Annotated in this window: 38 protein-coding genes, 1 tRNA gene and 10 pseudogenes; 26 read left to right on the top strand and 23 right to left on the bottom strand. The window is 70.0% G+C overall.

What is annotated here, in order from left to right; all coding sequences use genetic code 11:
• Positions 1-328 precede the first annotated feature (328 nt).
• Both ABZW30_RS08990 and ABZW30_RS08985 read right to left on the bottom strand, forming a co-directional pair.
• A pseudogene (locus tag ABZW30_RS08990) lies at positions 329-1,336 on the bottom strand (transposase); the annotation flags it as partial.
• 34 nt (positions 1,337-1,370) lie between these two features.
• A pseudogene (locus ABZW30_RS08985) lies at positions 1,371-1,754 on the bottom strand (transposase); the annotation flags it as partial.
• A gap of 582 nt (positions 1,755-2,336) precedes the next feature.
• Here ABZW30_RS08985 and ABZW30_RS08980 point away from each other — a divergent pair.
• Entirely contained in the window at positions 2,337-3,650 is a 1,314-nt protein-coding gene (locus tag ABZW30_RS08980) for a S53 family peptidase (RefSeq protein WP_355670350.1), read from the top strand.
• Between the two features lie 322 nt (positions 3,651-3,972).
• Here the strand turns inward: ABZW30_RS08980 and ABZW30_RS08975 are convergent, their stop codons facing one another.
• From ABZW30_RS08975 to ABZW30_RS08965, 3 genes and pseudogenes are all read right to left on the bottom strand, one after another.
• Positions 3,973-5,262, bottom strand: a complete 1,290-nt coding sequence (locus ABZW30_RS08975; protein ID WP_355670349.1) for a hypothetical protein — start codon at positions 5,260-5,262, stop codon at positions 3,973-3,975.
• Between the two features lie 262 nt (positions 5,263-5,524).
• Positions 5,525-5,910, bottom strand: a pseudogene (locus tag ABZW30_RS08970) (hypothetical protein).
• 85 nt (positions 5,911-5,995) lie between these two features.
• Positions 5,996-6,277, bottom strand: a pseudogene (locus tag ABZW30_RS08965) (helix-turn-helix transcriptional regulator); the annotation flags it as partial.
• A 775-nt stretch (positions 6,278-7,052) separates the two neighbouring features.
• Between ABZW30_RS08965 and ABZW30_RS08960 the strand changes: the two are divergent.
• The 3 genes from ABZW30_RS08960 to ABZW30_RS08950 all read left to right on the top strand — a co-directional run bounded on the left by ABZW30_RS08960 (position 7,053) and on the right by ABZW30_RS08950 (position 10,415).
• Positions 7,053-8,273, top strand: coding sequence for a tyrosine-type recombinase/integrase (locus tag ABZW30_RS08960; protein WP_355670348.1), 1,221 nt, complete (start codon positions 7,053-7,055; stop codon positions 8,271-8,273).
• Positions 8,274-9,258: 985 nt separating this feature from the next.
• A complete protein-coding gene (locus ABZW30_RS08955; protein WP_355670347.1) occupies positions 9,259-9,660 on the top strand; it encodes an N-terminal phage integrase SAM-like domain-containing protein in 402 nt (133 codons plus the stop codon).
• Positions 9,642-10,415, top strand: coding sequence for a site-specific integrase (locus ABZW30_RS08950; RefSeq protein ID WP_355670346.1), 774 nt, complete (start codon positions 9,642-9,644; stop codon positions 10,413-10,415). Before ABZW30_RS08955 ends, ABZW30_RS08950 begins: the two co-directional genes overlap by 19 nt.
• A gap of 38 nt (positions 10,416-10,453) precedes the next feature.
• Here the strand turns inward: ABZW30_RS08950 and ABZW30_RS08945 are convergent, their stop codons facing one another.
• Positions 10,454-10,744, bottom strand: a complete 291-nt coding sequence (locus ABZW30_RS08945; protein WP_355670345.1) for a hypothetical protein — start codon at positions 10,742-10,744, stop codon at positions 10,454-10,456.
• A 114-nt stretch (positions 10,745-10,858) separates the two neighbouring features.
• Between ABZW30_RS08945 and ABZW30_RS08940 the strand changes: the two genes are divergently transcribed.
• Positions 10,859-12,808, top strand: a complete 1,950-nt coding sequence (locus ABZW30_RS08940) for a hypothetical protein (protein ID WP_355670344.1) — start codon at positions 10,859-10,861, stop codon at positions 12,806-12,808.
• 26 nt (positions 12,809-12,834) lie between these two features.
• Here the strand turns inward: ABZW30_RS08940 and ABZW30_RS08935 are convergent.
• Positions 12,835-12,960: pseudogene (locus ABZW30_RS08935) on the bottom strand (organic hydroperoxide resistance protein); the annotation flags it as partial.
• A gap of 383 nt (positions 12,961-13,343) precedes the next feature.
• On the opposite strand from ABZW30_RS08935, the gene ABZW30_RS08930 reads away from it, so the two are divergent.
• Together ABZW30_RS08930 and ABZW30_RS08925 are read left to right on the top strand one after the other, a co-directional pair.
• A complete protein-coding gene (locus tag ABZW30_RS08930) occupies positions 13,344-13,631 on the top strand; it encodes a hypothetical protein (RefSeq protein ID WP_355670343.1) in 288 nt (95 codons plus the stop codon).
• Between the two features lie 189 nt (positions 13,632-13,820).
• Positions 13,821-14,946: pseudogene (locus ABZW30_RS08925) on the top strand (NAD(P)/FAD-dependent oxidoreductase).
• Positions 14,947-15,278: 332 nt separating this feature from the next.
• Here ABZW30_RS08925 and ABZW30_RS08920 read toward each other — a convergent pair.
• The 5 genes and pseudogenes from ABZW30_RS08920 to ABZW30_RS08900 all read right to left on the bottom strand — a co-directional run.
• A pseudogene (locus ABZW30_RS08920) lies at positions 15,279-15,551 on the bottom strand (fibronectin type III domain-containing protein); the annotation flags it as partial.
• A gap of 18 nt (positions 15,552-15,569) precedes the next feature.
• Positions 15,570-17,918, bottom strand: coding sequence for a GDSL-type esterase/lipase family protein (locus ABZW30_RS08915; protein WP_355670342.1), 2,349 nt, complete (start codon positions 17,916-17,918; stop codon positions 15,570-15,572).
• A 375-nt stretch (positions 17,919-18,293) separates the two neighbouring features.
• Positions 18,294-18,716, bottom strand: coding sequence for an organic hydroperoxide resistance protein (locus ABZW30_RS08910; protein ID WP_355670341.1), 423 nt, complete (start codon positions 18,714-18,716; stop codon positions 18,294-18,296).
• Between the two features lie 11 nt (positions 18,717-18,727).
• Positions 18,728-19,645 (bottom strand): helix-turn-helix transcriptional regulator, encoded by a 918-nt coding sequence (locus ABZW30_RS08905; protein ID WP_355670340.1) that lies wholly within the window; start codon positions 19,643-19,645, stop codon positions 18,728-18,730.
• A gap of 136 nt (positions 19,646-19,781) precedes the next feature.
• Complete coding sequence (locus tag ABZW30_RS08900) at positions 19,782-20,333, bottom strand: hypothetical protein (protein ID WP_355670339.1); 552 nt, start codon at positions 20,331-20,333, stop codon at positions 19,782-19,784.
• A 171-nt stretch (positions 20,334-20,504) separates the two neighbouring features.
• Here ABZW30_RS08900 and ABZW30_RS08895 point away from each other — a divergent pair, with 171 nt between their 5' ends.
• A complete protein-coding gene (locus ABZW30_RS08895; RefSeq protein WP_355670338.1) occupies positions 20,505-20,939 on the top strand; it encodes a nuclear transport factor 2 family protein in 435 nt (144 codons plus the stop codon).
• 198 nt (positions 20,940-21,137) lie between these two features.
• Positions 21,138-21,974 (top strand): SDR family oxidoreductase, encoded by an 837-nt coding sequence (locus tag ABZW30_RS08890; protein WP_355670337.1) that lies wholly within the window; start codon positions 21,138-21,140, stop codon positions 21,972-21,974.
• Between the two features lie 498 nt (positions 21,975-22,472).
• Here ABZW30_RS08890 and ABZW30_RS08885 read toward each other — a convergent pair whose 3' ends face one another.
• From ABZW30_RS08885 to ABZW30_RS08870, 4 genes are all read right to left on the bottom strand, one after another.
• On the bottom strand, positions 22,473-23,918 hold the full coding sequence (locus ABZW30_RS08885) for a carboxylesterase family protein (protein ID WP_355670336.1): 1,446 nt from the start codon (positions 23,916-23,918) through the stop codon (positions 22,473-22,475).
• 81 nt (positions 23,919-23,999) lie between these two features.
• Positions 24,000-24,896: an MBL fold metallo-hydrolase gene (locus ABZW30_RS08880; RefSeq protein WP_355670363.1), complete on the bottom strand. Its 897-nt coding sequence runs from the start codon at positions 24,894-24,896 to the stop codon at positions 24,000-24,002.
• 61 nt (positions 24,897-24,957) lie between these two features.
• Complete coding sequence (locus ABZW30_RS08875) at positions 24,958-25,923, bottom strand: hypothetical protein (RefSeq protein ID WP_355670362.1); 966 nt, start codon at positions 25,921-25,923, stop codon at positions 24,958-24,960.
• A gap of 183 nt (positions 25,924-26,106) precedes the next feature.
• Positions 26,107-26,994, bottom strand: coding sequence for a helix-turn-helix transcriptional regulator (locus ABZW30_RS08870; protein ID WP_355670335.1), 888 nt, complete (start codon positions 26,992-26,994; stop codon positions 26,107-26,109).
• 142 nt (positions 26,995-27,136) lie between these two features.
• Between ABZW30_RS08870 and ABZW30_RS08865 the strand changes: the two genes are divergently transcribed.
• The gene (locus ABZW30_RS08865) at positions 27,137-27,637 is read left to right on the top strand and encodes an SRPBCC family protein (RefSeq protein ID WP_355670334.1); all 501 of its coding nucleotides are present in this window, start codon (positions 27,137-27,139) and stop codon (positions 27,635-27,637) included.
• Positions 27,638-28,795: 1,158 nt separating this feature from the next.
• Here ABZW30_RS08865 and ABZW30_RS08860 read toward each other — a convergent pair.
• Together ABZW30_RS08860 and ABZW30_RS08855 are read right to left on the bottom strand one after the other, a co-directional pair.
• Positions 28,796-28,872, bottom strand: a tRNA-Met gene (locus tag ABZW30_RS08860).
• Positions 28,873-29,226: 354 nt separating this feature from the next.
• Positions 29,227-29,526: a DUF4193 domain-containing protein gene (locus ABZW30_RS08855; protein WP_355670333.1), complete on the bottom strand. Its 300-nt coding sequence runs from the start codon at positions 29,524-29,526 to the stop codon at positions 29,227-29,229.
• Positions 29,527-29,736: 210 nt separating this feature from the next.
• Between ABZW30_RS08855 and ABZW30_RS08850 the strand changes: the two are divergent.
• Positions 29,737-29,859: pseudogene (locus tag ABZW30_RS08850) on the top strand (IS630 family transposase); the annotation flags it as partial.
• 45 nt (positions 29,860-29,904) lie between these two features.
• Here ABZW30_RS08850 and ABZW30_RS08845 read toward each other — a convergent pair.
• Positions 29,905-30,684, bottom strand: coding sequence for an alpha/beta hydrolase (locus ABZW30_RS08845; protein WP_355670332.1), 780 nt, complete (start codon positions 30,682-30,684; stop codon positions 29,905-29,907).
• An 81-nt stretch (positions 30,685-30,765) separates the two neighbouring features.
• Between ABZW30_RS08845 and ABZW30_RS08840 the strand changes: the two genes are divergently transcribed.
• From ABZW30_RS08840 to ABZW30_RS08825, 4 genes are all read left to right on the top strand, one after another.
• Positions 30,766-31,368 (top strand): TetR/AcrR family transcriptional regulator C-terminal domain-containing protein, encoded by a 603-nt coding sequence (locus tag ABZW30_RS08840; RefSeq protein WP_355670331.1) that lies wholly within the window; start codon positions 30,766-30,768, stop codon positions 31,366-31,368.
• Positions 31,369-31,502: 134 nt separating this feature from the next.
• The gene (locus ABZW30_RS08835) at positions 31,503-32,621 is read left to right on the top strand and encodes a hypothetical protein (protein ID WP_355670330.1); all 1,119 of its coding nucleotides are present in this window, start codon (positions 31,503-31,505) and stop codon (positions 32,619-32,621) included.
• A 275-nt stretch (positions 32,622-32,896) separates the two neighbouring features.
• Positions 32,897-34,012 (top strand): IS701 family transposase, encoded by a 1,116-nt coding sequence (locus tag ABZW30_RS08830; RefSeq protein WP_355670361.1) that lies wholly within the window; start codon positions 32,897-32,899, stop codon positions 34,010-34,012.
• Between the two features lie 692 nt (positions 34,013-34,704).
• Positions 34,705-35,718, top strand: coding sequence for an NYN domain-containing protein (locus ABZW30_RS08825; RefSeq protein WP_355670329.1), 1,014 nt, complete (start codon positions 34,705-34,707; stop codon positions 35,716-35,718).
• 115 nt (positions 35,719-35,833) lie between these two features.
• Here ABZW30_RS08825 and ltrA read toward each other — a convergent pair whose 3' ends face one another.
• Entirely contained in the window at positions 35,834-37,096 is a 1,263-nt protein-coding gene (gene ltrA, locus ABZW30_RS08820; RefSeq protein WP_355670328.1) for a group II intron reverse transcriptase/maturase, read from the bottom strand.
• A gap of 778 nt (positions 37,097-37,874) precedes the next feature.
• On the opposite strand from ltrA, the gene ABZW30_RS08815 reads away from it, so the two are divergent.
• A complete protein-coding gene (locus ABZW30_RS08815) occupies positions 37,875-38,462 on the top strand; it encodes a hypothetical protein (RefSeq protein WP_355670327.1) in 588 nt (195 codons plus the stop codon).
• A gap of 217 nt (positions 38,463-38,679) precedes the next feature.
• Here the strand turns inward: ABZW30_RS08815 and ABZW30_RS08810 are convergent, their stop codons facing one another.
• A complete protein-coding gene (locus tag ABZW30_RS08810; protein WP_355670326.1) occupies positions 38,680-39,345 on the bottom strand; it encodes a metalloregulator ArsR/SmtB family transcription factor in 666 nt (221 codons plus the stop codon).
• Positions 39,346-39,428: 83 nt separating this feature from the next.
• Between ABZW30_RS08810 and ABZW30_RS08805 the strand changes: the two genes are divergently transcribed.
• The 5 genes from ABZW30_RS08805 (at position 39,429) to ABZW30_RS08785 (ending at position 44,321) form a co-directional block, all read left to right on the top strand.
• Positions 39,429-40,793: an MBL fold metallo-hydrolase gene (locus ABZW30_RS08805; RefSeq protein ID WP_355670325.1), complete on the top strand. Its 1,365-nt coding sequence runs from the start codon at positions 39,429-39,431 to the stop codon at positions 40,791-40,793.
• A complete protein-coding gene (locus ABZW30_RS08800; RefSeq protein WP_355670324.1) occupies positions 40,790-42,067 on the top strand; it encodes an MFS transporter in 1,278 nt (425 codons plus the stop codon). Before ABZW30_RS08805 ends, ABZW30_RS08800 begins: the two co-directional genes overlap by 4 nt.
• A gap of 70 nt (positions 42,068-42,137) precedes the next feature.
• Complete coding sequence (locus tag ABZW30_RS08795) at positions 42,138-42,269, top strand: hypothetical protein (protein ID WP_355670323.1); 132 nt, start codon at positions 42,138-42,140, stop codon at positions 42,267-42,269.
• A 202-nt stretch (positions 42,270-42,471) separates the two neighbouring features.
• Positions 42,472-42,789, top strand: coding sequence for a rhodanese-like domain-containing protein (locus ABZW30_RS08790; protein WP_355670322.1), 318 nt, complete (start codon positions 42,472-42,474; stop codon positions 42,787-42,789).
• 152 nt (positions 42,790-42,941) lie between these two features.
• The gene (locus ABZW30_RS08785; RefSeq protein ID WP_355670360.1) at positions 42,942-44,321 is read left to right on the top strand and encodes a rhodanese-like domain-containing protein; all 1,380 of its coding nucleotides are present in this window, start codon (positions 42,942-42,944) and stop codon (positions 44,319-44,321) included.
• Between the two features lie 222 nt (positions 44,322-44,543).
• On the opposite strand, the gene ABZW30_RS08780 is transcribed toward ABZW30_RS08785, so the two are convergent.
• Positions 44,544-45,743, bottom strand: coding sequence for an IS110 family transposase (locus tag ABZW30_RS08780; RefSeq protein WP_355670321.1), 1,200 nt, complete (start codon positions 45,741-45,743; stop codon positions 44,544-44,546).
• Positions 45,744-45,955: 212 nt separating this feature from the next.
• Between ABZW30_RS08780 and ABZW30_RS08775 the strand changes: the two genes are divergently transcribed.
• The 3 genes from ABZW30_RS08775 (at position 45,956) to ABZW30_RS08765 (ending at position 47,739) form a co-directional block, all read left to right on the top strand.
• Complete coding sequence (locus ABZW30_RS08775; protein WP_355670320.1) at positions 45,956-46,540, top strand: rhodanese-like domain-containing protein; 585 nt, start codon at positions 45,956-45,958, stop codon at positions 46,538-46,540.
• Positions 46,537-47,409, top strand: a complete 873-nt coding sequence (locus ABZW30_RS08770; RefSeq protein WP_355670319.1) for a sulfite exporter TauE/SafE family protein — start codon at positions 46,537-46,539, stop codon at positions 47,407-47,409. The genes ABZW30_RS08775 and ABZW30_RS08770 overlap by 4 nt, the downstream gene beginning before the upstream one ends.
• 63 nt (positions 47,410-47,472) lie before the next feature.
• Positions 47,473-47,739 (top strand): metal-sensitive transcriptional regulator, encoded by a 267-nt coding sequence (locus tag ABZW30_RS08765; RefSeq protein WP_355670318.1) that lies wholly within the window; start codon positions 47,473-47,475, stop codon positions 47,737-47,739.
• Positions 47,740-47,910: 171 nt separating this feature from the next.
• Here ABZW30_RS08765 and ABZW30_RS08760 read toward each other — a convergent pair.
• A pseudogene (locus ABZW30_RS08760) lies at positions 47,911-48,335 on the bottom strand (hypothetical protein); the annotation flags it as partial.
• On the opposite strand from ABZW30_RS08760, the pseudogene ABZW30_RS08755 reads away from it, so the two are divergent.
• Positions 48,289-48,396: pseudogene (locus tag ABZW30_RS08755) on the top strand (hypothetical protein); the annotation flags it as partial. The pseudogenes ABZW30_RS08760 and ABZW30_RS08755 sit on opposite strands and share 47 nt — an antisense overlap.
• A 220-nt stretch (positions 48,397-48,616) precedes the next feature.
• Positions 48,617-48,987, top strand: a 371-nt coding sequence (locus tag ABZW30_RS08750; RefSeq protein WP_355670317.1) for an N-terminal phage integrase SAM-like domain-containing protein, incomplete at its 3' end; no start/stop codon positions are given.

Here is a 48,987-nt window from a genome sequence, read left to right as displayed (position 1 = left end):
GAGCTCCAGATCCTTCTGGCGACCTGGGCCGGTGCCTGCCCCACCTGTCATCGAGACATACCCACACGAAAACAGACCTGACCAAGCCCTACTAGTCATCCCCGGCAGGGTCCACCGAGAAGTGGCCAGGCCGTTCCTCTGTGGCAACTCGTCGCAGGCCAGCGCGCAAGGAGTGGGAAACCGAGGTAAGCAGGTCTCTCGACTTTCGACGTTCTGGCAGGTCTGGGTGATCACGCGGCGCTGGCTGCGGCCCAGGCCTGCTGGACGGCGCGGATTTCCTGATCGGTGGGCCGGTCCGGGCGGGTGGGCAGAAAACGGGCGGCGATGATCACCCGGCGAAGCTTGGCGACCATGTCGGAGGCGGACGGGTCGGTCTTCGTGGTGTACCAGGGGCGCGTTCGCGGTGGTCGGCGGTGTCGGCGGGGTGGTGGCCGTGCAGCGCGTACCAGGCGACGGTGATGGTGTAGCAGTACAGGCTGAACGGGACGGTGCGCTCGACCGCGTGGCGGGTGCGGCTTTGAGCCTGGCCGGCGCCGAGGAGGTCGCGGGTCTCGGCGAAGGTGACCTCGATTGACCAGCGCCACGCATACCGGGTGATCAGGTCGGCCGCGGGGGTGGTCAGGTCGGTGGTGACCAGCGCCAGGTCGTAGCCGGTGTCGGTGTCCTCGTCGCACAGGAGCACGACCCGCACGGTGCGGGTGTGGAACGAGCCGTACCACAGGCAGGTGAGCTTGGCCAGGAACACGGTCTCGGTGCGCTGGTAGCGCGTGACCTCGAAGGGTGTGAAGGCGAGCGTGGCGGCCAGGTCCTTCGCGGTGCCCCGGCGGGCGCCCTTGAGCGCAGGCCGACCGCGCTTGCCGGTGCGCGGCGGGGCGAGGTCGTAAAGGATCGCGGAGGCGGGCAAGTGGGTGGTGAAGGTGCAGGTGGCGGGCAGGGTACGCAGGGCCCGCCCGTGGTAGGCGGCGTCCGCGACGACGTGGATGCGCCGATCGTGGTGGCACGCGGCCAGGAGACAGAGCATGGCGGCGGCGAGGTCGACCTTGGACTGCTCTTGCTTGGGGCGCCACAGCCGGGCCATGACGGGCAGGCACACCGGCCGGGCTAGGAAGGGGAGTTGGACCACGATGCCGACGACGACGAAGCAGGTGCCGCGCCCGATGGGCCGGGTACCCTTGGCCGCGCCGTCGTGCTGCCAGGCCGCTCCGAAGACCTTCTTCCAGCGCCGCTTGAACAGCGCGTCGTCCACTGCGACGGTCAGCGCCGCGTCTTTGGGCAGCAGGCGGCGCACGATCAGGTGGGACAGGGCGATGCCCAGGAGGTCCGGCTTCCAGGGTGCGCGGGAGAAGAAGACATCCGATGCAGTTGATCTGTCAAGCGGTGGCTGTGTTCAGGCGCATCGCAGTGCCGGGGAAGGCGGTGCTCTCGTCGTAGCGGGTGTGGTTGGTGAGGCAGTGGTGAAGGCAGCCGATCATCCGGTTGAAGAGGTTGCGCTGAGCTGCGGTGCGGTGATCGCCGTCGTCGCGGCGTCGGTCGTAGTGGGCCTTGGCGCCCGGTGAGGCGGTCAGGGCGGAGAAGGCCCACAAGTAGCCGGCGGAGGCCAAGCGCTGGTTCTTGACCCGGCGGGCCTGGACGCTGACTGTCTTGCCGGAGGCCCTGGTGATAGGAGCTGCGCCTGCGTATGCCTTCAGGGACCTGGCGTCGGCGAAGCGGGATCGGTCGTCGCCGATCTCGGCGAGTACCCGGGCGCCGGTGAGTATCGCGGTCACCATGCGCCTGCCGGTCCTCGCGATCAGCCCGGTGGCCAGGGCGGTGAAGGTGCGGAACGTCGGCGCGGTGAAGCAGCCCCGCACGAACTCCAACCCGGCGAGCAGGGAGGCGGGTACGGGCGGATCCGGAAGCATCGGCGGGTCCCCTCACGGCAGGCGACGCAAGCACCGCCGATGCTTCTCCGCTGTCTTCGGCCCGCTCGGCCAGATGACGACCCATCACCCGGCCGAGCGACCACCACGACGATCAACGAACCGTCGAACGTCGAGGGCTCTCGTGATGGACCGATCTACCGGTGGGCCGGTGGCGTGGGTGCGCCCGTGGGCGCCGGTGGCCGGCTGGCGGAACCGGGCGGGTGCGGGAGCGGTTGCGCCGTCGGGGTGACCGCGCTGCGGTGTCCGATGTAATGCGGTGTCGGCCGTCGGCGTGCCGTGGACCGTCGGCGGTGATGATGGCGACCACATCGAGCGGTCTGCCTGTGTGGGGCCGCGAGTCCAACCGGAATTCGGCTCAGGTCGGGTGACGCCTCGACGGGTTTCGCGCCCCGGCCGGCGGAACTGAGGAGTCCCATGAGGCCCACCCCACTGATGCGTTCCCTGCTCGTCCTTCCCCTGCTGCTGGCCCTGGCGGGCATCGCCGCGCCCGCGCAGGCCCTGACCCCGGCCGGCGGCGGCGTGCAGCCGTCCGACCCGGCTGCCGTGACGGCCGAACGCGCCTGTGCGCCGGCCCCGCCCTCGGCGCCAGGCGCGCCGACCGTGACGATCACCGCCCCGTCCGGCGAGACGGCCGCCGTGCCGGCCGACCTGCGGGGCCCCTGCTTCGCGCTGATCCGCACCGACCTGCCCCGGCTGCGAGGCCTGCACCCGGGAGCCGAGCCGCCCGGCTTCGGACCGCGCGACCTCCAGTCCGCCTACGACCTGCCCCGCAACGGCGGCGGGGACCGGACGGTCGCCATCGTGGTGGCGTTTGACGACCGCACCGCCGAGAGCGACCTCGCCGTCTACCGGGAGCAGTTCCACCTGCCGCCGTGCACCACCGCCAACGGCTGCTTCCGCAAGATCAACCAGAACGGCGGCACCACCCCGCCCCCGACCACCGACCCCGGCTGGGTGGCGGAGACCGCCACCGACCTCGCCTCCGTCAGCGCCACCTGCCCGGGCTGCCACCTCCTGCTGGTCGAAGCCGACGACGACCTGCTCCGCAACGAGATCCACGCGGTCGGCCAGGCCTTCCAACAGGGCGCCACGTTCATCTCGATGAGCTTCGGCGCACCGGAATTCGCCAACCAGACCATCATCGACGCGTTCTTCAACCACCGCGGCATCGCCTTCGTGGCCAGCAGCGGTGACAACGGCTACCCCAACCCGACCTGGCCCGCAGCCTCCCAGTACGTCACCGCCGCCGGCGGCACCAGCCTCCACCGGGAGCGGCGCCCTCTGCTGTCGTTCACCCGCCGCCCGGGCTGGTCCGAGAGCGCCTGGGTCGGCTCCGGCTCCGGCTGCTCACTCTACGACCCGAAACCGTCCTGGCAGCACGACCCCGGCTGCGCCAACCGCACCATCGCCGACATCTCCGCTGTCGCCGACCCCGGAACCGGCGTCGCGGTCTACTTCACCGACCCCACCGACGGGGCCGGCTGGCACGTGATCGGCGGCACCAGCGTCTCCGCGCCGCTGATCTCCGGCATGTACGCGGTGGCGGGCACCCCCGGCGTCAACGACTTCGCCGCCTCCTACCCCTACGCCCGCCCCCGCGCGTTCAACGACATCGTCACCGGTTCCAACGGCTCCTGCGGCGGCTCCTACCTCTGCACCGCGCTCCCCGGCTACGACGGACCCACCGGCCTCGGCACCCCCCACGGCGTCCGCGGCCTGCGGCGCTAACCCACCCGGGCCACGGCGCACCGAACCGCCCCCGCGGCGGCCGGTGCGCCGGTGTGTCGGCGGGGCCCTTGAGCTCGACGTCCGACGGCTTTTGTTGATCGTCGTGGTGGTTGCCCGGGTGGGTGATGGGGCGTCATCCGGCCGCGCAAACTGACAGGTGCACGATGACCGGGATACTCAGCGGCGCGGGGTTGACGCGCACCTGATCCCATGACTGGGAGTCCAGCTGGCGGGACAGCATCCAGCCTCGACACGGCGGCGTGATCACCCAGACCTGTCAGAACGTCGAAAGTCGAGAGGTCTGTCCCACACCCGAAACCGGTCATCGCCAGGACAGCGCCGCGACCTCCGAGCCGAAGCCCACCACCAGCTGCCCGCCCGGCGCCACCGCCAACGCGCGTACCGGCGACGGGAACACCAACGGCGAACCGACCTGCTCACGCACCGCCAGGTCCCACAGTCGCACCGTCCCGTCCTCACTGCCGGTGACTGCCAGCGTTCGGCCGTCCATCACCATGGCCGCCCCCGCCCAGACCCTGGCGCCGTGGCCGGTGAGCGGCTCGCCGACCCGCTCACCGGCGCCCACGTCCCACACGCGCACCGCCCAGTCGTCGCCGCTGCTGACCGCGAGGGTGCGGCCGTCCACCACCGCCGTCGCCACCCCCGACTCCCCCAACTCGCACCCGTCCAGCTCGGCCCCGAAGAGGAGCTCGCCGACCTGCTCGCCGGTGGCCACGTCCCACACCCGCACGGTCCCGTCGTCGCTGCCGGTGACGGCGACAGGACGGCCGTCCAGCACCGCCGTCGTCATCGACCACACCCACCCGTTCCCGTCGTCGCGCTCCGTCCACCAGGGCTCGCCGACCTGCTCACCCGTGACCAGATCCCACACCCACACCCGATAGGTGGTGGAGCCGAGCACGAGGGGGCGGCCGTCGACCACCGTCGTCGTCACCGCAAGCAGCCCCTCCCCGTACCCCATGAGCGCGTCGCCAACCTGCTGCCCGGCGGCCAGGTCCCACCGCCGCACCGTTCCGTCGTCACCGCCGCTGACCGCGAGGGTGCGGCCGTCCACCACCGCCGTCGCCACCGCGCGCACCCGACTGCCGGGCCCGATGAGGGGTTCGCCGACCTGCTCGCCGGTGACCATGTCCCACACCCGCACGGTCCCGTCGTCGCCACTGGTGACGGCGAGGGTACAGCCGTCCACCACCGCCGTCGCCACCGACCGCACCGAGTCGGCGTGGCCGGTCATCGCGCGTCCGGACCGGTGGTCGATCTGGGAGCCGGTGGCCCAATCCACCCGCCACCGCGCCGCGGGCGCCCCTGCCACCGGTGTTGCGATGATCCGCGCGGACAGGTCCCGGTCGCCGAAGCGGGCGGCATCCAGGGCCAGCAGCTGCCGGCGCACGTCCGCGGTGGCATCGCTGTGCAGGTGCGCCGAGGCCCGGTACACCGCAGCCGCCGACAGTGCGCGGGAACCCGACGCACGATCCAACAGTCCACCGACCTCTTCCGCAGCGGCGCCCACCAGGAACCCGGGGTCGGTCAACCGTTCGTCCACCGTGACGGGTTCGACGCCCGGACCGCCGTATGGCATACCGTCAGACATGATCGGGACTCTAGCCGACCACGCCACCACACCCTCCGCCCGCCGCAGACCGGCCCGGAAGTGCCGCGAACTCGCCCCCGGGAAGCACTGCGGCCCAGGACGGGGAGAACCAAGACGCGATCACGGAGCGCTGCGACTCGATGGCGACGGGAGACACACGCCTGATGTGCGCAGGGGTGCCCATCCTGCCTACCAGCGCGACTTCCTACTCGTCCGGCGATTGTACGTTCCACGCCCAGACGCGATCGCGGTTTACCCGGCACTACCTCGGCTTCTGAGCTGCTTCGCGTTCCTCCGCCGCGAGGATGCCTAGGAAGTTCAGCGCCTCCTCGCTGGGGCTTCCCAGCGGAGCGGTGTAGATCACGAGCAAGTGGCGTGCTGGGCCGGGGGCCCGGAAGGTCTCGTAGTGGAGGGTCAGGTCGCCGATCACGGGATGGTGGAAGCTCTCTTCTCATGGACGTGGTGGCCGGCCCAGAGCTTGCGGAAGGTCGTGCTGCCCAGAGACAGTTCGCCGATGAGGCGGACGAGCTCCGGGTCGTGGGGATGCCGCCCGGCCGCCATCCGGAGCATTCCCGCCGTGTTGCGGGCGGCCAGCTCCCAGTCGAGGTGGACGTCGGGCGCGGCCGAGTCCAGGAACTGGCGGGCCATGTTCCGCTCCCGGGGCGGGAGGTTGGGGGAAATCGGCGATGACGGCGGCGGCAAGCGGGTTCCAGGCCGGCACGTCATTGCGCTCGTTCATGATCACGGCTGGCGTCGTCGGGATGGCCTCGACCACCCGCCGTAGCCTGGCGTGCACGGCCTCGCCCCGGAGCGGGCCGAGTGCAGTGGACGGGCGGCGCGGTCGGGCCAGGTCGTACAGGTGCGCGCGCTCGGCGGGACCCAGCCGCAGCGCCCGGCTGAGGGCGTCGAGCACCTCGTCCGAGGGACGGTCGGCCCGTCCCTGCCCCGGGCGCACGTAGTAGTCGGCGCTGAGGCCAACGAGTTCGGCGACCTCCTCCCGGCGCGGGCCGGGCACCCGGCGGCGTCGCACGGCTGCTGGCTCCTCCACGACGAGTACGCCGGACTCGACGACGAGGACGAGGAACAGGACGACGAGGAGGCAGCCGAACGGCACCAACACCGCAGCCGCGCGCAGTTCGCCACGACCGTCCGCACCATCGCCGCGCACAGCCGCGACCGGCTGGTGTAAAGCCCTCCGCCACTGGGTCTACCCGCAGGACGTGCAGCGCTCGAGCCCCTTTGTCCACCCCTGTCCACCCTGGCCTCATACGTCGCTCACCGCCCGGCCGGCCAAGGGCCGTTGCCCGGCCCCGACAGCGCTCGTAGCCTGCTTCCCCCCAGGACGGACACAGGCAGCACCTCCTCAGCGGGCCGCTACAGGCCTGGTATCCCCACCTCGGCGGAGAACCCCCGGTCCCGAAGTCACCGTCGGTGACAGTCGGCGGTCTCATTCCGAACTGTGGCGTGCAGCACTCGACAACTCCAGCCGCCGCTTCGGGCCTCTCCGGCCGTACTGCCTCAGGGCAGATGAAAATAGGGCTTCAGGCCCCCGCATTCCGGCCCGTCGCCGTCATTCTTCGCCGCCCCGGGATCCGACTCCCCGCACCTTCGATAATCACCGCAGAATGGGCGCTACCGCCCCTTGTCCACTTTCCAAGGGGATCGCCGCAGTTCACAGGCCCAGGTGGTCGCCCGGTTCGCCTCCCCCGCGCCATGATCCGCCCCCTGCCGCGCCAGGCCGCTCCGCCGTGAAGCTGGGCTCAGCCCGATCACACAAGGAGTCGATTCCCGTGAACCTGACCGATCCTCAGCGCGGACGCGTCTACCGTCGCTGCGGCTGCCGCGACACCGACGGCCGCCAGTACGGAGCCCGTTGTCCGAAACTGAACACCCAACCAGACCATGGCAGCTGGGCCTACGCTGTGGACCTTCCCTCCACCTCCGGCAAGCGTGAGACCCGGCGCCGCGGCGGCTTCCCCGACCAGAACGCCGCCCTCACCGCCCTGCAGAACTTCCTGCTGTCCGAGCGCACCGGCATCGCGACGGACGAGACCCTGACCGTCGCCGACTACCTGAGGGAGTGGCTGCTCTCCAAACGGGAGGTCCTCAAGGCCACCACGTACGCCGGCTACCACCGACACGTCCACCACGACCTCATACCGGCCTTCGGCCCACTCCCCCTGACCGGCCTGCGCGACCGGCACGTCACCACCTGGTCCCGCCGGCAACTGGCCGCCGGCCGAGGACGCCCCACCGTCCACCGCTGCTGCGCCATCCTCTCCAGCGCCATGAACGCCGCCGTCAGCGCCGACCTGCTGGCCCGCAACCCCGCCCGCAACGCCGCACTGAAGCGACCCGCCGCACCCGAGCGCCTGTGCTGGACACCACAGCAGGCCTCCGCCTTCCTGCACCACAACGTCGAGACCTACAACGACGTCTACGCCGACATCTTCGAGGTCATCCCCGGCACCGGCATGCGTCGCGGCGAGGTCCTGGGCCTGCACTGGCCCGACATCCACTTCCAGCGACGCGTCCTGTTCGTACGCTGGACCCTGGCCTCGGTGAACAATGCCCGCCTGCGCCTGCAGGCACCCAAGACCCGCGCCAGTCGCAACTGGGTCAGCCTCTCCCCGCGCGTCGCAGCCGCGCTACGCCGCCAAGCCGCCCGCCATCGCAGCGCCCACCCCGACCAACCCCGCCTCCAGGGCATGGTCTTCACCCGCCCCGACGGCAAACCCGTCAACCCCGAGCGCCTCCTGCACACTCTGCGCCGGCGCTCGGCCGAGATCGGCCTGCCCAAGATCGGCCTTCACGACTTGCGGCACACCGCCGCCACCATCATGATCAGCTCTCAGGTGCCACTCGCCGTCGTCTCCAAGACCCTGCGGCACTCCACCCTGGCCACCACCGTCAACATCTACGGTCACCTGCTCCCCCAGGCCGCCCGCGAAGCCGTCACCGCCCTCGCCGACGCACTCGACCACGCGGACCTTCCCCGCGAGATCAACTGACGAACCATCATGCTGCGCGATCACCTCGCGCCCACCCCACCCGCAAACCTCCAGGTCAGAGCGCCGGGCGCGACCACCCTGCGACCACGCGCCCTCCGGAAACGAGTGAGAGCGGATACCTGGTTTCCCAAGTACTCGCTCTCACAATCGACTTCACAGTCGGAACGACAGGATTTGAACCTGCGACCCCTTGACCCCCAGTCAGGAAGGGTTCCCCTTTTCCTGCCTGAAATGCGCTCGCACACACGTCGTGCGCGTGCAGATGAACGCGTTTCGCGCACCTCGTGCGGCAGCGCGCATGACGTGTGGTCCCCAGCTGGTCCCCAGGTCAGGGGCTTGACGGAGGGTCCGAGTAGCGTTCATGTCTCCAGGGTAGCGCCACTCCGACCGCAAATCCAGCGATTCCCGCGGATCGCCCAGAAAGTCACTGGACAGAGAGTCCGTCACCGCCGAGAGAAATCAATCCGACCCGGCCGAAGGTCAGCCAGAGAATAACCATCATAAATCCCGGCATCCCCCATTCCATACGGGCTCACGGAAATTATCGGTGCTCGCCGTGGCGCATTCCGAAGACCGATCCTAGGCTCGCCGCCACCGCACCGCGCGTGCTCCGGGTTGTACGAGCCCAACAACCCACGGCCGACCGGCAGACAGCCTTCTCCCCGTCCGCGGCCACTCTTCCGAGCAGCGAGCCCGTGCCGGCCGACGTTGCGCGATCAAGCTGCCTACCCACCGAACGTGCCCCGTGATCACCCTCGCGGCGTGTCGCCAGCGCGTGTCCCGGCCAGTCGATCTCGCCGTGCTCCACGCCCCGCCCCGCGCGCTCTGCCGCCACACCCACCACACCCGCAACTCTGAACACGCCATCACCACTTGATTCAAGGAGGAGCCCATGGCGCAGCGTCCCAAGCGGGGCAGGGTGTACCGGCGGTGCGGGTGCAAGGACGGCAACAGCGGGAAGCAGTTGGGTTCATGGTGTCCGCGGTTGGCCGCCGACCCCGCGCATGGCCGATGGACGTACGCGGTGGACCTGGCCCGGGAGGACGGCAAGCGCCGTACTCGGCGACGGGGCGGGTTCGCGAGCCGGGCGGAGGCGGCCCGAGAGATGGCGCGGGTGCTGGATGCCGAGTACCGGGGCGTGTACGAGGACCGCACGCTGCGCGTCGGGCTGTTCCTGTACGAGTGGCTGGAGTCGAGGCGGCCGGCGCTGGCCCCGAACACCTGGGCGGGTTACCGGGCGTGCATCGAGCGTGACCTTGTCCCGGCGTTCGGCGGCATGCTGCTGGTCGACTTGCGGCCCAAGCACATCGATGCCTGGGTGAGCTCGCCGCCGGCCGCGGGCGCACCACGGTTCACCACGCGGTCGCGATGCTGCGCAACGCGCTGAACCATGCGGTGCGGACGTGGCGGCTGCGCTACAACCCAGCCAAGCACTCCGTACCCGCCAAGCCCCGCGCCGCCGTACGCGTCTGCTGGACCCCCGATGAGGCCGCAGCCTTCCTGCGGCACAACGCGGAGCACTACGCCGACCGGCTGACCGACCTGTTCGAGGTCATGCTCGGCACCGGCATGCGTCGAGGTGAAGTCCTCGCCCTGCACTGGTCGGACGTGCACCTCATGGACCGCCAGCTCTATGTCCGCTGGACCCTGACCGCCGTGAATAACGGGAAGATCCACCTCGGTGAACCCAAGACCGAGTCAAGCCGCGCATGGATCAGCCTCTCCCCCAGAGTCGTGGCCGCCCTCCACCGCCAGGCGGCCCTCCAGATGGCCGCTCACCCCGACGGCCGCCTCGAAGGCCTGGTCTTCGCCCGCCCCGACTGCGAACCTCTGCGCCCGCAATGGGTCCTCGACCAGCTCCGCAAGCGGACCGCCGAATTCAACCTGCCGAAAATCGGCCTGCACGACCTGCGCCACACCGCCGCCAGCATCATGATCGCTGCCGGTATCCCTCTGGCTGTCGTGTCCAAGACCCTGCGTCACTCCGCCCTCGCCATCACTGTCAACCTGTACGGCCACCTCCTCAAGGACTCCGCAGACGACGCCGTCGTCGCCCTGGCCGCCGCTCTCGACCGAGCGGACGCCGAGGTCGTTGGCCAGGCGGGTTCCCCTGTCGATCACGGCTTCGAGAAGGCGGCGTGATCGGGCCGGTACTTCTCTCCTCGGGCCTTCGTGCTCGGTTATTGATCAGACGCTTCCAGTCCACCGGCGTTCATGCCCTCGGGTTCTTCCTCGTCGGTGTCCAGTTGGAGGAGGCCAAGCAGGTCCTGTGCCGCCCAGCCCGGGACGGTACCGCTGTTGAGGACCAGCACCAGGGCGCCACATCGGAGGGTCTGAGCAACCCCCGCGAACGCGGGGCCGACCGGCGCACGCCGCCGTCCTGGCGGCATGATCGGCGGGTACGGAATCTCCGGTCGGCCGCCGGCCAGACCACCGAGCGCGCGACCGGCGAGCGGGCTGCCCTGCACCAATCGGTAGCACCGATTTACGCTTTCGGTTCGTCCGCCCTGGCCCTGCGGCCTCGGGTGTCGGAGCCATGGAGCAGGATGGGAGTGACAACTCATCTCCGGGGAGGGAGGCACGCCATGGCCACCGACGGCCCCCGACTGCCTATGGAGTTCCTGCTCGCCGTCGCGGCCGACGCCGAGCCCGAGTCCGCTGCGGCAACAGTGACCGCTGAACAGGTACACGGCATGGCTGAGGCCCACGGCCGGCAGTACGGACAACTCCTCGAAGCGCTTCTCAGGAAGCCGTACCAGGAGAAGGCCCCCGCCTGGCTGCTGGAGACCGCAGTCACGAACGGGCTGCGGCAGGCAGCGGAGTCCGAGTATCTGCTCGGGACAACGGCCGAGCTCGTGGCGCTCGCCCTCGCTCACCCCGATTGCGGCGAGAGTATGCGGACCGAAGCCCTGCTGCGCTGCCCTGACAGTCTGCTCGGTACTCTCGGCACCGCCGGCCGGCCGGCGGTGTTGACCGGCGCCGTCGCCGCGGAGCTGTGCAGGCGGGTACCGCAGCGCTGCCGCATGACACCCGACCTGATCAAGGAGCCGACGCCCGCTCAGCTGGTCCTGCGGACGGAGCGCCTCCACGACGACGTGTTCGACGCGGCCGTCGCCCTCCTGCCCGATGCACCGGACCGTACGCGTCTTGAGGGCGAGGACTACGACAGCTGGTCCGACCAAACCAAGGCCACATTCAGCGCGTGGGAGCGAATGTGGAAGATCGTGCTGGAGCGACACCCCGACCACCACGTCCGGCTTGTGGAGACGGCCGTCGGCACAGCGGCGAACCACGTCATCCGGGACCAACTGCTCGGCAGCCTGCCATGGATGGTCGAACCGGGGCTGCTCCGTCGGATCGCGCTGGACGATCTCTCCCGGTTCGGCGCGGCCATGCTCGTCACGCGGGTCTGCCGCTTCCTCCTTGACGGGGGGTCGAAGGAAGAGACCCGACAGCACTTCGCCGCCGAGCTCGCCGATCTCGACGACAGCGGCCGGCGGGAGGTCGACCTGTACCTGGAGGACGACGTCCTCGAAGCCAAGTGGGGCACCGACACCGCAACCTTCTGGGTACGCCACGCAGCGGACGGGCCATGGCGCCTCGTGCTCAACCCCGCCGAGGCCAAGCCCTCGTACGGCGACCCCTACACCTGGCTGATGCCGGCAGAGGAACTTGCCGATCTGGGGCTGCGCTTCGCCGAAACCGCCGTCAAGGCGCTCCAGACCTGGCAGCCGAAGGACTCCTATGGGATCAGCAAGGCGGCCGACCTCCGCTGGGTGCATGCCATGTTGATTCACCTGCCCGAGGTGACACCTGCCGTCAGGAAGACGGTGCAGATCATGATCCGCGACGCCCGACGAGGCCAAGCTCGTCCCCGATCCTACGACTACCGGGCTCAGGAGGACCACCGGCAGTTCACCGGACTGCTTGACGCGATCAGCCGGATCGTCGCCGATCCCCTCCCACAAGCACCCGCCACCCGGCGCGCAGCCCTCGGCGATCCCGCGCAGGTGACGCCCCGGAGCCTGTCCGGCGTCACCCCGGAGGTCCTCGATGAGTACCTGGACCGGCACACCGGCGACGACCAGATCGTGGAGAAGGCCCTGCTGTCCTTCGCCTGGCGCAGCAGCTACCAGCACGACCCGTCCTTCACCGATGTCCTCGCGCGCCACTCGAACCCGCAGCAGGCCGTACACACCCTCACCCATGAGCTGCGCCGCAGGCTCGGCGGCAACCCCGCCAACCGGGAAGCCTGGGCGCAGCACATCCTTGCCCTGCCCGGCTGCCGCAGCGAGACCATCCTCGCGCTGCCCGCCTGGACAGCGCTCAAATCACGGGGAAGCCACAACGGCCGCACACACCCCACCGTGCTCGCTCTCGTGGCCGACGTGCTCGGCGACGACCGCCAGGCCTGGCGCCGACTCACCGAAAGCCCGATCAGCCACTCCGGCCCCAACGCCTGGCTCCGCCTCGGAGACATCCTCAACGCTGCCGCAGATGACACCGGCTGGCCGAAGCCGCCAGCCTCCCGATAAAGGCTCGAGCACCACGGGTCCGGGAGAAGGGTCACCTCGATGTTGCCGCGGGTGGAGTTCGAGTACGGGCAGACCCGGTGCGTGTCCCGCATGAGCTGGTCGGCCGTGGCCTGGTCCAGGCCGGGCAGGTGCGCGGTGAGGCCGACCGCCAGTCGTCGGGGGCGCAGCGCCACGGGTGGGTGAAAACCAGCGGGTTCGGCATTGGCGTGGTGAACCCGCTGGTGTAGGGGCGTCCTTCTGCTGAGGGTGCGTGGGTTCGTGGCCCTCACGCCCGAGTGAGGTCGATACCGAAGAACCAGGTGAGGGCTGCGCGGACGTAGCGGTCCCGCTGGTGGCACTGCTGATGCTTGTCCTGCCGGCACGACCCCGGCGGGAGTCGTCCCATCCCCGCTCGAAGATGGCGGGCGAGTGTGAGTACTTTGCCGACCGGCGGGACGTCGGCCCTTCAGAAGGGAACGTTCGGCGCGGTGAACCGCCTGTACCAGTCCCGCGTCTTCCCTCGCGACCGCCTACCACTCGCACAGGAGAACAGACCGTGAGCGACAAGGACGTTGAGCAGACCGACGAGCAGGGTTACGGGCTGGGGCCCTGGTGGATGGAGCTCGGGACAGTGGGCGCTGTCGCACTGATCGTCTTTGGGGGGCTCGTAGCAGCGTGGGTCTTCTTCCGGCTGCCCGGCACCCCAGAGAATCTCGCGACCGGCTACTACCAGGCCGCCAAGGTCGCCGCCGTCGGACTGGTGATTGCGGGAAGCGCCCTGCTGGGCCGCCGTCGCACCCGGACCGCGGCCGTCGAGGAAACTTACGAGCCAGAACGCGCATGACGCCACCGGCCGGTGGGTCGCGGTGGTAATGGGAGACAGGTCGCCGTATGCCTCCTGGCCGGCGACGAAGGTACTCATGCGTATGGTGGGTTCTCTCCTTTTCAGGTACGTCGGAAACGGGCGGGGCTGTCAGCTGTCCTTGTCCGGAAGTGCGACCGCCGCGCGAACGGGGGTCAGACGGTGGGCACCATGACCACTGACATCACGATCATCGCGCCGGCCTCGGCGGCCTGACCCTCGCCCGCGTCCTGCACGTCCACGGAATCCCGGCCACGGTCTACGAGGCGGAGCCCTCCCTAACTGCGCGCACGCAGGGCGGCATGCTCGACATCCACGACCACAACGGCCAACCGGCCCTCCAGGCGGCCGGCCTGCTCGACGAGTTCCGCGGCCTCGTCCTGGAGGGCCGCGAGGCGACGCGGGTCCTCGCCCCGGATGGGACCGTTCTGCTCGACGAACCCGACGACGGCACGGATGGACGCCCCGAGGTGCAACGCGGTGAGCTGCGGCGGCTCCTGCTCGACTCACTCCCCGTCGGCACCGTCCGGTGGGGCCACAAGGTCAGCAGTGTCCGTACGCTCGGCGACAGCCGGCACGAGGTGACCTTCGCCGACGGCACCACCGTCGTCACGAGCCTGCTGGTCGGCGCGGACGGCGCGTGGTCACAGGTCCGGCCGCTGCTCTCCGACGCCGAACCCGAGTACGTCGGCACGTCCTTCGTCGAGACCTACCTGTTCGACGGCGACACCCGGCACCTCGCCAGCGCGAAAGCGGTCGGCGGCGGGGCGCTGTTCGCGCTCGCGCCGGGGAAGGGGATCTCGGCTCACCGGGAGAGCGGCGGACCCTCCACACCTACGTCACGCTCAACAAGCCGCAGGACTGGTTCGCCGCTATCGATTTCACCGATTCCGCCGCGGCCACCGCGCGGATCACGGAGGAGTTCGACGGCTGGGCACCGGAGCTCACGGCGCTGATCACCGACGGTGAGACCACACCGGTCCTGCGCCCCATCCACACCCTGCCCCTCAGGCATCGATGGGAGCGCGTGCCGGGCGTGACCCTGCTCGGCGACGCCGCCCACCTCATGCCCCCGTCCGGCGAAGGCGCCAACCTGGCCATGTACGACGGCGCCGAACTCGGCAAGGCCATCGCCTCACACCCCGATGACGTCGAGGCCGCGCTGAGTGAGTACGAGCGGGCCCTGTTCCCCCGCAGCGCCGCGGCCGCCACCGAGGCCGCCGACATCTTCCGCCTCTGCTGTTCCGACGACAACGCACCCCATGGCTTGATCGACATGTTCACCAGGCACGAGTAGCCCGACAAGCTTTCGCCGTCGTGTGGGCCTCGGGCCCGGTGTCCTTGTTCTCACGGGCGGGGGCTCAGGGCTGGGCGTCGCCGAAGTCGGGGATGTCGGCGGACAGTAGGCGCTCGGCGCTGCCTTCGAGGATCTTGGCCGTCTCGGATGAGCCAGGATCCGCACCCATCGTTGTTCCAAACATCGCGCCGGCGATCGCGGTCAGGATCACCGGCGGCGGCCCGAGGCGGCGCCGGGGCGCCGGGGATCCCGACGGGCAGAGCCCCGGCGCCCAAGGGTAGGGGTTCCGGGGCTCTGATCGTCGGTGGGTCGGGTCAGTCAGGGTGTGGTGGTCAGGAGCCTGGAGGTTTTGGTGCGACCGCGCAGTTGGATTTGCCGGATTCGGCCGCTCCGTTGATCGCGGTGACGCAGAACTCGTAGTTCCACACGCCGGGGAACAGGTAGGCGGCCCCGGTGCTGGTGTCCATGGTTGACGAGTGCTCGTCCGCCGTGGACACGCTGCCGTCGTTGATGTTGCGGACCCAGATCCGGTGTCCGGCTGCCCCGTTTGAGGCGTTCCAGGTGAGCTTGACGGTGGTGCCGTCGGTGGAGGTGACCTGGAGGCCGGTCGGTGCCGGGGGTGTTCAGGCGCCGATGGTGACGGTCCCGCCGTATCCTGGGAAGCCTTGGCCGACGGCGTTCCAGGTCACCAGCCAGACTTGGTAGCGGTGGCTGCGCACCAGCCCGTCGATGTGCACCGACAGCCCCTTGACCGCGGTGCCCTCGATGTATGCGCCGGGGGTGTCCCTGTCCCAGATGATGATCTGGTAGCGGTCGATCGTGTCGGTGTAGGGGCCTGTCGCCGCGCTCCACGTGGCGTCGAGGCCGGTGGCGGTGGCGTGGGCGACGATTCCGCCGGGCGGTGGGGCGGTTCGCGGGTGCGCGACCGCGGTGACGATCGGAGACCAGTCGGACTCCCCGTCAGTGGCGTTGAGGGTGCGGACCTGGTATTCCCACTGCCAGCCGTCGGCGGTGAACGAGGTGTCGATGCGGTTCGCCGGCGGCGTGGACTCGGTCCAGGCGAAGCCCACGACCCTGGACCGGACGGTGTAGCCGCGGGCGCCGTAGACCTTGTCCCAGGTCACCGTGATCCCGGACGGGTTGGCCTCGGCTTTGACGTTGCTGGGCACGGGGGTCCGTCGGGCCGGGACGTTCGCGGGGACATCGGGCACGAAGGATCCGATGCCCCAGCCGTCGTGCAGGGTGCGCTCGTAGGCCTGGGCGATCTGGTACTCGCCCAGTGCGTTGGGGTGCAGACCGTCGTAGCCGGCCGGGCAGCTGTCAACCCCGCAGCTGTAGTTGCCGGCCCAGTCGACCAGCTTCACGGGGGACGTGGCGGTGCTCCACGACGGGATCGCGGCCTTCAGCATGTCGTTGTACGCGGCGGTCTTGACGGGCAGGTCGTCGCGGCCGCCGATGTGGGTGCGCTGGGGAACGTTGGCCAGGGCGATGTTGATGTCGGGTTTGGCGGCGCGGGCCTCGTTGACCAGCGCGTGCATGCTGTCGAGGGTCCCCGCGGAGTCGCTGACGAACCAGCCCATGTCGTTGAACCCGAGCCCGACCAGGAGAAGGTCGGGCTGGTACTGCTGCACCTGATCCTTTATCAGGTTCTTGTCCTGGGCCGCCTGTCGGCCCCAGACCGAGAAGTGGTTGCTGTTGAAAGGCAACTGCCCCTCGGCGTACGAGCCGCTGGCGCGGACTTCGCCCGACGAGGCGGAAACTTCCCCCTGCAGAAGGGGCGGGGTGGGGGGCGTCGGGGCGTCGGGCTCCCGGGTGCCCTTGTAGGGGCCGACGAAGTCGACGGAGACACCCTGGTTGAGGAACCACTGGCACAAGCGATAGCGCCAGGTCCAGTCGCCCTCGCGACCCTGGCTCATCGAATCGCCCACCACCATGACCTTGAGCGTCCCGCTCGGAAGGGAGCCGCCCCCTTGACCGCCCACGCCCCGCTGGAGTGCTTGGAGCCGTGAGACCAAGCCGGCGGACATGGCGTTGCTGAAAAGATTGGCCATGTACGTGAGCGGGGTCTCCCAGAACTTGTACGTCGTCGCCCAGCGTCGCAGCGTGGTCTGGACGTTGGCTATCACGCTGGCAGACTGGGCGGAGGCGAATTGCACGAGCGCTCCGCCGAACCCTCCCGCGACCGCACCCCAGATCGCGCTGCCCAGCGCGGCCCCCCAGGCTTCCGCGTCGATCGGCTTCTTGTCGAGGGAAGCGCTGATCAATTCGCCGATGCCCGCTGAAAATCCCCCGGCCACGGCTCCGCAGACCGGTGCGGCGGCAGGAGCTCCCACGTTGAAGAAGGCCAGGCACGCCGCTCCGACGACCGTTGCTATCAGGACGACGGAGAGGCCGGTGACGAACTTCTTCCAGAAGCCTGACCACCAGTGCGCCCAGTCCGCAGTGCCGATCTCGTGCGACGGCACCACGATCACGAGGCTGTGGCCGACGAATCGTATGGTTCCGTCGTAGTCAATGCTGTCGTCGGTCTTCAGCGGGTAGATCCCCACATCGACCTGCTCGGCCCGCTGAACGAAGGACTGGGCCAGAGAAAGCCCATGGGCCTGATCTGCGTGGGTGGTGTCGACCACTTCCTGCATCTTCTGCTGCAGCTGATCAGGGTGGTCCGTGAGGGCGAAGTCGATGGTCGCCACAACGTCGTTGTCGCTGCCGGCCAGTGAGCGAAGGGCCCCGGAGTCCTTCGCGCAGCCCACGCGGACCCCGGCGCCGTTGCGGTCGAGCGGCTTCTCGTCGAAGGACGTGGCCTGCATGGAGCAGCCGGTGGTATCCACCGCGGCGGCGGCCTGTTGGCTCACGTTCGGCAGGGCGGTACCGGTCACCGTCAGCGCCAGTGAGAGGAAGAGCGCAATGAGGAGACCACTCCCAAAACGTTTTCTTCTGATCAACCCTGGCCTATTCATGCTTTTCAACACTCCTGTTGCTTTTCGGTCGGAATCGAGCAGGGTGAGACAGGGAGCCGCTTCCAGGTCCGGGGATATGCGTGGCAGCACCGGCGTTGCCCGTGGAACGCGGCGTTCAACTTCCGGCGCGGGTCGAGAACGAGGCGGATCCGGCGGGTTCACAAAGCTCGAATTGTGCGCGGGCTGTGCCAGGGGTAGAAGATCGCCAGCCAGGAGAATTGAACCGCTTTCGCTTCATCGGCAGGCAATCGGGCTTCTCCGCTCTCAGCCGTGCCCCCCGGCCATGAGGGGCGTGCGGACCTTTTCGTGCAGTCGGTGAGTGCCCTCCAGCGGACTGCCTCCTCGCGGGTAGCCCGCCGGTCTCCCGCGAGGTGTTCAGCCCGCGGTTCAGACGGTCGCTTCGAGGGTGACCTCGATGTTCCCTCGGGTGGCGTTGGAGTACGGGCAGACCTGGTGGGTGGCCTCCACGAGCTGGTCGGCGGTGGCCTGGTCCAGGCCGGGCAGGTGCGCCGACAGGGCGACCTTCAGCGAGAAGCCTCCGTTGTCGAGGGTGATCAGGCTCACCGTGGACCTGACGGTCGACTCGCCCAGCTTCACCTTCTGCTGACCCGCTATCAGGCGCATCCCGTTGTGGAAGCAGGCGGCGTAGCCGGCGGCGAAGAGCTGCTCGGGGTTGGTCCGGTCGCCGCCGGGGCCGCCCATCTCCTTGGGGACCGCGAGGAGTTCGTCGAGCACCCCGTCGGCGGTGCGGACCTCTCCGTTGCGGCCGTCGCCGGTCGAGATCGCCTCGGTGGTGTAGAGCGTGGACATGGTGTCTCCATTCACAGGTATGCGGAAAGGGTGGACGGGTTGTCGGTTGCCGGACGAGTGCGTCCGTCCGGGGTAGTGGCCTGGGCGAGCAGGGTCAGCGCGGCCTGCGAGGCCGAACCCGCCGCGGCGGTGACCGCGACGAGTCGCTGTCCCCGCTCGTTCGGGACCGGCATGGCCTGCTGGGTGACATCCATCGGTCCGACGAGCGGATGCCGCATCCGGTAGGCCGCGGTGTCCCAGGCGCGGACCCGGTGCTCGGACCACAGCTCGGTGAACTCCGGGCTGTGCATGACCAGTTCACCGATCAACGCGGCGAGCAGCGGATCGTCGGGGTACCGGCCGACGGCGAGGCGCAGTCTGCCCACCGCGTCCCTGGCCTTCTTCGGCCAGTCCTCGTACAGCTCGCGGGTGTGGGCGTCCCGGAAGACCAGCCGCGCGGTGTTCGGACGCTCGGCCGGGTGCTCCGGGCTCCTCGGATCGAGGTGTCCGGCGAAGAGCGCGTGCCCGGTGCGGTTCCACGCCAGTACGTCGCTGCGGCGCCCGAGCACAATGACCGGGGTGTCCCCGAAGGCGTCGATCAGCTGCCGGGTCGTCTCGGTGATGCGCTCTGGTGCCGGCGGCTTGCGGGTTCGGTCGTTGCCGCCTTTGCGCCCTGCGCCGGCGAGGTCGTGCAGGTGACGGTGTTCGGTCTCGTCCAGGCGCAGTGCCCTGGCGAGTGCATCCAGTACCTCCGTCGACGCGCCCCGCGACAGCCCCTGCTCCAGCCGCGTGTAGTACGACTCACTCACCCCGGCCAACTGGGCGAGTTCGTCCCGTCGAAGGCCCGGCACCCGCCGCCGCTCGTCGAACTCCGGCAACCCGACGTCCGACGGCTGCAGTTGCGCCCGACGCGTCCTCAGGAACCATCCCAAGTGCGACTTGCTCTTCATGGACTTGAGTATGGACACGGGCAGCGGCTTGTGCCTGCCCCTGCCAGTGCCAGGCAACGCGGCTTGAGGTGGTGGAGCTGGGCACCGTCCAGCTTCAGGGCCTACTCGTCCACCCCGCATGACGCCTGATACCGCCTCATGGCAGCCGATCCGTGAGAGGCACGTCCTGCTCCTGCCCGGTCGTGGCGGACCAGCCGCCGAGCAGCTTCAGGCCGTCCTCGGCGGCGGTTCCGGGAGACGCGCTGTAGACGACCACGCTCAGGCCGCTTTCGTCCGGCAGGCTCATGGTCTCCTGATCGAGTTCCAGGTCGCCGACGAGCGGATGATTGAGGCGTTTCGTGCTCTCGCGGAAGACATACACGTCGCGGGATCCCCACATCACGCGGAACGCGTCGCTCCTGGTCGACAGTTCACCGATCAGGCTCGACAACTCCCGGTCGTACGGGCTTCTCCCCGCCTCGATGCGCAGCGCGCCCACGGCGAAACGGGCCATGTGCTCCCAGTCGGCGTAGAACCGCCTGGCCGCGGGGCTGAAGAACGCGAACCGGGCGACGTTCGCCCCGCAGGCCGAGTCGGCAAACATCTCCGAATACAGGGCCCTGCCCAGCGGGTTGGCGGCCAGCGTGTCGAGGCGGTTGTTCATCACGTAGGCCGGCAGCCCCGGCATCCCCTCGACGATCCGCGCCACGCTCGGCCGCACCGTCGGCCGCACCGCCCGCTGCCGGAGGCGGCGGGTGGGGGACCCTGCCAGTACCCCTCACAGCAGAGACTCCCCCGTCACGGCCGCCTGCCGTTGCATGGTGCGTACCGAGTCCCACATGAGGGCTCGAGTACCTGACCAACAGAAGGGGCACACGTGATGAGCAGCCAGATCGAGACGGTGGCGGAGAGCCCTTCGGATGTCGTGCGGGGGCTGTACGACGCATTGGGCAGGGGCGATGTGCCTGGTGTCCTGGCCAGGCTCGACCCCGAGGTCATCGTCGACGAGCCGAACCAACTCCCCTACGGCGGCGTGCACCGGGGCCGCGAGGCGTTCGTGCAGTCGGTCCTGGGCGCGATGTTGGGCTACGCCGACATCACCATCACCGATGCCGAGGTGTTCGAGGGCCCGGCAGGCGTCATCGGAACACTCACCGGAACGCTCACGGCCCACACCACCGGTGAGGAGTTCCCGCTGACCATGGTCGAGATCCACCGCGTCGAGGACGGCACGGTGCGCAGGATCGACGTCTACACGAAGAACCCCCACGAGCTCGCCGCGTTCTACGCGCGCGCCGAGACAGGTACCCGCTGACGACGACGCGCCTCCGAGTCCGGCCGAGTTGCCTCACGGCAGCGCGAGCAGCTCGGCCGACTCATGCCCGGGCTCCGGCCCAGGCCGTCATATCGACCTGCCGGCATCAGCAATACCGCGGCCGACCACCCGGCCTGCGTGCGGCTTCAAGCCGACTCGAAATCGTAGCCACGCGCACGACACAGCGAAGGAACCACCATGCCCACCACCTGGTTCATTACCGGAACCTCCGCAGGCTTCGGGCGACTGCTCACCGAACACCTCCTGGCTCGTGGCAACCGTGTCGCCGCCACGCTCCGCCGGCCCGAGGCTCTCGACGGCCTCCGCGCCGAGCACGGCGACCGGCTCTGGACCGCCCAGCTCGACGTCACCGACACCGAGCGAGCGCGTCGTGTCGTCAACGAGGCGTTCGAGGCCCTCGGCACGATCGACGTCGTCGCGAACAATGCCGGCTACGGCCTCCTCGCCTCCGCCGAGGAGGCATCCGACGAGCAGATCCGGCGCGTCATCGACACCAACCTGCTCGGCTCGATCCATGTCATCCGCGCCGCCCTCCCGCACCTGCGCGCCCAGGGACGGGGCCGCATCCTGCAGGTGTCCACCGCTGGCGGTCAGACGACCTATCCGAGCCTCGGCTACTACCACGCCTCCAAGTGGGGCATCGAGGGGTTCTGCGAGACCGTCGCCCGCGAGATCGCTCCGCTCGGCGTGAGCCTGACCATCATCGAGCCCGGCGCGACCCCCACCCGCTTCGGCAGCTCGCTCGACATCGCACCGCCGCTGCCCGAGTACGAGAACACCCCCGCAGCCGAGACCCGGCAGGCATTCCTGAGCGGGCACTTCCCGGTGCCCAACAGCGCGGAGAAGATCGCGGACGCGATGCTCGACCTCGTCGACTCCGGCGTAACTCCCCTCCGCCTCCCACTCGGCCCCGATACCTACGAAGACGTCCGCGCCGCCCTCACCGGCCGGCTCGCCGAGCACGAGGCCCATCGCGATGTCGCCCACTCGGTGGCGGCCACAACCGCCGGCTGACCCCCCGGCCGCGTCGTGCGCCGCTCCGCGAGCGACGCCGACCTGCCCGCCGCCTTCGCCGCCCAGTTCTCCCACTCCCACAGCTGCTGGCTGCTCACCTACCCCCTCGCCGGCTGGCTCGCGGCAGGAGCCGGCCTCCCGGTCACCGCCGCAGTCCTCGGCGTCATCGCACTGATCGCCACCACGGCCGCCACCGTCATCTGGCCCGCTCGCGACCCGGCGCGACTCGACCACGTCCACGCCGAGCTGCCCGCCGACCACCCCCACCTCACCGACGCCGACCCCGCCACCGGCGGCTGGCTGCACGGCCACGACTACGTCATCGACCAGCACCACCACCGCTGGCCCGGCCCAGACACGGCCACGGCGAGGACCAAGCCCGCCAATCAGCTCATCGGGCGGGCGTGGTTGTGGGCCTGGCCGGCGCCGAGCAGGTCGCGGGCCTCGGCGAAGGTGACCTCGACGCCGACGCGCGGCGCCATTGCTCGCGCTTGGCGGTCAGGCGACGCCGATGTGCTGGACGTGGCCTTCAGTCGGTTCGTGGACGGGCCAGCCGGGATTGCCGGTCTCGGCGAACCGTATCCACGATCGGTGGATCCGGGCGGCGAGTGGGGCGGGCGGTTCGGCGTTGCCGAGGAGCCCTCGTGGGCCGCGCAGCGATGGCAGGGACAGGCGGTCGAACACGAACGGCAACTCCATGACATGGCTGGCGCCCAGTCGCCCGTCGATCGCGTCGGAGCGCCAGACGAATTCGTAGCAGTACGTCCGCCCGGCCGCGGCGCTCGCGTGTGCGGCGGCCATCTGCCGAGTGCCGGCTGTGAAGAGCCCGTCACCGAGGATGGCGGTGCGCAGGTCGGCGGCTGGGGCGGACGGGTGCTGTGCCCGGTAGGCACGGATGGCTTCGTCGGGGTCGGGGTGGAACCTTGCCGCGGTGTCCCGGACATCGGCATCGGTGGTGCTCGCCAGGAGTCCCAACGGGGCCAGGTAGAGACTGCCCTCGTCGAGATTGGAGCCGATCAGCAAGTCGACCTCGCCTCCCCGGCCGGCGGCGACCGCGGTGGCCGGCTGGTGCTCGCTGACCAGGCTGAAGGAGGTGATGCCGCCGAGCGGGTCGTGGTGGGTGGAGGTGCGCAGGTCCAGGCCGGTCAGGCCGGCCGTGACGGCGACGAGGCGCTCGTCGGGGATGTCGGCCAGGGCTTTGACGGTGGGTTCGAGGTCCAGCTCGCGTTCAATCGCCGCGGTGACGATGCCGGCCTGGTCGGGGGTGAAGGCGCCGGTACCGGTGCCGCTCTGGATGATCGCTCGGCGGACGAGGCCGGCCGAGGCCGGGTCGGCGAGGACGCCGCCGACGATGATGGCTCCGGCGGACTGGCCGAAGAGCGTGACGTTGTCGGGGTCGCCGCCGAAGCGGGCGACGTTCTCCCGGATCCAGCGCAGGGCGGCCAGGACGTCGAGCATTCCGCGGTTGTCCGGGGCGTCGGGCAGGTGCAGGAAGCCGGGGATGCCCAGGCGGTAGTTGACGGTGATCAGGACGACGCCGTCGCGGGCGAAGGCCGTTCCGTCGTAGAGCGGTGCACGGCTGGAGCCCGCGACGAACCCTCCGCCGTGCACGAACACCATGACCGGCCGGGTCGGTCCGTCCGGTTGCGGAGCCCAGATGTTCACGGTGAGGTAGTCGTCGCCGCGCTGCCAGCCCGGGCCGAAGTAGGGCGACATGTCGAGGGTGCCGAAGGAGTCCCGGGTGGGCTGGGGCGCGGTCGGTCCCGGCCGCGTCGCGTCCCGGATCCCGGTCCACCGTTCGTGCGGGCTCGGCGCGGCGAAACGTCCGCGTCCGACGGGCGGCGCGGAGTAGGGGACGTCGAGGAAGACGGTCCCGGGGCCGTGGCGGCGACCGCGGATCGGGCCGCACGTGGTGGTGACGCTGGCGGGATCGGCGGGTGCCATCTCGGATCTCCTGGCTGCTGGTTGCTCATGTGGATGCCGCCGCTCCAGGGTGGCCGGAGCGGCGGCGGGATGGAGCCGGGCTCAGTACCGGGTGATCGGCGCCCACTTCTTGATCACGAATCCGCTGCCCTGGTCCTGGACTTCGAGGGCGCTGTGGCCGCAGAAGTGGGCTGGCAGGACGAGGGCGTTGACGTCGGCGGCCCAGCCGAGCAGCCTGCGGCGGGTTGTGCGGGCCTGGGCCGGGTCCTGGCAGAAGCAGCTGTTGTGGTCGGGGTGCATGACCTGCAGGGGGGTGTGCATCAGGTCGCCGGCGAACAGGGCCCGGTCGCTGCCGGAGGTCAGCTTGACGACGCTGGATCCGGGCGTGTGGCCCGGGGCTGCTTCCAGACGCAGGCTGCCGTCGATGGCGTGGCCTGCCTCCCACAGCTGCACCTGGCCCGCGGCGTGCACGGGCGCGACGCTGTCCTCGAAGACGTTCTCGTTGACGCCGCCGACGATGTCCGGGTTGTTCGCCGGGTTCCAGAACTCGAAGTCGGCCTTGGGCATCAGGTAGGTGGCGTTCGGGAACGTCGGTACCCAGGCGCCGTCGATCAGGCGGGTGTTCCAACCGACGTGGTCGACGTGCAGGTGGGTGTTGACCACCAGGTCGACATCCTCGGGCCGCACACCGGCGCGCGCGAGGTTGCCGAGATAGTCCAGCCGCAGGTGGTCCCACCCGGCGACGGCGGGGCGGGCCTTGTCGTTGCCGACACCGGTGTCGATGAGGATGGTCCTGCCCTCGCTGCGCAGCAGCCAGGTCTGCATCGCGACATGGACCATGGCGTCGTCGGCACCCAGGTGGTCGGGCACCAGTATGTCGCGCTGTTCCTGCCAGGCATGCTCGGGCAGGTCGGGGAAGAACTGGTCCGCGGGCATGATCGGACCGTGCATCTCCTCGATGCGGGTGATGGTGACATCGCCGAGTTTGAGCTCGTGCATGTTCTGCATGGTGTTCTCCTGACGTGCGGGATTCTTCGGGGGACCGGGGGCTGGCACGGTGTTATTCGTTCAGGTGGGCGAGGATCAGGTTGGGGTCCGTGGCGGTGACGTAGGCGGCGCTCATCACGTAGACGGTGTCGCCGCGCAGGGCGATCGAGGTGGGGTTCTGGAGGCCGTCGGCCGGGGTCAGCACGATGGAGTGGGTGCCGTCGGCCTGGATGAGGGCGACTTCGCTGGGACCGTTGAGAGCAGCCAGGATCTGGTCGCCGTGGCCGGTGAAGGCGAAGTCGTCGATCCCCGACAGACCGGCGGCCTCGGTCTGGACCGATCCTGCGCATCCGCCGGGGAGGATGGGGATGCGCAGGACGGTGCCCTTGTCGAGGTTGGTGGCCCATACCGCCCCGTCGTGGATCTTCAAACCATTGGCGCCGAGGAATCCGGTGGAGGCCAGTTCGGGGGCGGTGGACCACGCGGTGGGGGCACCGCCGCTGGTGGGCACGCTCCAGACGGTGCCAAGGACGGAGTCGGTGACATAGAGGGTCCCGCTCCGCGGATCCAGGGCCAGGCCGTTGGGCAGGCCGGTCGCGGGCAGCGCGGCGATGCGCTGCGGCACGCCGCCGGGGCGCAGGCGCCACACGCCGGTCAGGTCGGCGGTGCCGGTCGCGTACAGGAAGTACAAGGTGCCGTCGTGGGCGCGGACGATGCCGACGGTCAGGGGGGAGCCCAGGACCGGCGTGTGGATGCCGCCGTCGGCGGGCAGCGGCAGGGTGGCCAGGATGCGGATGGTGCCCCTGGGAGAGATCCGGGCGACCTGGCGGGCCTCGGCGAAGGTGACGTACGCACTGCCGTCGGGGGCCAGGGCGATGTTCTCCGGCGTCTGGCCCTTGGCGTGGTCGAAATGCAGGGCGATCCGTGCGTTGCTCAGCGGCGCGGAGAGGGCCGATGCCGGAGCCGGACCGGTCGTCGCGATCACGGCCGCGGACAGGACGGCAGCCGCAGCGGCGGTCTTGGACAGCTTCTTGACCATGATGCCTTCACTGTTTTCGGGCATGCGGCAGCGGTAAGCGGTACGCCGACGCACAAAAATGGGTGGATGGCTTCTGCCCGGGGCGCCATGCGCCGGGGGCTGCTTCGGGCAGCGGCCGGTTGTCGGCGTGCCTGGGTGGACGGGCGCTCGCAGATGTCGCCCAGTGCCCGGTGGTGTCTCGGGTCAGCCGGCCTCGGCCAGGGCCCCCGGTCGCACCAGGTCGCCCTGAGCGGTGATCTGGGCGAGCAGGGCCAGCGTGGTCCGCGCGGGCGAGTCCGCCTCCGTGGTGACGACCACGATGTTCTGACCCGGCCCCTGGCTCCAGGTCTGCTGCGTGACCGTCAGCGGGCCGACCAGCGGATGCCGCATCTCGTAGGCCGCGACAGTGAAGGCCTTGACACGGTGGTCAGCCCACATCGAGGCGAAGTCCGTGCTCCTCGCACTCAGTTCACCCACCAGCGCGTGCAGCGCGGTGTCGTCCGGGTACTGGCCCGCCACCAGGCGCAGATTCCCCACCACCGCCCTGGCCTTGCTCGGCCAGTCCGCGTACAGCTCACGGGTATGGGCGTCGAGGAACACCAGTCGGGCCATGTTGGGACGCTCCGCCGACCGGCCCGGGGCACCGGGATCCAGGTGCGCGGCGAACAGTGCATGGCCCAGCCGGTTCCACGCCAGGACGTCACTGCGGCGGCCGAGCACGATCGCCGGGACATCCGCCAGTACCTCCAGCAACTGACCGGTCGCCTCCGTCACCCGCTCCGGCGCGGACCGCCGGCCCCGGCCGGGGCCCTTGGTCGACCGGGCCAGATTGTGCAGGTGCAGACGCTCGGCCTCGTCCAGCCGCAGAGCCCGGGCGATCGCGTCCAGCACCTCCGGCGAGGCGTTCAGCGACTGCCCCTGTTCCAGCCGGGTGTAGTAGGAGACGCTCACACCCGCCAGCAGCGCCAGCTCCTCGCGCCGAAGGCCCGGCACGCGCCGCCGCTCCCCGTAGGTGGGTACCCCGAGATCCCCCGGACGCAGCTGGGAGCGCCGCGTCTGCAGGAAGTCCCCGAGCTGCACTTTTCCGTTCATGGATCCGAGTATGGGCCGAGCCGCAACACGCAGCCTGACCCTGGCGGGGATAGGCACCAGCGGGTCTGGCTCCCCGGCAGGAGCGGTGATGACGTGGGCGTCGCCGAACCGGCACCACTGCGCACGCACCCAGGAGGACGCCTTGAGCACCACCACCAGCGAACACGACCTCTTCGAGACTCTGGACGCGTCAGGTTTCGCCTTCACCAGACGCGCATGGGTCGATGCCGCACCCGACCGTGTCTATGACCTGGTCAGTGACGTGTCCGCGATCGGCCTCTGGAGCCCCAACGCGACCGACGTCACGTTCGACCAAGGTGCCGGGCCCCGGGTCGGCGCCTGGTTCAGCGGCCGCAATCAGAAAGACGGCAGGCAATGGACCACCCGCTCCCAGATCGTACGAGCCGACCCCGGCGCCGCCTTCACCTTCGTGGTCGGCGGCGCCGAAGACGGCATCGTGCAGTGGAGCTGGACCTTCCGCCCCCAGGGACGCGGAACCGTCGTCGAGCAGTCCTGGCAACTCCTGCGCCTCGACCCGGTGCTGGGCACCACCCGCGGCGACCTCGACGCACTCCGCGACTACATGACGAACAGCGTCGAAACCACCCTGATCTCCCTCGCCCAATGGATCGCCGAAGCGTGAGGTGCCCGGGTGTGGCTTCGTCGACCGTGGCAGGTGCGAGCGACTCGCCTGCCCGCGCCCCGCGCTTGGATCGCGTCCTGAAGAAGGTCGCCAGATCAGGACGACCACGCCGCCCTCTCGGGTGAGAAGCCGCAGCCTGCGGCCCAGCCCCACGGCCCCTGCTCCGAGTTCCCGTATGGCCTCATACGGCTCAATCGGGTGTCGCTCACCGCGATACGGGACGAGGCTGCGGTGGACGGCACGCCGGTCCAGGCCCTGAAGGTGCCGCCGCAGCTCAGCGAGCGTACCCAGTCGCTGGTGATCGCATGGTGGTCGCGTCGAGACGATCGCTGGAGAGGCAGGCAAACGAGAATCCGGCCCCAGAAACCAGGATAAATCAGCGCGAACTGGCCCCAGCTGCAGAAGATCACGCATAGCAAGTGCCAACCCGACACTGGCACTTCACCCATTCGGGAGAGTCGAGCCGCTGCAGCCATGGAGAATCCCGGTTGACTATCCGGCCCCAACTCCAACCCATTTACGGCGAGTTGACCACTCCAGCCCGCCCTCGGGCAGCGTTCCCAGGCCGATCAGGGCGCGACCACCATGCGATCACCACCCCGCGACACGCACAAAAAAGGCGCTTCCATCATTCCGATGGAAGCGCCCTCCGACCTGCGAAAACTCGCGGTCGGGACGACAGGATTTGAACCTGCGACCCCTCCCCAGCACCTATCACATCCACAGGGACCGGCGTGCTTCCAGGTCCTCATGTTGTGCCTGGCCACTGGTATATGCCGAGCCGTCACCGAACGCATGACTCGACGGCTCGGCAATCGGGCGTTTCAGGGCCGCCTGCGGTCGGCGTCGATCGGCATCCTGGATGGGTGATGACGCGTACTGCCACGTCGGGACCGGACACAGGCATCCCACCAGCAGCCGTCGGCCGAGGGCCCGGGCCGACCAGGTGATGGACGCCTCGCACGTCTACGTCGGCGCCTGCTGCCCGTACCTCATCGCCGCCACCCCGTCGCCACCCCGACCGCTGCTCATCGGCCACCGCATCGCGGCCCCGGCCGCGCCCTCCAGCCGCCACGTCTCGTGCCGCGCGGCGCACCCCACCGCTGGCCAACGAACAGGGCCGGGGCCCGCGCAATCATGCGCCGGCCCCGGCCCTGGTGGTAGCGGGGACAGGATTTGAACCTGCGACCTCTGGGTTATGAGCCCAGCGAGCTACCGAGCTGCTCCACCCCGCGTCGGTGAGATCACCCTAAGCGATGACCGTGCCAACACGAAATCGGTTTCCCGCACCGGGCCGCCGGGCCAGCCCACACTGGACGCCCACGGTCGGTGGGCAGTGGCAGCATCAGCGGCCCGCCGCACGCGCCGGCGCGCTCCGCGTCGCAGTCCGGGCACTCGGCGGCCCCGGCCGTTGCCTCCCTCACGCAACTCCGGCTCGGAGCCCGGACGGCCGCCGAGCGGTCCCTTGCACGTCCAGCACGGCGGCCGCGCTTCGCATGGGCCTCACGCGCGGCCTGCAGGGCGTCCAGGAGCGCGGCGTCTGGGCTGCGCGCCGTTCAGGATGCGGTCGGCTCCGCCTCTCTTCGCAGTCAGGACGCGCAGTCGCGGCAGATGGGCTGGCCGTTCCCGTCCTCGCCGGCGAGTTGGGCGCGGTGGTGGACCAGGAAGCAGGTCATGCAGGTGAACTCGTCGTGCTGAAGGGGCACGACTTGGACGGTGAGTTCCTCGCCGGACAGGTCGGCCCCTGGAAGCTCGAGGCCTTCAGCGGCCTCCGTGTCGACGTCGACCGCGGAGCCCTGCTTGTCATCACGCCGGCTTTTCAGTTCCTCGATGCTGTCGTCGCCGGCGTCGTCGCCAGTGTTGCGCGGGGCGTCGTAGTCGGTTGCCAAGGCGTACCTTCTCGTCAAGGGTCGGTTCCGGAGGGCGAGTCGTACCGCTTGCCCGGGCGGCGCAGTGCCGGCGCGCCGCGAGCGCGAACGGGCCGGTCGCAAGGCCAGTACCGCGCCTCGCGCCGACCCTACGCCGCCCTGGCCGCCGATCCCCGCCCCCGACGCCGGGCCCCGGCACAATGGCCGGCCGATGAGCGCCGAGGAACCGGCCTGCGCTGGCGCAACGCCAACGCCCGCCACCCCGACGTCCTCGCCGCCCAACGCAAGGAGCGCGCCCGCATCCGCAGCGAGAAAGGACTCCGCTGGGGCGGCAGACCTGCCCTCGCCGCGTGATCAAGCAACCCGGCGAAACCCATGCGGTCACAGCACCGGCCCCTGTCAGGCCTTCAGAGCGCCAAGCGGCAGGTACCGGGCCGACCGCTCCTCGGCGAAGAAGTCCAGCAGCAACCTGCTGACCAGCTCAGGCTTCTCGATCGGCGCCGCGTGCGAAGTGCCGGGCAGCACCGCGAGTTGGGCGTCGGGCAGCGCCTTGACCATGGCGGCGCTGTGCTCAATCCGCACACCGTCGTCGTCACCCTGCATCACCAGCACCGGCATGGGCAGCCCGGCCAGGGCGTCGAGCCCGATGTCGGGCTCCTCGCGCCACATCTGCAGCCACTTCCCGAAGACCACCGGGAAGTGCCCGGGCCCGTCCGGCGAGAGCGGCTCGTACTGCGGGCGGAACATCGACTCCAGCAGCCCTGTGTTGGCCTCGTCGAGCATCGCCAGGTCCGCCTCGGTCCCGCCGTCGCGGCAGACTCCGGTGCTGATCAGCACCAGCTTGCGGACCAGGTCCGGGCGGCGCAGAGCGAGCCGCAGAGCGACCGTGCCGCCGGCGCTCCAGCCGACCAGATGCACCGGCCCGGCGCCCAGGGCCGCCAGCAGGGCCTCGGTGTCCTCGGCCATCAGCTCGCTGCTGACCGGCCCCGGCAGGTCGTGGGTCCGCCCATGCCCGCGCCGTTCGGGCGCGTAGACCCGGTACCGCTCAGCCAGTGCGGCGAGTTGGCCGAACCAGCTGTCGGCGGTCACCCCGCCGCCGTGCAGCAGCACGACGGGATCGCCCTCGCCGAGCACCTCGCAGTAGGTCCGCAGACCGTTGACCGTCAGGTACTCCCCCATGCCCCGCGCCCTTTCTCGGTGACCACTTGAGCTTTGCTCAGGTACAGCCTACACAAGACACTTGAGCTAAGCTCAAGTCCTGTGCGACTCAACCGGGAAGACGTCATTCGCAACGCGGTCGACCTCCTCGACGAGGTCGGGCTGGATCGGCTGACCACGCGCGCCCTGACCACCCGGCTCGGTGTGGCCCCCGGTGCGCTCTACTGGCACGTGCGGAGCAAGGCCGAGCTGCTGGGCGCGATCGCGGCCGAGATCATGCGGCCAGCGTTCACCGATCCGCATCAACGGCAGGGTGATTGGGCGGAGCAGACCGCCGCGTTCGCGCACCGCACCCGCCGAGCCATGCTCGCCCACCGCGACGGCGCCCGGGTGGTCGCGGGCCATCTCCCGCTCACCCCGGATTCCCTGGAAGCGACCGAGGCAGGCCTGGCCCTGCTGCGCGCCACCGGCCTGCCACTCGCCCGAGCAGCTCACTTCGGGCATACCGTGGCCTGCTATGTGACCGGCTTCGTCCTCCAGGAGCAGGCCGCACCGCCCATGGCAGCCCCGATGCCCGAGATCACCACGGAGCACCACCCCAACCTGGCGCGATGGACGGCCGAGAAGCCGTCTGACAGCGAGCAGTCCTTCACCGCCGGCCTTGACCTCATCCTGGGCGGTCTGCGGGCGAGCCTGGCACACTGACCTCCCACCGTGCGGACAGCGCCCAAGTGCTATGAGCGCAAGCCGGTGAACCTATGCGGTCACAGCACTAGCTAGGGCCTGTATCGAGTCCCGATCAATCTGCCCTGTCTGTCCTCACGGATAGGCTGACCGGCATGTTGCGAACGCTTCCGTCCCTGATCACCGAGAAGGCGGCCCTGTCTGTCGCTGGAGCCGGCCTCCTTCGGTACGCAATGGGGCCGGCCTTGATCGGGGCGGGAGCTGACGCAACCGTCGTCATCGTCGAGTCCGGGGACAATCCGAAGGTCAGCGGCGTCCAGGACTCCCTCTGGGTACTTCTGCGCGGGGATCGGATTCCAGAACTCCACTCCAGGTTCGAGTTCCGAGGTGCCTTGCCCATTCACGTCTTCGCGCGACTGGAAGAGGGCTGCCTCCCGCTCGGCACCGCCCAGTGCAGGGCGATGCCGTCGGCACCGGCTTACTTCGACCGTGCCGAACTGAGGCTCAGCCAACCGCTGACCCGCGAGATGCTGGATGCGGTCCGGCCAGTCCCGTCACCTGGGCCGGTGCCAGACGTGGACTGGATCGACCTCGTGGAATCAGATCCGAGCCGGGCCTTGGAGTCGTTCGTCCTCGGCTGGTTTCCCGAAGCGGAGTCGGCTGACGACGAGACCACGGCAAACGAACTGGACAACCTGCCAGAGGCGTTGGCCGCCTTCCACCGCCTGGCCCGCCTCCGACCGGCCATCCACAGATTCATCGACCCAGTACTGAAGAAGCCCAGGCGTGCATCCGGGCCACTGGGCGACCGACTGATCTTCGCGATGTGGAACGGGGCCAGCAGGGACTGGTCCATCCCCTGGCCGCTGAATAAGCCGGACGAGCCCGATCCACGTGTGTGGTTCACCGAAGACCCCGATGATCCGAACCCGGAGACGACCCTTGAAGAGGAACCGCTGAGCCGCTTCCTCCTGCAGTTCACCCTCAACGGAGCCATGAGTGTCGCCCCCTACGGCGCTCGCACCTACTGCATGCCGACCGCGCGCCTTGACGCGCTGTGGAAGCTGCTGCGCCCCGTACCCCTCAGTCCCTTCATGCCGACCTACGCGGCCGAGCGGTTTTTCGCGGCGCCGGGACTTCTCGCCCGCGTCAGCGGCGACGAGGACGAGGACGAGGACGAGGACGAGGCAATCGTGGGCTTCAGCGCGCTTCACCGCGGGACCCTGACACCGCTGCTCGAACACGGTTTCCGTTGGCACCGGTTCGGCGGGTGAGGCATTAGCCCCCGATGAGGTCGCATGTCTGCCCGTGGGCGGGGCCGTTTAGCGTGAGGTCTTTGACCAGATCATCGACGCTCGTAGGTGGAGTCCAGCGATATAGCTCTCAGGCGCCCTGCAGCGGCTCGGCGTCGCGGGGTCGAAACCGCGGATTGATCACGACTCGATACGCGCCCTAGTACTGCAATCACAGTTACTGGTGGGGTAGTTGCGAGGTCTGCCGGTGACTGTGGTTGTGTTCTGTCGTGTCTGTGGATCTCGGGGTGGGACAGATCGGGGCCTGGCAGGAGACGCTGTCTGGGCTGCATGAGCGGTTCGCTAGGCGTTTTTCCAGGTCGGAGCCGCGTGCGCGGGCCCTGACGTATATGGCGGGGTTGATTGCGCCACTGGAGCGGAAGAACGGGTGGACACTGGCGGAGCGAGCGGGCGAGGGGCATCCGATCGGGATGCAGCGCCTGCTGGGCGAGGCGGACTGGGATGCGGACGGTGTCCGCGACGACGTGCGGGACTTCGTCGTGGAGACGATCGGCGCCAAGGACGGCATCCTGATCGGCGACGACACCGGTTTCCTGAAGAAGGGCTCGCGGTCGGCGGGTGTGCAGCGGCAGTACACCGGGACGGCGGGCAGGACGGAGAACTCCCAGATCGGCACGTTCCTGGCTTACGCCTCGGCCAAGGGCCGCGCGTTGATCGACCGGGAGTTGTATCTGCCGGCCTCGTGGACGGACGACCGTGAGCGCTGCCGGGCGGCTGGTGTGCCTAATGAGGTGCCGTTCGCGACGAAGAACGAGCACTTCCGGTGGATGCTGCAGCGTGCGATCGACGCCGGGGTGCCGTTCGCATGGGTGACGGCGGACGAGGCGTATGGCCAGGTCAAGCACCTGCGTGTGTGGCTGGAGCAACGCGGCGTCGGGTATGTGCTGGCCACCAGGGTCAACGACACGGTGATCACGACCGGGTGGCGTGAGGTCCGGGTCGACGAGCTGGTCGCCGATCTGCCGAGGCAGGCCTGGAAGCGCCTGTCCGGCGGCAAGGGCTCCCACGGCGAGCGGATCTACGACTGGGCCCGGGTGGCGATCCGCCCTGTGTGGGAGGACGGCGTCGGGCACTGGGTGCTGGCCCGCCGTTCGGTCAGCGACCCGACCGAGATCGCCCACTACGTGTGCTACGGCCCCGTCACCACCCGCCTGAAGGACCTGGTCAAGGTCGCCGCGGCCAGGTGGGCGATCGAGGAGTCGTTCCAGGTCGCGAAGAACGAGTGCGGCCTGGACCACTATCAGGTCCGCCGCTACGACGCCTGGTACCGGCACATCACCCTGTCCATGGCCGCTCTCGCCGCGCTGACCGCGATCCGTGCCGAGGAACTGGAAAAGGGGGCTGCCGATTAGGACAAACCACCCTGATACCCCTGTCCGTCGCAGAGATCCGCCGCCTCATCGGCCTGGTCCTCCAGCCCCATTACCTCACTCCCGCGCATCATCTGCGCTGGTCATGGTGGAGACGCCTCAGCCAGACCCGGGCCCGCCTCAGCCACTACAAACGCCGAGGCCACACCCCATAACTGTGATTGCAGTACTAGGAGCGTGGGTCAGTAACAGGCAGTTGATCGAGCGAGTGTGATCGCCGGTTACCGGGCGTCTGTCCGGTCCTGTGTGCCGGTGGCGGGTGCGGGCCCTGCCGCTCACCCTGATGGACACCGGCCGATGGGGCCATGGCTTGGGAGACTGCGGACACCATGCCGAACGGCACGGCCCGGGTGCCCGCGGACTCCGACGGTATGCCGATCGGCACATGGTCCCCTCCCGGCCGTTGGACGAGGCTGGAGCCGGCACCGCATCCGTTCGGATGTGCCCCACCGCTCGGCCGTACGGTCTCCCGATCGACTTCTCCGGACCGGTACGCGCTCGACGGCAGCCTTTGACCCACGAGACGACTCCCGCCCAGGGCGGTGAGGGAGAGGACGCCCGCGATGGCCGGACCAGTCGTTGAAACGCACCAGGGGGAAAGTCCGGCGGCGTCCGCGCCGGCCGTTTCCCGTCGCTGGTGGTCCAGGTGGCCCGAGTGGTCCTCGTACCTGGCGGTGGCGTGGTCTCTGCTCTACGGGCTGGCCAGCCTGTACTGGGCCGTGGGAGGTGCCGGGTACCCCTTCCGAAAGACGGTCGACGACCGTGCCTCGGCGTCGCTCCTCGAGCCCAGCAGCGCCTCCGTGGTCGCGCCCGTGATCGCGGTGTTCTGCGCGGTCGGCGTCCTCGTCGGGGTCCTCATGGTGCGGGGCCGGGGAACCGCCCGGCAGCGCAAGGCACTGCTGGCCTACGGATGGCTCTCCGCCTGCCTGCTGACCTTCCTGATTCCCGACTACTCACTGCTCGGTCTGCTGGCGTTCTCGCCGCTGCTCCTGGTGTTCGCCTTCACCGGGGTGCCGGGGCACCAGACCATGGGCGACATCCTGTACTGGCACCGCGAGAACCTGGTTATCGTCTTCGCTGGCGGTCTACTGTGGGGCGCGATGACGCTGGCGTACCAACGGCGCACCAGCGGGCAGTGCGTACGGTGCGGGCGCGGCGCCGGGGCTGCCGCGGCGTGGACCGAGGCGGCCACCGCGCTGCGCTGGGGGCGCTGGGCGGTGTGGACGGCGGTGATCTCGACCCTTCCCTACGACATCACCCGGCTCGCCTGGTACTTCGGCTGGCCGTTGGGGATCAACGACGCGTTCCTGAAGAACATGCGGGACACGCCGCCCATGCTGGAGATCGGCCTGGGGCTGGGGATCGTCTCCACATTGGGCAGTCTCCTGACACACGGTCTGGTCAGCCGGTGGGGTGAGGTGTGGCCGCGCTGGGTGCCCGTCAAGAGGGGCAAGAAGATCCACCCGGCCACCGCGATCGTTCCAGCCTCGATCGTGTCGGTCGTCCTCATCCCCGGCGGGCTGATGAACATCCGAGGCTACGATGCCGCGATGCCGGGCACCAACGGACCGGGCATGTTCTGGCTGCTCTGGGGAGCGGCCCTGGGCATCGCGACCTACTCGTACCACCTGCGACGCCGTGGCCGGTGCCGGTACTGCGGACAGGGGCAGTGCTTGCCCACGCCGTGACAGGCGGCACCCCGGCACCCGCTGTTTCGGTCGGGTAGCCGGGAGGAGTCTCACCTCCCGGCCCCCACAGATCCGTACGTAAACCTCTCGGTTTATACGGCTCTTGTCATCCTGGTCACCAGACAGCGGGCATGGTGATGGTCCACTTCCAGTGCGCGAACAGCCTCGGGAACTGCTTGGTGACCCTCAGCCACGCCTGGTGGGCTTTCTTCCTTGCCCGCAGCCGCTTGTACTTCGAGCGGACCCAGCGCATCAGGTAGGCGTTGATGCGCGTCAGGAGCCGATACAGCTTCGACTGGTAGAACCGGCCGTAGTACTGCATCCAGCCCGCCACGATCGGGTTGATCTCCCTGGCGAGCTCCTTCTCGGTGAGGTTGACCCTCTGGTGCAGCCGCCAACTACGGACGACCGCGCCGATCCTCTTGAGGGCATCGTTGCTGATCGCAGGCAGGAAGGAGAGGAACCGCCTCCCGTTCTTGTCCTGCGCCCTACGCGGCTGGAACGTGAACCCCAGGAACGTGAACGCGACGTGCTCGTACGAGCCGTGCCGCGAACGGTCCTTGCAGTACACGATCCGGGTCTTGTCGGGATGCAGCCGCAGCCCGACCTCCTCCATCCTGTCCCCGAGCGCCGCCAGGACCTCGCGGGCCTGGTGCTCGCTGACGCAGTGCACGACCGCGTCGTCTGCGTAGCGTTCGAACTGCACGCCTGGGTAGTTCCGGGTCAGCCAGGCATCGAACGCGTAGTGCATGAACAGGTTCGCCAGCACAGGTGAGACCGCTGAGCCCTGTGGGGTTCCTCGGTCTCGCAACTGCAGAGTTCCGTCGGGCAGTTGAAGAGGCGCTTGGAGCCACCGCTGAACGTACAACTTCACCCAGACGGCGTCAGTGTGAGCGTCCACGGCCTTGACGACGAGGTCCCACCGGACGCTGTCGAAGAACTTCTGGATGTCGAGATCGATCACCCAGTCCTTCTTCCAGCAGCGCTGCCGGCAGCGTTCCACCGCATCCAGGGCCGATTTTCCAGGCCGGTAGCCGTAGGAGTCCTCGTGGAACACAGGGTCCACGCGAATGCCCAGATGCCTGGCCACCACGGTCTGGGCAACCCGGTCAGCGACAGTCGGAATTCCTAGAATTCTCGTGCCGCCGCCGTGCTGCTTCGGAATCTCCACCGCACGCACCGGAGGCGGGAAGTAAGCCCCCGACGACATTCGATTCCAGATCTTGTACAGGTTCCCCTGCAGATCGGCCTCGAAGTCGGCGATCGACTGCCCATCCACCCCAGATGCACCCTTATTCGCCTTCACTGCACGCCAGGACTCCCAAACCTCCCACTTCGAAATATCGAACGGCTTGCCTTGCGCTTTCAGCTCGTCCACCCAGCTCCTCCCGGACATTCCGGTTGACCGACCGAACAACAGCCACGGATGACCCGGCCCCTTCGCTCCGCCCCCCGTTACAGGAGCCTCACAGCTACTACGAACCGGTCCGCCAGCGCACCCCGCGACGGTACTCAAGCCCTACAGGGCACACCTGACTCGGGCACTCCCTCTCGCCGCCACAAGGGCGGTCGGTGTCGGGGCACGCCTTCTCACGTTCCACGCAGGAGCAGCAGACCGGACTCGCGTCGCCTCCATGCCGGACACCACCTGGCCAATAGACGGGCACCCGCCAGGCTCATCCCGGAATTGTTTCCACACCCCGGTTTCGATGTCATCTACTGATTTTCGACACGTCAGCGGCGATTCGCTTGCGCTCGCCTTTTCGATCCCCACCTGACGTCTCGAAGACGCCTTTTCCTCGATCGCTCACCACGACGGTCTTCAGCCAACGCAGCACGAGGCGGTTTGGAGCCTCCCCCCGCAGGGCGACTCCGAAGGGCCACAACCTTCATCTCCCACGCAGCATTGCAATCAGAGATGTCTACCTACATAACATTCCTCCTGCATTCGTGACACACGGAAACGATCTCCAGCCGGCTGCCAACCCGCCCTGCTCACCGCCACTCGTGAACGCCCGTCCGCAGTGGCCGTCCCCCTCATCTGCTGAACCATTGCACCCTCGCTCGGCTACGGCCCAGCGGGGGTGCTTCTCGTCCCCGGAGCGGGTGACCTGCGTGCGGATCGTGATCATTCATGCGAGATGATCCCGGTATGCGTGATCAGGAGTGGCTGTTCGAGGCCGAGCTGGTCGAGCCAGAGCAACCGCTGCCGGCGTCGATGGTCGGTCGGAGCGGGGCCGTCCGACCTGCTGGCCGGCCTGCTCGACCACGCCGCGACCCTGTTCGCGCGGCTCACCGTCGCTCTGGCCGCCGTCCACGCCGTCCCCGTCACCGAGATCCGCGACGCGCTCACCGTCGACCTGAACCTCGCCCGCGGAACCCTCGAACTGCGCCGCGGCCTGCTGCGGCACACCCTCTACCTGGAGGAGCTCACCCACCGTCTCGCCGCCGACTGGCTCACCTACCGCCACCGCCGCTGGCCCGCCTCCCTCAACCCCCACCTGCTGGTCAGCCAGAAGACCGCACTCGACCCGGACCTCCCGGCCGTCAACAGGAACTCCCTGCGCATCGGCCTGCCCGACGGACTGACCCTGGAAAAGCTGCGCCAGGACCGCATCCTCGACGAAGCCTTCGCCACCGGCGACCCGCTCAAGCTCATGCGACTCTTCGGGATCACCGACGTGACCGCCATGCGGTACGTCGGCGCGGCCTACCCGGAGCGCACCGCGAAGCTGCCCCGGTAGCCGGCCGATGCCGCCCGGCGCGCTGTCAGCGTGACGCGGGATCAGGTGACACCAGGCCGCGAGGTCCAATGGTGCGGTCGGGTCGGCGGTCGCGAGGTGGATGACGGTGCCCGGCGGAGCGTGGGAGATATGCCCGCGCAGGTGCAACGGCAGGGCCGCGCGGAGCATGCCGGTGCCGTCGACCACGAGCGGTTCGCCCCGGGGCGGTGCGTCGCGCTCACGCGGCGCCGGCTTCGACGGGGAGGTCGTTCAGGCGCCATTCGAGCATGCCGTCGACGAGACGGGCGGCGCGGCGCCCCCGGGTGGCGAGCAGGCGGACGGCGTCGTGGGACAGCACGCAGTTGGTGCCGCGGCAATAGGCGACGACCTCGGCGTCGGCGGGGAGTTCGGCCAGGCGGGCTTCGAGCTGGTCGAGGGGGATGGACAGGGCGCCGGGGATGTGGCCGGCGGCGTACTCCTCGGCGGGGCGGACGTCGATGACGGTGGCCGTGCCGGACTTCACCCGTGCCAGCAGTTCCTCGCGGGTGAGGTGGTCGGTGTCGTCGGGGCCGAGGTAGTGGGTGCGGGCGTGCTCGGCGGCGGCCTGGTGGGTGCGAGCGACCTGCTGCAGCAGCGCGTAGAGGGCGGCGACGTCGTCCCCGGCGAGGCGGTAGTGGATGCGCACCCCTTCGCGGCGGGTGGCGACGAGTCCGGCCTGTTTGAGGGCCTGCAGGTGGGAGGAGGCGGTGGTCAGGCCGAGTCCGGCCGCTTTGGCGAGGGCGTCGACGCTGCGCTCGCCCTGGGCGAGCAGGTCGAGCAGTTCCAGGCGCTTGCCGTTGGACAGTGCCTTGCCCGTGCGGGCGAGGGCGTCGAACAGTGCGGCCTTGCGGGTCGGGTCTCCCATTTGCTTCCTCCAAGAATCCATGGATTATCGTAATACGAGTCGGATGGAGAGGCCACCCGGCCCGCACCATCGTGGAGGACACCGTGAGTTTCGCCGACGAGCACCTGACACCCCTGGTCGATCCCGGGCTGGGCAACAGTGCCTACCTGGTCGACCTCGGCGACGGCCGGGCCCTGGCCGTGGACGCCTCCCGCGACCTGCGGGCCCTGCGCCAGGCCGCCTCGGCGCGGGGCCTGAGGGTGGCGTTCGCCGCCGACACCCACCTGCACGCCGACTTCCTGAGCGGTGCGCTGCAGCTCGCCCACGACGACGGCGCCACCGTGCTGGCCTCCGCCACCGGGCACCGCGCTTTCCCGCACACCCCGCTCGCCGACGGCGACGAGGTCGACCTCGGCGGACTGACCCTGCGGGCCCTGGCCACCCCCGGCCACACCGACGAGCACCTGTCGTTCCTGCTCCTGGACGGCTCGCGCGAACTGGGGGTGTTCACCGGCGGCTCGCTGATCGTCGGCTCCGCGGCCCGCCCCGACCTCCTCGGCGCCGACCGGGCCGAAGAGCTGGCCCACGCCCAGTACCGCTCCCTGCGCCGCCTGGCCACGCTGCCCGATGAGACGGCGGTGTGGCCGACCCACGGCGCCGGGTCCTTCTGCTCCGCCCCGCCCGGAGCCGAGCGCACCACCACCATCGGCGCCCAGAAGCGCGCCAACGAGCTGCTCGCCGCTCCCGACGAGGACGCCTTCGTCGCCCGCCTGCTGGGATCGCTCGGCTCCTACCCCGCCTACTTCGCCCGGCTGGGTGAGCTCAACCGCCAGGGCCCCGGCCTGATCCCGGGCGAGCCGGTGCTGCCGGCCCTGACCGCGGCGCGGGTCCGCTCGCTGATCGCCGACGGCGCCCGCGTCGTGGACGTCCGTTCCACCGCCGAGTTCGCCGCCGGCCACCTCCCCGGCGCGATCTCCATCGCGCTGCGCGACGCCTTCGCCACCTGGCTCGGCTGGCTCCTGCCCGACGACACCCCGCTGGTCTTCGTCCACAGCCCCGGACAGGACCTCGCCGAACTCACCTGGCAGGCCCGGAAGATCGGCTACGACCGCCTGGCCGGACACCTGGCCGGCGGCATCGACGCCTGGACGGCCGCGGGCGGACAACTGGAGACCATCGACCTGATCAGCCCCCGCGAGGTGGCCGACCGCCCGGTGGTGGATATCCGCCAGACCATGGAGCACACCGCCGGACACATCGCCGGCGCCCGCCACATCGAACTCGGCACCCTGACCGCTCGCGCGGACGAAGTCCCGGCAGGAGCGGTGCTCGCCTGCGGGCACAGCGAACGCGCCATGACCGCCGCCAGCCTGCTGGCCCGGGCCGGGCAGCGCCACCTGGCCGTCCTCGACGGAGGGCCCGCCGACTGGGCCGCCGCCACCGGCCGTGACCTGGAGTACGGAGCATGACCACCACCGCCCCCGCCACCACCGCGACCCCGCCCACCGGCATACGCCTGGGCCTGCGCGCCAACCTCGCCCAGTTCGCCCTCCTCGTCGCCGTCAACGCCCTGGTCGGCGGCATGCTCGGCCAGGAACGTACCGTCCTGCCACTGCTCGCCGACCGCACCTTCCACCTGTCCGCCTACACCGCCGCGCTGACCTACATCGTCGCGTTCGGCGCGACCAAGGCGATCACCAACTTCTTCGCCGGGACCCTCTCCGACCGGTACGGCCGCAAGCCCGTCCTGGTCGCGGGGTGGTTGTTCGCGCTGCCGGTGCCGCTGCTGCTGATCTGGGCACCGTCCTGGGGCTGGGTCGTCTTCGCGAACGTACTGCTCGGCGTCAACCAGGGCCTGGCCTGGTCGACCACCGTCATCATGAAGATCGACCTGGTCGGGCCGGGGCGCCGTGGCCTTGCGATGGGTCTCAACGAGGCCGCCGGCTACGGTGCGCTCGCCGCCACCGCCATGGCCACCGGCGCCATCGCCGCCCACTGGGGCCTGCGCCCGCAGCCGTTCTTCCTCGGCATCGCCTACGCCGCCCTCGGCCTGGGCCTGTCCGTCCTCGCGGTACGCGAGACCCGGGAACACGCCCGCGCCGAGGCAGCCCTCCACCCCGCGCCCGCGAACCCGGACCACCACGGCGAGCTGACCACCGGGCAGATCGCCCGCGCCGTCAGCCTCACCGACAAGGCGCTGTCATCGGCGAGCTGGGCCGGGATGGTCAACAACCTCAACGACGCCCTCGCCTGGGGCATCTTCCCCCTGCTCTACGCCGCCCACGGCCTGCCGATCGGGCAGATCGGCCTGCTCGCCGCCCTCTACCCCGCCGTCTGGGGGCTGGGCCAGATCCTGACCGGCTGGTGGTCCGACCGCATCGGCCGAAAGCACCTCATCACCGCCGGCATGCTGCTGCAGGGCGTCGCGATCGCCCTGGTCGCCCTCGGCACCACCTTCCCCGTCTGGGCGCTCGCCCAGGTCCTGCTGGGCGCCGGCACCGCGATGGTCTACCCGACCCTGCTCGCCGTGATCGGCGACGTGGCCCACCCCGCCTGGCGGGCCCGCGCGGTCGGGGTCTACCGGCTGTGGCGCGACGGCGGCTTCGCCGTCGGAGCCCTGCTCGCCGGAACCCTCGCCGACGCCTACGGCCTGACCACCGCGATCTGGGCCGTCGCCGCCCTCACCGCCACCGCCGGTCTCGTCGTCGCACTGCGTATGTACGAGACCCGCCCACAGGGGTGAACCCGGTCCGGCGCGGCTGCGGGCTGCCCTTGCGGCCTTCGGGATCGCCTCTATCCCCACGCTGATGGTGGTGCGCGACGGTCTTGTGCTGCACGCGCAGGCCGGGGCGCTGCCCGAGCCCGCCCTGGAGGAGTTGGTCGCCACGGCGCGCGAGGTGGACACGGACGAGGTGCGGCGCCAGGTGGAGGCCCAGTCCTCGTAGCGGCCACGCGCCGTCCCGCGCCCAGGCGCCGGGTCCGCCGACTCTGATCAGTCGGCGAATCCGGCCCCTGCCGTTCCGATGCCGCTGGACGAAAGCGCGCCATCGCACCCCCCTTGGATACCCCCATAGGTATTTGACGGGGGTGCCGTGGTGGAGTTACCTTCGAAATCAAGATGCCCCGGGGGGTATATGGAGGACAGACGTGACCCGAGAGATCGACCTCGACGCCTTCGTCTCGGCCTGGGCCGATGGCGGCCTCGTCCTGGACGTGCGCGAGCCGGACGAGTACCACGTGGGACACGTGCCCGGCGCACTGCCCGTCCCGCTCGCGAAGCTGCCCACCTGGGCCGACGCCCCGACGGACCGGCCGGTGTACGTGATCTGCGCGAGCGGCAACCGCAGCCTGATCGCCGCCGACTTGATGCACGCCCGCGGTGTCGACGCCCGCTCGGTCGCCGGCGGCACCCGCGGCTGGGCCCGCGCCGGACACCCCCTCGCCACCGGCCCGCACCCGCACTGACCCGCCCCCGCACCGCCCGGCGCACTTTCGCCCCTTGGTTCACCTGAAGCCGCGGCCCGTCGCCGACCGGCCGCAGCCTCGCCCTACCCGTTTCCATACCCCACCCGGTATATCAGGCCCCGCGTGGGCCCACGATCGGAAGGTTGATCCCCGTGTTCTTCGCCCAGTACTACCTTGACTGCCTCTCCCAGGCGTCGTACATGATCGCCGACGAGTCCACCGGCAGGGCGGTGGTCGTCGACCCGCGCCGGGACATCTCCGAGTACCTGGCCGACGCCCAGGCACGCGGCTTCACCGTCGAGGCCGTCATCAACACCCACTTCCACGCCGACTTCGTCGCCGGCCACCTGGAGATGGCCGCCCGCACCGGCGCGTGGATCGGCTACGGGCAGCGGGCCGAGACCGAGTACCCGATCCGCCACCTCGCCGACGGCGAGCGGATCAGCCTCGGCGAGGTGACCCTGCAGATCATGGAGACCCCCGGCCACACCCCGGAGTCGATCAGCGTCCTGGTCTACGAACACGCCGCCGACCAGGTCCCCTACGGCGTGCTGACCGGAGACGCGCTGTTCATCGGCGACGTCGGCCGCCCCGACCTGCTCGCCTCGGCCGGCGTCACCGCCGAGGAACTCGGCCGGATGCTCCACCACAGCGTCCAGCACAAGCTGATGCGCCTGCCCGACGACGTGCGGGTCTTCCCCGCCCACGGCGCCGGCTCGGCCTGCGGCAAGAACCTCTCCACCGAGAAGCAATCCACCATCGGCGCCCAGCGCGCCACCAACTACGCCTGCCGGCCCATGAGCGAGGACGACTTCGTCGCCATCGTCACCGCCGGACAGTCCACCGCACCCGGCTACTTCGCCTACGACGCCACCCTCAACCGCCAGGAACGCGACCTGTTCGACCCCACCGCCACACCCCGGCCACTGTCCCTGGAGGACTTCCGCGCCGAACACGCCACCGGAGCGGTCGTGGTGGACACCCGCAGCCCGCAGGAGTTCGGCACCGGCCACCTGCGCGGCGCGATCAACATCCCCGCCGACGGCCGCTTCGCCGAACAGGCCGGCACCGTCCTGACCCCCGACAGCCGCATCCTGGTCATCGCACCCCAGAACCGCGAGGAGGAGATCACCACCCGCCTCGCCCGCATCGGCTTCGACCACGTGGCCGGCTACCTGCGGGGCCCCGACGACGCCCTCGCCGCCATGCCCGACCAGGTCACCCCCGCCAGCCGCCTGACCGCCGACCAACTGCGCACCGCCCTCGCCGGCGACCAGCCCCCGGTAGTCCTGGACGTCCGCAACTGCTCCGAACGCGCCGGCGGCCACATCGACGGCTCACTCCACATCGCACTGGGCGAACTGCCCCACCGCCTCGACGAGATCCCCACCGACCGCCCCCTGGTCCTGCACTGCGCCGGCGGCCACCGCTCCTCCATCGCCGCCAGCCTGCTGCGCCACCACGGCGTCGAGGACGTCTCCGACATCCTCGGCGGCTACGGCGCCTGGGCACTGCTCACCGAAACCGCCTGACCGGCCCCCTCAGACGCCGGGATCCGGCACGGAGGCCGACCGTCATCAGCCCTCCACCCCGGACCCGGCCCCCAAGCCAGGCCCTGGCCCCCGAACCAACGGTGTCCGACGCGAGACCACCCCCATCGCCCCCGCCAGACACCCGCGCCGAGCCATACCTCGACATATACCCGGGTGGGTATTTAGCCCACCTGGCAGAACCATGGAGTCTCAATGACTGAGTCAAACCGCCTGCGCGACCGGTGCGGGGGTGAAGATCCGGTTGTCGCGCAGGAGTGCCCACAGGACACTGACCCTGCGGCGGGCCAGGGCAATGATCGCTTGGACGTGCTTGCAGCCCTCGGCGCGCTTCTTGAGGTAGAAGTCCCGGTTGGGGCCGTCCTTGATGATGCTGGTCTGCGCGGACAGGTAGAACACCCGGCGCAAGCGGCGACTGTAGCGCTTGGGCCGATGCAGGTTGCCGGTCCGCCGGCCGGAGTCACGCGGGACGGGCACCAGCCCGGCCGCCGAGGCGAGGTGGCCGGCGTCCGCGTAGGCCGTCAGGTCGCCGGCGGCCACGATGAGCTCGGCGCCGAGTATCGGTCCGATCCCGGGCAGGGACTCGATGATCTCGGCCTGCGGGTGAGCGTGGAAGGTGTCGCGGATCTGCTTGTCGATCCTCTTCAGCCGGTCGTCCAGGGCCAGGATCTGCGCGGCCAGGTCCGCGACGATCGCGGCCGCGACATCCTCGCCGGGCAGCACGGCGTGCTGGGCGTCGGCGGCCTCCAGGGCGGTGGCGGCCACCGCGTCGGCGCCGCGGACGCTTCGGTTGGCGAGCCAGGCCGTCAGCCGGGCCCGGCCGCGGTGGCGGATCGCGGCCGGGGTCTGGTAGCCGGTCAGCAGGACCAGGGCGCCCTTGTGGGCGGAGTAGTCGAAGGCCCGCTCCAGGGCAGGGAAGATGCCGGTCAGTACGTCGCGGAGCCGGTTGATCATCCGGACCCGGTCGGCGACCAGGTCGGCGCGGTGCGCGGTCAGCAGCGCGAGGTCGGCCGCGAGCTGGGCGGGCACCTCGATCACGGTGAAATCGCGGCGGTGGCGGGCGGTTTCCGCGATGACGTAAGCGTCGCGGGCATCGGTCTTCGCCTCGCCCCGGTAGGCGCCGGACATGCGGTTGACGGTCCGTCCGGGCACGTAGACGGCCTGCTGGCCGTGGGCTGCGAGCAGGGCCAGCAGCAGAGCGGAGGCTGTGCCGGAGATGTCCACTGCCCAGTGGACCTTGTCTGCCAGGTCGAGGATCTCGCCGAGCGCGGTCAGGATCGCCGTCTCGTCGTTGTCGATCTTCTTCGACCACAGCGTCGCGCCGGTCTCGTCGACCACGGCCGCCCAGTGATGCCCCTTGCCGGCGTCAACCCCCGCCCATGCATGGGAACTTCGCTCGCTCACTCGCCCCTCCTCGATCTCGCCAGCATCCCATTGGCCCGAGGAACACCCCGCCGTCGTCTCCGTAAACAGCGACCGCACATGGCGCGCACATCTCAATCAGCAGCCAGGGCGCCCCGGAGAGCCGGACGGCCACTCCTTGGGAGCCACTGAAGGCAAGACCCCATAAGCCACATCCGGCCCTCCTGGGCCGACTAACACCTTACGGAGACCCCATGACCACCCCCACCCGCACCCCCGCCGGCATCGACACCGCCGCCCTGAGGGAACTCACCAAGGACGGCAGCGGCCCGCGCCTGCTGGACGTGCGCACTCCCGGCGAGTTCCACACCGTCCACATCCCCGGCGCCTACAACGTGCCCCTGGACACGCTGCGCAAGCACCGCGCCGAACTGCTCCACCACCTCGACGAGGACACCGTCCTGATCTGCCGCTCCGGCGCCCGCGCCGCCCAGGCCGAGCAGGCCCTCGCCGACGCCGGACTGCCCAACCTGCGCGTCCTGCACGGCGGCATGGTCGCCTGGGAGACGGCCGGCGGCCCGGCGACCCGCGGAGCGGCACGCTGGGAACTGGAACGCCAGGTCCGCCTGATCGCCGGTTCGATCGTGCTCGTCTCCGGACTGGCCGGCCTCGCGATACCCGGCCTGCACCTGATCGGCACCGCCGTCGGAGCCGGCCTCACCTTCGCCGCGGTCACCAACACCTGCGCGATGGGCATGATGCTCGCCAAGCTCCCCTACAACCGCGGCCCGCGCACCGACATCAACACGGTGATCGCCACCCTGAGGAGCCGGCCGTGATCACCCTCGCCATCGCGGCCTCGCTCCTGATCGGCATCCTCCTCGGAATCCTGGGCGGCGGCGGATCCATGCTCACCGTCCCGATCCTGGTCTACCTCGCCGGTCAGGACACCAAGCAGGCCATCACCACCTCCCTGTTCGTCGTCGGCATCACCAGCATCGCCGGCCTGATCTCCCACGCCCGCGCGGGCCGGGTGCGCTGGCGCACCGGGACACTGTTCGGCCTGACGGGCATGGCCGGCGCCTACGCCGGCGGACGAGTCGCCGCCTACATCCCCGACACCGTCCTGCTCGTCGCGTTCGCCCTCATGATGCTCGCCACCGCGGCCGCGATGCTCCGCGGCCCGGCCAAGACCGCGACGCAGCCACAGGGCGAACCCCCGCTCCACCGCCTGCTCCTGCAAGGCCTCGTCGTGGGTGCGGTCACCGGCATCCTCGGCGCCGGCGGCGGCTTCCTCATCGTGCCCGCGCTGGCCCTGCTGGCCGGCCTGCCGATGGGCATCGCGGTGGGCACCTCGCTGCTGGTCATCGCCATGAACTCCTTCGCCGGACTGGCCGGACACATCTCCGGCGCCCACCTCGACTGGAACCTCGCCCTCGCCGTCACCGCCGCCGCCGTCCTCGGCAGCCTCATCGGCGGCCGCTACGCCGGACGCATCCCCCAGCACACCCTGCGCACCGGCTTCGGCTGGTTCGTCATCGCCATGGGCCTCTTCGTCCTCAGCCGCCAGACCGGCCCGGCCGCCCTGGCAGCCTTCCCCGCGATCGCGGCCTGGCCGCTGCTCCAGCGCAGACGCGCACGCCGCACCGAAAACCCACCCGCAGCAGGGGTGGTGGCGCCCAGCCCGGAACCCGCCAACCGCCACTGACTGCCACAGATACCCACTGGGGTATCCTGAAGGAAGCAGTCGGCACGAGCCAGGAGGAAACCGGTGAAGGTGGAAGAAGAAGCGACGAGCGCGGTCCTCAACCGGCTGCGCCGCGCCCAGGGGCAGCTCGCCGGCGTCATCGCCATGATCGAAGCCGGCCGCGACTGCAAGGACATCGTCACCCAGCTCGCCGCCGTCTCCCGCGCCCTCGACCGGGCCGGCTTCAAGATCGTGGCCAGCGGCATGCGCCAGTGCCTGGCCACCGCGGACGGCGACACGCCGCCGATGTCCGAGGCCGAACTGGAGAAGCTCTTCCTCGCCCTCGCCTGACCGAACCCGAGCGGCCCGACGGCACCACCTCCGCCGACGGGCCACTCGCCCGCTGCTCGGCCGCCCGAACACGCGGGGACTGCGGAACATCCACGCCAGGCTGCACGCCGAGCCGACCATCCGTCATCATCCCGCCGCCCCACGCCCCTCGCACCCGGGACACAGCCTCGCTCATAGCGACGCGCCCCAGGATTCCGCCCCGAGCCCGGCGGCACCGCAGTGCCCGAACGTCGAACGCCACTCGAACGGCTCCGCCCACCTCAGCCCCCGCCCGCTCCTGGGCCTGGCTCGCGGCGGCGCCCACCGCCACCGTGGCCGACCGCAGCGCCCCCGCCGACAGACCAGCGCCGTGACCAGCATGAACGAGGCCCGCAGCGAGCTGCCCTGGGCGATGCCGCCCACGATCGCCGGCGCCACCAGCCCGGAGGTGTAGGTAACGGTGGCCACCCGGCGATCGCCCGGCTGGGGTTCGGCCCGGCGCGGCCGGCCGCTGCGTCGGCGAGCGGCACCACCACGGCGATCCCGATGCCGAGCAGCGCGAACCCCGCGATCGCCATCGCGGGGCCTGTCGCCGTCACCACCAGCACGCCGCCCGCACCGCGCGGACCGCGCCTCATCGGCGAACTGTCCACCCGCAGTGATGAGTTCAGAACCCTATGGGCGGCACAAAACGTCCGCCTACACCAGACCGGGACCGAGACCTTCCACCACCCGCCAGCGCGTGTCCCCGCCAGTCGATCTTGCCTGTGCTCCACGCCCCGCCCTGCGCGCTCTGCCGCCACACCCACCACTCCTGGCCCGGGAGGAGGGCAAGCGTCGGACTCGGCGGCGGGGTGGGTTCGCCAGTCGGGCGGAGGCGGCGCGGGAGATGGCGCGGGTGCTGGATGCCGAGTACCGGGGTGTGTACGAGGACCGGACGCTGCGCGTCGGGCTGTTCCTGTACAAGTGGCTGGAGGCGAAGCGGCCGGCGCTGGCCCCGAACTCCTGGGCGGGCTATCGGGCGTGCATCGAGCGTGACCTGGTGCCGGCGTTCGGCGGCATGCTGCTTGTCGACCTGCGGCCCAAGCACATTGACGCCTGGGTGAGCGCGCAGCTCGCGTCAGGCCGCGGGAGCACCACCGTGCACCACGCGGTGGCGATGCTTCGCAACGCCCTGAACCACGCGGTGCGGACGTGGCGGCTGCGCTACAACCCGGCCAAGCACTCCGTACCCGCCAAGCCCCGCGCCGCCGTGCGCGTCTGCTGGAC

The organism is Kitasatospora sp. NPDC004669 (assembly GCF_040609455.1).
GTDB lineage: Bacteria > Actinomycetota > Actinomycetes > Streptomycetales > Streptomycetaceae > Kitasatospora.
This window is presented reverse-complemented; position numbering and strand designations above follow the sequence as displayed.

What these genes read in the sequence shown, in the direction of transcription:
- ABZW30_RS08875 (WP_355670362.1), bottom strand. Translation starts at nt 25,923, where the DNA reads ATGGTCAAGAAGCTGTCCAAGACCGCCGCTGCGGCTGCCGTCCTGTCC.
- ABZW30_RS08975 (WP_355670349.1), bottom strand. Translation starts at nt 5,262, where the DNA reads ATGTCTGACGGTATGCCATACGGCGGTCCGGGCGTCGAACCCGTCACG.
- ABZW30_RS08835 (WP_355670330.1), top strand. Translation starts at nt 31,503, where the DNA reads ATGTTGCGAACGCTTCCGTCCCTGATCACCGAGAAGGCGGCCCTGTCT.
- ABZW30_RS08950 (WP_355670346.1), top strand. Translation starts at nt 9,642, where the DNA reads ATGCTGCGCAACGCGCTGAACCATGCGGTGCGGACGTGGCGGCTGCGC.
- ABZW30_RS08845 (WP_355670332.1), bottom strand. Translation starts at nt 30,684, where the DNA reads ATGGGGGAGTACCTGACGGTCAACGGTCTGCGGACCTACTGCGAGGTG.
- ABZW30_RS08775 (WP_355670320.1), top strand. Translation starts at nt 45,956, where the DNA reads ATGACCACCCCCACCCGCACCCCCGCCGGCATCGACACCGCCGCCCTG.
- ABZW30_RS08905 (WP_355670340.1), bottom strand. Translation starts at nt 19,645, where the DNA reads ATGAAGAGCAAGTCGCACTTGGGATGGTTCCTGAGGACGCGTCGGGCG.
- ABZW30_RS08880 (WP_355670363.1), bottom strand. Translation starts at nt 24,896, where the DNA reads ATGCACGAGCTCAAACTCGGCGATGTCACCATCACCCGCATCGAGGAG.
- ABZW30_RS08940 (WP_355670344.1), top strand. Translation starts at nt 10,859, where the DNA reads ATGGCCACCGACGGCCCCCGACTGCCTATGGAGTTCCTGCTCGCCGTC.
- ABZW30_RS08890 (WP_355670337.1), top strand. Translation starts at nt 21,138, where the DNA reads ATGCCCACCACCTGGTTCATTACCGGAACCTCCGCAGGCTTCGGGCGA.
- ABZW30_RS08885 (WP_355670336.1), bottom strand. Translation starts at nt 23,918, where the DNA reads ATGGCACCCGCCGATCCCGCCAGCGTCACCACCACGTGCGGCCCGATC.
- ABZW30_RS08810 (WP_355670326.1), bottom strand. Translation starts at nt 39,345, where the DNA reads ATGGGAGACCCGACCCGCAAGGCCGCACTGTTCGACGCCCTCGCCCGC.
- ABZW30_RS08800 (WP_355670324.1), top strand. Translation starts at nt 40,790, where the DNA reads ATGACCACCACCGCCCCCGCCACCACCGCGACCCCGCCCACCGGCATA.
- ABZW30_RS08870 (WP_355670335.1), bottom strand. Translation starts at nt 26,994, where the DNA reads ATGAACGGAAAAGTGCAGCTCGGGGACTTCCTGCAGACGCGGCGCTCC.
- ABZW30_RS08980 (WP_355670350.1), top strand. Translation starts at nt 2,337, where the DNA reads ATGAGGCCCACCCCACTGATGCGTTCCCTGCTCGTCCTTCCCCTGCTG.
- ABZW30_RS08910 (WP_355670341.1), bottom strand. Translation starts at nt 18,716, where the DNA reads ATGTCCACGCTCTACACCACCGAGGCGATCTCGACCGGCGACGGCCGC.
- ABZW30_RS08895 (WP_355670338.1), top strand. Translation starts at nt 20,505, where the DNA reads ATGAGCAGCCAGATCGAGACGGTGGCGGAGAGCCCTTCGGATGTCGTG.